Genomic DNA, 57,671 nt, shown 5'->3' with positions numbered 1-57,671 from the left:
CAACCGCGAACCCGCTCGGAGATGAGCGGCTACCCGGGCAGGCCCGCAGTGAGGTCGACCTCGACCAGCTGCCCGGAGAAGCCGAGCCGGGCGACTCCCAGCAGCGTGCTCGCGGTGGTGAACGCCGGTCCTACGACCGATTCGGTCAGGCGCCGCCAGGCGGCACCCAGAACCGCGACGTCATCGCTGACCACGTAGATCACCGAGCGGACGACGTGATCCGGACGGGCGCCCACCGCGTTCAGGGCGGCAACGGCGTTGGCTGCCACCTGGTCGATCTGAGCATCGAGATCACCTGGGCCCACCAACTCCCCTGAACGGTCGAGCGGACACTGTCCCGCCAGGAACGCCGTCCGGCCCGCTTCCACGACGGTGATGTGGTGATACCCCGGAGTCGCATGGAGCTGGGCGGGGTTGATACGTGTGATCTCGGACGTCATGCACGCGAGTCTGGCGATTCGAGCGGCGTGACGCACCCGGATTTCGGCAGGCCTGCCCCTCGGCCAGGCTGAGCCCGCAAGCTCCCGAAGCCATCCCGTCCGCTCCCACATGGACCATGAGCCGGCCCCTCACTACTTTGCGCGGAACAGTACTGGTGCACGGGGACCGATCATGTCCGGCCGATTCCCGTCGGGCGGTGTCAGCATCTGCGCATCGGGATCGCCTCCCCGCTTGCCGCTGGAATGTCGTACGGCCTCGGGGGCAAGCTGCAGCTCGGCTGTCGTGTGCGGGCGGCCCCAGGCGGGCGCACTTCCTGTTGCCGACCGTGTCGCCTTCGCCGCGCCCTGAACACTTCGGTCGGTCTCAGGCCCACCATCGTTCTGCGCGGCGCCGCTTGTCGGAGTCTCCTGAGCTGCGGGCGTGCGCCAGCAGTCGGGCGCTGAGTGGTTCGGGGAGGGCGGCGACGTCCTGTTTCTGACGTGGGCGGGACTTCCCGCCCACCAGGTGTCGTACGGCCCCGGCGTCGTGCCGTTCCTCGGCTCGTGGGTCGGCCAGCGCCGCGAGCAGGTCGGCGATCCGCACCCTGCCGAGCAGCTCGCCTGGCACACGCTCGTGGACGGGGTAGCCGGAGCAGCGCCCGCTTCCGGAGCCGTTCCAGCCGAGCAGGGCCAGCACCCGGTCCACCGGGTCGGGGAACGTCCGCTGCAGTCGGTCCGTGAGGTCCGCGAGCAGTTCGGGGGACGGTCTGCCGCCGGTGCGGGAGAGGTCGAGGATCCGGTCGGCGAGCCCTTCCAGTCCGGCGGGCATCGCGGCCAGCCAGTGACGTTCCTCTTCGGTCTCCTTCTCCGCTCGCCGCCGGTCGGCCTCGAACTGCCGCATGGGGCCGGGCATGCCGTGCCCGTCCAGCCAGGCCAGGAGCCGGTGGCCGTCGGCGAGGACGGCGTCGCTGTCCCACCGCCCCCACCTCAGGGTCGCCCCGTGGTGCAGGACAACGGCTGCGAGCCGCCCGCCGGCTCGGTCGAACACCTCGAAGCGGACGTCCCCGAGGCACATGCAGTGGAACCCGGGCAGCGATTCCACGGCCATGGCCGTCCTGAGCCGGGCCGACTCCGCCGGATCGGAGAGGTCCACCCGGATCTCTCCGTCTTCCCCGCCCCAGCTCACCGAGCTCACCTTGACCATGTGCGCCTGCCGCAGCACGCCGTCCAGCGCTGTCGTCGCGTCCACGAACCGATCCCTCCCCGCCTGGGCGGCCGCGGGTGCGCGGCCCACCCGATTCCACCGCAGCTCCCCACGGCCCTTCAATCCGGTTCCCTGCGGGTGCGGGAAGCAGGAACGAGCTCTGCCGCGGCAGCCGCCGTCAGCCTCGTTGTCCGCCACTCCCGGCCGTCCGGCCGTCGCCGGTCAGATGATGGCGGTGCCGATCAAGGCCAGGGCGCCGGCCGAGGAGACGGTCAGGACCGCGGTGCGGGCCGTGGTGGGGGTCAGGCGGGAGGCCAGTGCCATGCCGGTCGCCGCGCCCGCCGCGAGTGCGGCCACGGTGGGCCAGGGTGGGAGGACGAAGCCCAGGAGGGCGGCGGTCGCCACGTTCTGCGCCAGGAAGAAGACGTGCATCGTGGCGCGGGACTCGCGGCCCGGCCAGCCCGCGTTGGCCGCGTACAGGCCGATCGGCGGTCCGCCCACCCCGCCGATGACGTTCAGCGCGGCGCTGGCCGTCCCCGTGAGCCAGGCGCCCGCCGGCCGTTGCAGGAACGGTGAGCGTACGCCGCGGGCGAGGAGCGCCACCCCCGCCAGCACCCCGCAGCCCGCGACGACGGACAGCGCCCGGGTGTCCAGCCCCCGCAGCAGCCAGGCCACCACCGGCATCCCGAGCAGGGCCGGGACCAGCAGCCGTCCGGCGTCGCGGGGGCGGGCGTGCCGCCAGCCCCGGGACAGTGGCAGCACCGACGCCAGTACGGCGAGCAGCAGCACCGTCGGGACGCCCCTGTGCGGACCGAGCACCGCGACCAGTGCCGGGGCCGCCACCAGGGAGAAGCCCATCCCGGTCGCGGCCTGCGCGAACGCGCCCACGGCGACCGCCGCCACCGCCGGCACTTCGAGGGCGATCACGCGGCACCGTCCAGTGTGCAGCGCCGCTGGAACCACAGGGCCGCCGCCATCAGCCCCGCAGGGACGGCACTGAAGCCGACGAGCAGCGCGCCCAGTGCCGTACCTGACTGGGCGGCCGGCTCAGTGGCCGTACTGGAGACGAACCCACCCAGGGCCAGGACCGCGGAGTACAGGTACGGGCCGATCGCCGTCCCCGTCGCCTCTGTCGCGGTCCATATCCCCGTGTACGCTCCCGCCTTCGACGAACCCGCCGCCGCTACGGCGTCCGGCACCATCGAGAACGCGAACAGCTGCAGCCCGGCGAAGGCCACGCCCATCACCATCACCACACCGGCCGTCACCGCGATCCCGAGCCCCCCGTCGAGCGAGGCCCCCGGCAGCAGCGCCAGCGAGCCCGCCGCGAACACGCCCTGCGCGAGCAGCAGTCCGCGCTGCTTCCCCCACCGCCGCGACCAGGCCGTCCAGGCCGGGCCCGCGAACAGTGCCGGTGCGAGGAACAGGCCCATGAACAGCGCCGTGAGCCGGGGATCGTCGAAGAGGTACGCGGTGACGTACGGCAGCGCCGCCAGGAACAGGTGCGTCGTCGTGCCCGTGAACAGGTACGACAGCACCAGCGCCCGGAAGTCCCTGTCCCGCCACGCCACCCGCAGGTCGGCCGTGGCCGATCGCCCCGCCCGCTCGTCCGGTACGCGGAACCCGCACGCGTCCGTCAGCCGCCGCACGCCCACCAGCGCGACCGCCGCCGAGACGGCCATCGCCACCGCGAGCAGCGCCGCCATCCGTGCGTAGTCGCCCCGACTGCCCGCCGCCGCAAGCGCCGGCGCGGCGACACCCGCGCCCAGCAGCCCCAGGGTCAGCAGCACCATCCGGAACATGAAGACCCGGGTCCGCTCGTGGTAGCCCACGCGCAGATCGGAGGGCGTTGTCAGGTACGGGACCTGGAAGCCGGCGAAAAGTACGTTGCCCACGGTGAACCAGCAGCCCACCCACAGCGCCGCCGGTCCGCCGGTCAGGCCCGGCGGCACGCTGAACATCGCCGCCATCGCCACCCCCAGCAGCACCCCGGCGCGCATCATCCGGCGCCGATGGCCCAACCGGCGGGCCTCCCGGTCGGAACGCGAGCCGAGCAGCGGATGGACGATGATGTCGACCATTTTCGGCAGTAGCAGCGTCAGGCCTGCCAGGGTGGGCGGGACGCCCAGGACGTCGGTGAGGAAGTAGAGCAGCAGCAGGCCGGGCACGGTGACCCAGACGCCCATGCCGACCGATCCCGACGCGTACAGGGTGAGCGTCCCCCGGCCCGCGCGGAGCGCCGTCGCCGGGGCCGTCACGCCCGTCCCCCGTGCCGCTCCACCACACCCGCCGCGAGCGCTGCCCCGTCGAACGCGCCGCCCGCCACCCGCGCGGCCAGCGTCCGCGCCACGATCCGGTCGGTGAGCGCGGGCAGATGCCGGGCCAGGAAGAACTCCACCGCACCCTTGCGGGTCGTCGTCACGTCCCGCCGCGGCCGGACGGCCAGGGCGGAGCGCTCGATCGCGTCGACCACGCCGTCCAGCGGTTCGTACACGCTCATCCCCTCCAGGGACAGCCCCGCCGCCTTCGTCGAGTCGTGGATCGGGCTTCGTACGGCGGAGGGGTACACGCAGGTGACCGTCACGTGGGTGCCGAGCTCCAGGCGCAGCGCGTCCGCGTAGGCGACCATCGCCCGTTTCGACGCGCCGTACGCGGCGGCGAGCGGGAGCTGCATCACCGCCATCCGCGACGCCACCATCACCACCCGCCCCCGTGCGGCGACCAGCGCGCCGACGCACGCGGCCGTCACCCGCCAGGTGCCCAGGAGGTTGATCTCCAGTTGCCGGCGGACCTCGTCCCCGGGGGCGTACTCGGCGGGCGCGGGGCCGCCGATCCCGGCGTTGTTCACCAGGACGTCCAGTCCGCCGAGAAGTTCCAGGGCCTCGGTGACGGCGGACGTCACGCTGTCGTCGTCGGTGACGTCGCAGGCAATCACGGGGAACGACTCGTCGCCCGTCGGGCACAGGTCGAGGCCCACCACCTGAGCGCCGGCTCGGGTCAGCCGCTCGCCCAGGGCCCGGCCGATGGTGCCCGAGGCTCCGGTGATCAGGACGCGTCGGCCGCGCGGGTCGTGGCGCCGGTCGAAGGCAAGGGAGGTCATGCGGAGTCCTGCGCCTTCGTGTTCGGGGCGGCCGGGGCGGCGGTCGTGGTCATGGTGGCGGGGGTGGTGGCCGCGGGGGCCTTAGCAGTGGTCGCGGGGGCCCTGGTTGCGGCCCGGGCCGCCCGGCGGACGCCCGCCCTGATCTCGCGCGGCAGCTCGGCCACGTACCGGTCGAAGTCGATGCGCATCATCGGCCGTTTGTCCCCCCACCTGCGCACAGCGGCAGCCTTTGCGCGCTCGACCGCGGCCCGCTGGACGTCCTGCGGCGGCAGGGCGTACCGGCCTCCGAGGCAGGCCGCGGCCAGCTTGGCCTGCGCCTCGACGACGGGCAGCGCCGCGCCGGTGGACTGCATCAGGCCCACGAAGGCGAGCGTCGGGTCGGCAAGGTGGAAGACCCTCTGGTACAGCGGCATCGCCTCGGGGTCGTCGCCCAGCCACTCCCCGTCGAGGAAAGGCATGGTGACCCGGTAGCCCGTCGCCCACACGATCACGTCGACGTCCTCGGCGGTGCCGTCGGTGAAGACCACCCGGCCGCCGTCGAGCCGTTCGATGCCGGGACGGGCCACGACCTCTCCGTGGGTGAGCCGGTGCAGGATCGTGTCGCTGATCGTCGGATGGTTCTGGAACAGGCCTCCGGCCGGGCGCGGCAGCCCGTACCGCTGCGGCGTGCCCACCGCGAGCCGCAGCACGGTCTGCGCGACCGTCTGCCGGATCCGCCACGGCAGCACCGCGAGGGCTCCGCCGGTCGCGTCGGCGGGGCGGCCGAAGAGGTACTTGGGGACGATGTGCGTGCCGTGCCGGGCCGACAGCAGCACCGGGCCCCGGGAGACGTACGACGCGTCGACGGCGAGGTCCATGGCCGAGTTGCCCATCCCGACGACGAGCACCCTCCGCCCCGCGAAGATCTCCGGGCTCCGGTAGTCGTGGGCGTGCATCTGCGTGCCGTCGAAGGTGCCGGGGTAGGCGGGGCCGGGCCACTTCGGATCCCGGTTGTGGCCGTTGGCGACGACCACGGCGTCGTACTCCCGTGTGGCGGCGGCGTCGGCTGTGGCCACGTCCTCCGCGCCATCGCCGACCGTGACCTCCCAGACCTGACCCGCGCGGCGGACCGAGGTGACCTCGCTTGCGAAGCGGATGCGTCCGGTGATCCCGAAGGCGTCGGCGTACTCGGCGAGATAGCCCGCGACGAGCGCCGCCGACGGGAAGTCCGGCCACTCCTCGGGCATGGGGAAGTCGGCGAACTCGGTGCGCTTCTTGCTGGTGTTGAGGTGCAGGCTGTCGTACGCCGGGGAGCCGCCGGTGCCGTCGTCCCCCGCCCACAGGCCGCCGGGGCGCGTGCCCCGCTCCAGGACGGTGACGTCCAGCCCTTCGTCGAGCAGCGCCTTGGCCGCGGCCAGTCCGGCCGCTCCGGCGCCGATCACCGCCACCCTCGTCGAGCCCATGCCCCGGCCCTCCCTTTCGCCCTGCGTTCGAGCCTGCTTTCGAGGGCGCTCATTCAATCGAATGATGGAGAGCTATGCAATCGTCTCTGACCTGCGTTTTCCTTCTCCAACAGTTGATTGAATCCGAGCGGACGCGTCCGGTACTCTCGGGCGCATGAGCAGCCGGCCCGACGACGGACACAGTCGCGAACGCATCCTGGCGGCCGCCACCCGGCTGTTCGCCGAGCGCGGTTACGACGCCACCAGCACCCGCGCGATCGGCGAGGCCGTCGGGCTCAACATCGCCACGGTCGCCTACCACGTCGGTGCCAAGCCCGAGCTGTACCGCGCCGTGATGCGGCGCGCCCACCTGGCCCAGCGGGAAGCCGTCACCGCCGCCCTGCACCGCCTCGACGCCTGCGGCCCTTCGCCGCGCGAGACCCGCGCCGCGCTCCTCGACTTCGTCGACTCCTATCTGACCTTCTGCCTCGACCACCCCGAGGTCCCGGCCCTGTGGATGCGCCGCTGGCTCGCGGAGGGCACCGAACTCACCGAGATCGAGACCGAGTTCGCCGGACCGCTCGTCGCCGAGGTCGCCGCCGCCGTCCGCACGGTCCTCGACCGCGCCGGCCTCGGCGCCGGAGCCGACATCGAACTGCTGGTCTTCACCATCGTGTGGACCGCCCACTCCTTCGGCCAGGCCGGCGTCATCGACGCCATGGGCCGCCGCCTGGGCCCCCACGACCTCCCCACCCTCGACCGCTTCCGCCGCCACCTCCACGCCGTGGTCACAGGAGTCCTGGACCGCGAGCCCTGACGGACCGCACGCAGGCCGCCCCCGGGTCGGCGGACACCGGGAGGCACACCACCACGAGCACGGGAGTCCCCGCATACGCACCCTCGTCACCGCGAGCCACGTCATCGGCTACGACCCGAGACCGACGACCACGTCCTGATCCGGGACGGCCAGGTCGTCTACGAGGACACCCGGATCGTCCACGTCGGCCACGGATACGACCCCGCCGGCTGCGACGAGGTGATCGACGCCGGGCAGGCGCTCGTCGGCCCCGGCTTCGTCGACCTGGACGCGCTCGCCGACATCGACCACGCCCTCCTGGACACCTGGCACGCGGACGGCCGCGGCCTGGAGTGGTCGCAGGAGTACGCGCTGAGCGGCCCGACCGCCGTGTTCGACGCCGAGGAGCGGGCGTTCATCCGCTCGTACGCGCTGACGCAGCTGATCCGCAACGGCATCACCACGGCGATGCCGATCGCCGCCGAGACCCACTCCGACTGGGCGGAGACCTATGCGGACATGGCGGCCGTCGCCGACAGCGCCGCACGCTTCGGCCTGCGCATGTATCTGGGCCCCAGCTATCGCGCGGGCGTCCCCGTCGTCACCCCCGACGGGACCCGCACCCTCCACTGGCGGCCCGAACGCGGGGACTCCGGCCTGGCCAACGCGATCCGGTTCGTACGGGACTTCGACGGCGCGCACGACGGCCTCGTCCGCGGCGCCCTGCTGCCCTGCCGCATCGAGACCCTGACGCCCGAGCTGATGCGGGACACCGCACGCGCCGCCGACGAACTGGACTGCCTGGTACGGCTCCACTGCCTCCAGGGCACCGGCGAACTGAGGCGCCTGGCCGAGCTCCACGGCACCACTCCGCTCGCCCTGCTCAAGGAGACCGGACTCCTCGGCCCGCGCCTCCTCGTCCCGCACGCCATCCACATCGGCGGTCACAGCGAGGTGGACGCCCCGTACGCGGGCGAGCTCGACGCCCTCGCCACGATCGCCGGCGTCGTGCACTGCCCGCACACCATGCTCCGATACGGGGCCGCCCTGGAGGACTTCGACCGGTACCGCGCGGCCGGGGTGAACATCGCGATGGGCACCGACTCGTTCCCGCCGGACATGATCCGGAACATGGACTACGGCACCAACCTCTCCAAGCTGACCACCGGCCGGCTGGATGCGGGCAGCGCCGCCGACTACTACCGGGCCGCGACCCTCGGCGGAGCCCGCGCGCTGGGCCGCGACGACCTCGGCAGGCTCGCCCCCGGAGCCCTCGCCGACCTGCTCGTCGTCCGTCTCGACGCACCCCGCACCGGCCCGGTCGACGACCCGGTCCGTACCCTCCTGATGAACACCTCGGGCGCCGATGTCGGCACCGTCGTCGTCAACGGCCGCACGGTCCTGCGGAACGGCGTCATCCCCGGCATCGACGAGGAGGCGTGGCGAGCAAGGGCGCAGGAGCTCTTCACCCGCATGAAGACCGCGTACGCCGACCGCGACTACCGCCACCGCACCACGAAGGACCTCTTCCCCGCCTCCTTCCCCGCCTCCTTCCCCGAGCAGCCCCCCGGCCCGGCCTCCCACTGATCCACCCGGGAGGCCGGGGGGTGTTCGGGCTGCGCCGAATCGTCTCGATCGGCCGGCTAAGCCCGGCCAGTGTGGAGCGCAGCGACGCTGCCCGCGCCTTTCGAAGTGGGCGGCACGGCACACAAGGAGCACATCGTGAAGCGCATGCTCACCGCACTGGCCGGAACGGTCCTGCTGGGAACCGGTCTCCTCGGGGCGCCGGCCGCCTCGGCAACCGAGACGACCGCAGGAGCCGCCGCGGCGACCTCCTGCGACGCGGGCTACTACTGCGTGTACTGGGACGCCAACTACGCGGGCCGGAAGTACCAGTTCGGCGGGAACAACTCCAGCTGGGCCGACTGGGCCATCTTCAACGACGACTCGTCGTCCTGGAACAACGGCACGTCGGGCATGGGCGTCGTCCTCTACGGCGACGAGGGCTACAGCCGCCCCCTGGGATGCCTGCCGGCCGGCCGGGGCTGGACGCTGCACCGCCCCAACGACGACGGCGAAGGCAACAAGTGGACCTGGAGCTGCTGACACCGCTCCCCGCCCCACTCCGGCGCACCCCGGGCGGCCCACGCCGCCCGGGGTGCGTCCCCGACCCGACGACGAGGTGCCCGCATGTCCCGGTCCTGCCCACCGCGCCGTACGTCCCTCTTGATCGGAGGGACGACCGTACTGCTGCTCCTGACCTCGTGTGCGCCGTCCGACGACCGCCCGGCCTCTGGCGCGTCGTCACGAGCGGCGAGATCGCCGGTGACCTCACGAGTGCACGGTTCCTCGCCCGGTCCCCGGAGCGACCCCAAGGGGGATCCGGCGGAGCAGCGTTTCCTGTTCGAGGGCCAGGAACGCCTGGTCGCTGCCTGCATGCGCGGCCGTGGCCGGCCGTACCAACCCCTCTCCTGGCACGCGCCGGGGGCCGAGGACGGCGATGGCGTCCAGGGGGACGATGTGACGGCGCGCCGACGCGAGGGGTACGGCGGTCCCGCGGCGATGAGGCCCGCACGGGCCGCCGACCCCAACGGCGACTATCTGCGGACACTGCCCCCGGACAAGGCGAAGGCCTACGGCGCGGCCCTGTTCGGGACACCGTCCCACCGGATCGAGGTGAACCTCGCCGACGGCGTCGCCTTCATGAACGCGGACGGCTGCGTCGCGCACGCCGAGCAACAGCTGTACGGCGATCTGACCCGCTGGCTGAGGGCCCAGATGACCGTCGTGAACCTGGCCGGTGAGGTCAGCCGCAAGGCGAACGACGACAAACGTGCCGCGCGCACGCTTCCCCCGTGGCGCGCGTGCATGAAGGCCCGCGGATTCGCGTACAAGGACCCGGGAGAGGCGCGGGCGGCGGCGTTCTCCGCGTACGAGGCCGTGGCGGGCGGGCCCGGTGGTCGGCCTGCGGACATCGATCGGGCCAGGCGCCGGGAGATCTCCATCGCCGTCGCCGACGCCACGTGCGACGCCCGCGTCGGCCGTACGCGTACCCTGCGCGGCCTCGAAGTCCAGTACCGACGCCAGGTCACCGAGGAACACGCGGAGCAGATCTCGGTCTACCGCGCACTCCGTCAGCGGGCTGCCGCCCGGTTGGCTTCGGGCTGAGCCTTCCGCGCCCGTCGTCAGCTCGTCGTCGAGGGTCGCCGGCCCTCTTGCCCTCCCCCTCCGGTCGTCGGCTCGATCCCTACTGGCCCGTGCGCACGCTCTCGACGAGGATGGCCGTCGAACGCAGGTGGGCGGCAGCACCGGCAGAGACCGGTCGGGCTTCGGGGATGGCGACGACGTGCCGTTACGCATTCACTTCACGGTGGAGGACCTCGCGCGGACCCGCATCGCCGACGGACCCGCGCCCTGCATCGAGCTGACCACCGCGGCGCGTCAACTGCAGGAACGCTCGCATCTGGTACGGCTCGGGGCCTGGCGCCATCGCACCCTGTCCGCGCTGCATCCCGCCTCCCGCATGGTCTTCGCGCTCATGCCCCGTCGCGGGCGGGTCACCGAATTCCTGAGCGGTGCGAACGGCTCGACGCCCGCCGAGCTGGTCGAGCAGATCCGTTCCACGCCTCGCAGCCGCCTGCGGTCCAGCCTGGAGCAGACGGCTCAGCACGAGGCCCTGCCCGCGTGGGCGCACCGGTTGCCCGACGACCCGCTCCTCCTGCGGCAGTTGTGCGACGGCCTGGAGCACGTGGCCGGCCACGCGCTCGTCCCCCACTGGCAGGAGGTCCGGGCCATGGCGGCGGCCGACGCCGCGGTGCGTTCCCGCCAGATGCTGAGCGGCGGCGTCGAGACCCTTCTCGCGCGCATCAACCCTCGGCGAATCCGCTGGCGGGCTCCTGTCCTGGAGGTCGCGATGATCTCCGGTCTGGACGCCGACGTGCACCTGGCCGGGCAGGGGATGCTGCTCCAGCCTTCGGTGTTCGCCGTCGAGGCCCCGGTCGTCGACCTCGACGCGGTGCCGCAGCCCGTCCTCACGTATCCGGTCGCCCAGCTTCAGGAGGGCACGGCCACGCCGCTGTTCGCGTCTCCCCCGCCCGGCGGTGATCGGGCGGCCCAGGCCGTCGACGTGGTCGGGTCCGTGCTGGGGCACACCCGGGCCGCGGTGCTCAGCACCATCGCCCGTCACCCGGGCTGCTCGACCCAGCAACTCGCCGTGCTCGTCGGGATCGCCAAGGCCAGCGCCAGCGAGCACGCCACGACCCTGCGCAACGCGGGCCTGATCGCCACCCACCGGGACCGCCGGACGACCGCCCACATCGCCACGCCCACGGGGATCGCGGTGCTCAACGCGCCCTCCGGACGGCCGTGACCGGTTTCCCGCGTCCGACCGGGTCAGGGGTGATCGGGCGTGAGCAGACGGCGTGTGGCAGTGCTCGCGAAGTCGGACACGGTCGCCAGTTCGTCGCCCTGGTCGATTCTGCGGATGCAGGCGTCGACGACCGCCTGGAGCACGGCAACGGTCAGTTCCGGCTGCGGATGGTCCAGTTCGCGGACGACCTCGGCGAGTGCCTCGTGCAGTGAGGTGTGCAGGTTCTTCACGCGCTCCCGCGCCGACGGGGAGAGCGAGCCGCGTGAGAGCGAGGCCCACCAGCGGTGGGTGCCGCGCGCGGCCTGTTCGAGGTTGGCCCTGACGTAGGCGGCGGCCCGGTCCTGTGGGGTGGTCTCGGCCGCGATGGCCTGCTGCACCGCGTCGATCCAGGCGGGGAACCCGCGGGTCACGACGAGTTCGAGCAGGTCGTCGATGGAGTCGAAGTAGCGGTAGATGCTGTTGCGGGCGATGCCCGCCCGCGCGGCGACCGCACCGGCGGTGAGGGCCTCCGCACCACCCTCGTTCAGGATCGCCTCGGCCGCGTCGATCAGCTGGGCGAGCCGCTGGGCCCGGTGCTCGCGGACGCTGCCGGCTTCGATCTTGGGCATTCTCTCCGCTCCGCTCCAGCACTGTGCCGTCTCACAGGAATCTACCCCCTCGTCCGGGGCCGGGACGAAGCCCGTGTTAGCTTGGCGCCGACTTAGAGACACCCCTGTCGCTAAGTTTCGTCCACGCGTTCTTTCACCACGTCCGTTCCTGCTTCTGGTCGAGGGCTTTCTGATGCAATCGATGTACTTCCGCATGCTCCGACGTCTCCTGGGATCGAGGAGACGCGCCGCCGTGGTGGTGGCCTTCTGGGTACTGATGGCGGGCCTCCTCGCCGGGGTCGCTCCCGCTCTGGAGTCCGTGGAGGACAACGCCTCGGCCAACCTCCCCCCCGCCGCTTCGGACTCCATGAAGGCCCGCGACCTCATGCGCGCGCAGCTTCCGGGCGGCCGGGCGGCGACGCCGGCGATCATCGTGGTGCACGGTGAGGGTGCCGACGCCGCCGCGAGCGCCGGGGACGCCGTCGCCCGCATCACCACGGCCCTGTCGGAAGCCGACCGGCCCGATCAGGTCGCGAGCGTGATCTCCACCGTGACCGCTCCCGAGGCCTCGGCCGAGTTGGTGTCGCGGGACCGCGGCACCCAGCTGGTCATCGTGCCGATGACCGGAAATCCCTCGGACGAGGTCTTCCAGGACGCCGTCGACGAAGTGCGGTCCCTCGCGTCCGACCGTGCCGGACCCACCGAGATCGCCGTGACCGGCCCCGCCGGGATCGCCACCGACACCGTGAAGGTCTTCAGCGGCGGCGACAAGGTCATGCTCCTGGCCACCGTCCTGCTCGTCCTCGTCATCCTCCTGGCCATCTACCGCTCACCCCTGATGGCCCTCGTCCCCCTCCTCGCCGTCGGCGTCGCGATGCGCGTGTCGGAGACGACCGGGGCGCTCCTCGCGGACGCCGGGATCATCACGGTCAGCAGCCAGACGGCCTCGATCATGACCGTGCTGCTGTTCGGAGTGGGCACGGACTACGCGCTGATCATCACCGCCCGCTACCGCGAGGCGCTTGCCGACGAGCCGGACCGCCCGCGCGCCATGCAGACCGCTGTGCGGCGCACCGCCGAATCCGTCCTCGCCAGTGCGTCCACGATCGTGCTCGCGATGTTCGCCCTGCTCGCGGCCGTCTCCCCCGCGCTGCGCGGCTTCGGCCCGTACCTCGCACTCGGCGTGGCCGTCATGGCGCTGGTGGCGTTCACCTTCGTTCCCGCGCTGATCCTCCTGCTGGGCACAGGCGTCTTCTGGCCCGGGGGCGTGGACAAGGCCGCCGCACGCGGTCGCGGTGCGGGCACCTGGCACCGCATCGCCGCTCTCGTCGCCCGGGCGCCGGTCCGGGTCGCCTCGGCCGCGGTCGCCCTGCTCGTGGTGATGAGCGCCGGTCTGCTGGGCTACCACGAGAGCTTCAACACGCTCAGCGGTTTTCGCGCCGCCACCGAGTCGGCGCGCGGCCAGCAACTGATCCAGGAGGAGTTCGGGCCCGGCGAGATCGCACCCGGCACCGTCGTCGTCCGTTCCCGGGACGCCCTGCGTTCCGGCTCCGCACCGGCCGAGATCGCCGCCGCGCTGGCCGACGCCGATGATGTCAGCCGGGTCGGAGAACGGCCCCGCTTCGGCGAGGACGGCAGGACCGTGTTCTACGACGTCGTCCTCGACGTCGACCCGTACGGCTCGAAGGCGCTCGACGCGATCGGTCCGCTCAAGGAGGCCGCGCGGGCCGCGGCCGACGCGGCCGGCGTGGAGGACGCCACGGTGCTCATCGGTGGGGAGACCGCGCAGAACGCCGACATCCGCTCCGCCCTCGACCGCGACACGACCCTCATCGCGCTCCTGGTCCTGGCCGTCGTCACAGCGGTGCTCGTCCTCCTGCTGCGTTCGCTCCTCGCACCGCTCTACCTGGTGGCGACCCTCGTCCTGTCGTTCCTGGCCACCCTGGGCGCGACCACCTTCTTCACCCTGACCGTCCTCGGCGACGAAGGCATCGGCAACCGCGTCACCGCGTACGTCTTCGTCTTCCTCGTCGCGCTCGGGGTCGACTACAACATCTTCATCATGAGCCGGTTCAAGCAGGAGCTGCGCACCCTGCCCCCGGCCAAGGCCATCAGCGCCGCCCTCACCCGTACCGGCGGTGTCGTCTCCTCGGCGGGCCTCATCCTGGCGGCGACGTTCGCCGTCCTGATGACCCAACCGATCCGCGAACTCTTCCAGTTCGGTTTCGCCATGGCCTTCGGCATCCTGCTGGACACCTTCCTCGTCCGGCCACTCCTGGTTCCCGCGATCGTCCGTCTGCTCGGTGACCACGCCCTGTGGCCCTCATCGCCGGCACGTCTCCGCACGCCCCTGTCACCCGTCGACGACCGCCCTGCCGCACCGGCCGCCGAACCCGCCGTCCGGACACGGCGTCTGCTGCGCGCCTTCACCTGGATCGCGGCCATCGAGGCGTGCACCTGGGCCGGTCTGCTGACGGGGATGTACTTCAAGTACGTCCCCGAGACCACCGAGCTCGGCGTACGGATCTTCGGGGCCCTCCACGGTGCCGTCTTCATCGTCTACGTACTGCTGACCCTCCTGGTGGCGATCCGGCTGAAGTGGCGGCCGGGACGGACGTTCCTCGCCCTGCTGGCCGCCGTTCCGCCTTTCACGACCGTGGCGTTCGAGGTGTGGGCCCGCCGCACTGGTCGGCTCCCTGATCGGCAGGAGGTCGGGGGTCAGGCGTTGATGCCGACGGCGGAGACGTAGGCGTAGGCGTTGTAGTCGGAGTCGAGGTCGGAGATGACGTCGTCCCAGATCTCGTCGACGAGGCCGGCGTCGCGGGTGGCCCAGGCGTCGACGAGGTCGGTCCAGATGTAGCGGACGGTGACGGTACGGGTGGACAGGTCGCGCCGGTACTTCGCCTCCACCCGGGTCTGGTCGACGGGGTAGATCTCCATCCGGCGACCGCGGCCCTGGTTGTCGAGGTGCTTGACCAGCCAGCCGGAGCGGATCAGGTTCTCGCGGCGGCGGTGCCAGTACGCGGCGTCGATCCGCTCCCGGCTCGCCCGCGTCGGGGACACCTGGCCCTTCGACTTCATCCAGGAGCGGATCGTGCGGGGTGAGACGCCCTGGGTCTTCAGTTCGGCGCGGCCGGCGGGGCTGTCGAGGTAGCGCAGGCGGGCCGCCAGTCCGCGGCGGGTCGTGACGGGTGAGGCGATGCCGGAGGTGTGGACGATGGGGTTCAGTTCCAGGATCAGGGCCTCGCCGCCCTTCATCCCGTTCACGTCCGTCTTCTGCCACTGGCCCCAGCGGGACCACAGGTCCGGAGAGCCGGCCATCAGCGCTTGCCTCCGAGGATGTAGGTGTCCTTCTCCTTGACTTCGTTCAGGTTCCGGCCCTCCTGGAAGACCTCGCGCCAGTCGCCGGTGACGTGGAGTTCGTCGGTGCCGGAGATCTCCACGACCTGGAGTCCGGCCCTGCGGGCCTTGTGGGCCTTCATCCACAGGTTCGCGAACGCCTTCGAGCGGATGATGTGCATCCAGTCCGGCCGGCGGATCTCCCGGTTGGAGCTGGACTCCCCGATCGTGGAGACGAATTTGGAGTACATGGCCTTCACGTAGGTGATGGTGAGCTCGTCGCCCTCGGCCAGCGCGGTCTTGCGGACTTCCGCGAGCGCGCGGCGCATCTTCTCCAGGAGGGCTTCCGTGGCGCCGGAGACGAGGGAGCGGTGGATGACCGGGGGGTCCGCGAGGCCCTGGGAGGCGCAGTCGAGGAGGAGGCGGAGGGTGGATTCCGACACCCACAGTTCGCCCGGTTCCATGCGGTTGCCCAGGGGGTTGGGCAGGTCCGTGTGGTCCCAGTCGGCGGGGGTGATCAGGTGGACGCCAGCCTTCTTCGGGTCGTGGACGCCGCTGGTGTCCTCACGGAGCTGCCCGATCGGCAACCACGCCTTGAGCGCCGACAGGTAGGCCGCGTTCATGTCGAGGGCGGTCACCTCGAACTTCTCGCCCTTCCTCGCCGCCGCCACGAGGGCAGCGTTGCGCCACTTCGGGCGGCCTTCCCAGATCTCGTCCGCGCCCTTCTGCGACTTCTTCCTGAGGATGTCCTGCGTCGGCGGGAACTCCGAATGCTCGTAACGGCCACCCACCCGGGACGCCTTCAGCAACGCCATCACATCCGGGATCGCCCTCTTGATCAGTGCCGCCTGCGCGGCATCGACCTCACCCCCGCACTCGGCCAGGACGTCGTGGACACGGTCCGCGATCTGCTCGACGAGGGTGCCGGAGGCGTACGCGGGAGCCTTGTGTCCCGGTGCGGCGGGGGCTGCGGCCGCCGGGGCCGTCGGCGGTTCGGCGGATGACGGAACCGGTGGCAGCTCGACCGGGACATCAGGGACGTCAGAGGTCTCGACGGACGGGAGCGCGGCTGCGACGGCCGCGGCGCACTCCTCGGCACTCAGATGCTGCGGGAAGCCGTCGAGTTCGTGCGGGGCGGGCTGCCCGCACAGGACGCACAGCCCTGTCGACTCCTGCACGACGGTCTCGGCCGGGGACGGCGACACCGGCGTCGGCTCCTCGGCCTGAGCCGGAGGGTGCGTCCCGGCCGTCGGCCGGTCCAGGGCGGACGGGGCAGACGGGGCGGACGGGACGGACGGGGCGGACTGGTGTACGGGAGACACGGTCAGCGCGCCGGGCTGCAGGCTCTGGGCCGCGTCGTGCAGGACACCGACCGCGTGCGTCGGCCCGGCGAGCAGGTCAAGCACGGCCAGACCGTAGTGCGCGGCCAGCAGGTCGACGTCCTCAAGCGACCAGTGCGCGCTTCCGGACTGCTTGCGCGACACCTGGGCCTGCGACAGGCCGAGCCCGGCGGCCAGGTCGCCCTGCCGCTCCCCCGAGCGCGACATCAGCGCCGCTACCGTGAGTCTGAGGATCTCTTCCGTACCCAACACGCATGCCACTCTATCAATCTGCATACATAAAACGCATACCTGATGTGAAATCGACCCGTTCGGGCGCGCTCTGTCGGTCGTGTGGCGTCGGCGGGTGGAGAGGCGGAGAAGTTTCTTGTGCCCGGCGGTCCTCCTGCAGTGGGCTGTCGCCCATGACGAAGAGAAGTGTTGCGACAGTGACCGCGGCCCTCGCCGTGGCGGCCCTTGTGGCGTCGGGCGTGCCGGGGCAGGGTGCGATGGCCGTCGAGTCCGGTGCCGAGAGTTCCGCCTTGCTGCGCGGAGTGGACCTGGACACGGTGACCATCCCCGAGTTGCAGGTGCGCATGAAGAGCGGGTCCCTGACCTCGTCGGCGTTGACGCGGGCGTACCTCCGGCGGATCAAGGCTGTCGACCCGGAGATCAACGCGGTGCTTCGCATCAGCCCTACGGCCCTGAGCCAGGCGGCCGCCAGTGATGTCAGGCATCGTCTCGGGAAGGTGCGCGGCCCGCTCGACGGCATCCCCGTCCTGCTGAAGGACAACGTGAACACCCGCGACATGCCGACGACGGCCGGGTCGATGGCACTGGCCGGAAGTCCGCCGGCCACGGACGCGGAGCTCGTCGGACGGCTACGTGCGGCCGGGGCGGTGATCCTCGGCAAGACCAACATGTCGGAATGGGCCAACTTCCGTGCGGCGAGGCCGACATCGGGCTGGTCGGCGGTGGGCGGTCAGACGCACAACCCGTACGTCCTGGACCGCAACCCGTGCGGATCGTCCTCGGGTTCGGCGGCCGCCGTCGCCGCCTCTCTCGCACAGGTGGCGGTCGGCACCGAGACGGACGGCTCCATCGTGTGCCCGGCCGGGATGAACGGGGTCGTCGGCCACAAGCCCAGCCTCGGGGTGGTCAGCCAGTCCGGCGTCGTCCCCATCTCCGCCGAGCAGGACACGGCCGGCCCCATGGCGCGCAACGTCATCGACACCGCGCTCACCCTCTCGGCGCTCAGCGGTGACGACACAGCGGTGACGCGCCCTGGCGGTCTGCGCGGCAAGCGGATCGGGCTGTGGCGGCTCCCGTCGCTCGGCGCCGGCGTGGACGCCCTGATGACCCGCACCGCGGAGCGGCTGCGTGCCGCGGGTGCGCAGGTCGTCGAGGTCACACCGCCGTACCAGGACAGGCTCGCCGAGCTCGAGTTCCCGGCCCTGCTGAGCGAGTTCCACCGGGACATCGACACCTACCTCGCGTCCCGTAAGGGGCCTCGCGACCTTGCGGGGCTGATCGAGTTCAACCGCACGCACCCGGCCGAACGGACCTGCTTCGCCGGCCAGGAACTGTTCGAACAGGCCCTGGCCGCGCCGTCGACCACGGACCCGGGCTACCGGGCCATGCGCGCCGAGCTGAAGGACCTGTCCCGGCGGTCCATCGACGAGACCATGGCCGCGCACGACCTGGACGCCATCGCCTCCCCGGCGAACCCGCCCGCCTGGACGACCGACTGTGCACGGGGCGACAACGACGTGATCCCGTCGTCCACCCCGGCCGCCGTCGCCGGGTACCCCTCCCTGTCCGTACCCGCCGGCTTCGTCGGCGAGTTGCCGGTCGGTCTGCTCCTGATGGCCGGCGACCGGCAGGACACCGCGCTGCTGTCACTGGGGGCGGCGGTCGAGCAGCGACTCGACGCCTGGCGTGCACCGCGGTACCTGCCCTCGGCGTCCTCCGGCACCATCGGCCAGTCCTGTTGTGAAAGGGGTGGTCACAGCCACTCGTTGATGGCTGCGACGAGGACAGTGGCCTCGTAGCGGGCGGCGAGTCCGTCGTACCTCGTGGCCACGGCCCGGTGTTCCCTGAGGCGGTTCATGCCGCACTCGACCGCGTGCGCTCGCGGTGGTCGGCCTTGTCGAACTTCGGTGCCGACCGCCGCGGGAGCCGCGCCTGTGCAGCGGGCCCGAGGTGTATCACAAATCGATGGCCTGGCATGTGAGTGAGCGTCAGAATGGCCGCCCATGGAACGCATCGCGCTGACGACGCAGCGTCTGCTCCTGCGCCCGCATGATCCCGGCGACGAGGACGCGGCCTTCTACTTGCGCGAACTGGTGCCGCGTGGCCGGCGCGACGAGACGATGTACCACTTCGCGGTGGAGGACCGGGAAAGCGGAGTGCTGGTGGCATCCGTCAATGTGCACCGTCACACCGACGCATGGGGAATCGGGTACTGGACCGTGGCGGAGCACAGGGGCCGAGGCTTTGCGACGGAGGCGGTGCTCGCCCTGGCCGAATGGTCCTTCAAAGAACGAGGGGTCCAGCGCCTGGAGTGGAGAGCGGAGGCCGGGAACCAGGCTTCCTGGGCCGCGGCAGAGAAGGCCGGCTTCGTCAGGGAGGGCACCCTGCGCGCGGCGCAGACCAACGGGAACACCCTGAGGGACACCTGGATCGGCGCTCTCCTGCCCGCCGACCTCGGTCTGCCCTTCGCTCTCCCCTACTGCCCCGCGGCGAGCGACCTTTCTGGGTGACGCGCGGTGGTCACTGCCGTTGCCATGGGCGGAGCTTGTCCGGGTTGCGTACCGCCCAGATGTGGGTGATGCGGTCGTCGGTGGAGACCTCGAACGCGAAGACCGTCTCGATCCGGCCATCGGACTCCACCGCCAGGCCCGGCAGCCCGTTGACCGGGGTCTCCAGGATCGTGCGGGGCGGGGCGAGGCGGGCGATGGTCAGGTAGAGGCGGGCGATGCGTTCCGCGCCCACCAGCGGTTGCAGGTGGGCGACGGCGCGGCCGCCGCCGTCGGAGACCGCGGTCGCGGCCGGGTCGAGGAGGCCGATCAGGGCTTCGATGTCGAGTGCCTCCCAGGCTTCCTTGAATCGGCGCACGACGCCCGCCTGTCGGGTGGCCGTCGGGCCCGCTTCGGCCCGCATGGCGGCGACGCGGCGGCGGGCCGAGGAGGCCAGCTGGCGGCACGCCGCCGGGGTTCGGCCGACGATCTCGGCCACCTCGGCGAACGGGTAGCGGAAGACGTCGTGCAGTACGAACGCGACGCGTTCGGCCGGGGTCATCGCCTCGAACACGACCAGGAACGCCATCGTCACCGACTCGTCGAGGGTGATCCGGTCGGCCGGGTCCGCGCCTGCGCCGCCCGGAGCCCCGGCGGTCCACCCGTCCCTGCCGGGCAGCGGCTCCGGGATCCACTCTCCGACGTACGTCTCCCTGCGCGTGCGCGCCGAGCCCAGCACGTTCAGGCAGATGCGTCCGGCCACCTTCGTCAGCCAGGCGCCCGGCGACTCGACGGCCTCCTGCTCCGCGCGCGACATCGCGTACCAGCGGGTGTACGTCTCCTGGACCGCGTCCTCCGCGTCGGCCAGCGAGCCCAGCAGCCGGTAGGCGAGATTCAGCAGCTGCCGGCGCTCGCTCATGATCGCGTTCAGGCCCGCATCCTGCCGCTCGTCCGCCTGCTCGTGTTTCCGTCGTGGCTCGGGGGTCATTCGCTCTCCGGCTCCTCGTTCCGTTCCCTCTCCATGACGACAGAACAGAGCGGCGGAATGTGAGGTCCGCCGCTCGCCTCACATTCGGCGGGGCTGCGTTGTCGGAGTCGTGCACACCGAGAACGCCCTTCACAGGACAGGACTCCGACCATGAACGACTTCCAGTCGATCGCCGACCGCGTCGAGATCGAGGCGCTGCGCGGCGAGTTCACCGATGCCGCGATGATGCGCGACCGTTCCCGTCTTGCCGCGCTGTTCACGCCCGATGCCGTTCTGCGCATGCCCGACGTCCCCGTCGAGTTCGTCGGCCGGGAGGAGATCAGGGCCGGAGGCGAACGCCTGCAGGAGCAGTGGGACTTCTTCGTGCAGAACAGCCACCCGGGCACCATCCGGATCGACGGCGACACCGCCACCGGCCGTACCTACATGCAGGAGGTCGCGCGGCTGCTCGACGGCCGGTCGGGCATGAACTTCGCCGTCTACCACGACACCTACCGGCGTACCGAGGAGGGTTGGCGGTTCTCCGAGCGGGTCTACGAGGTCCGGTACGTCGACACCACCCCGCTGGCCGGTTCCGCGCCGTCCGACTCCGGTGAGGCCGAGACGGCGGAGACGCGGGCGGGCCATGCCTTCAGCGCTCCGGCGTCCGCCGAGAGCCTTGACCGTACGATCGCGGCGCTGCGTGCCAACGGCTTCACCGCCGAGCTCCTCGACGACGCCGACGCCGCCCGCGCCCGCGTCAAGGACCTGATCCCGGAGGGTTCGGGCGTCTTCACCGGGGCCAGCGAGACGCTTCGGCTCTCCGGCATCGAGAAGGACATCGAGGCGGGCGACCGCTACGAGGCCGTCCGGCCGCGCGTCCTGACGATGGACCGCGCCACCGAGTCCGACGAGATCCGACGGCTTGCGGCCACCCCCGACGTCTTCGTCGCCAGCGTCAACGCCGTCACCGAGACCGGCACGCTCGTCATCGCCTCCGGCAGCGGCAGCCAGCTCCCCGCCTCCGCCGGCGGCGCCGCGCGGGCCATCTGGGTCGTCGGGGCGCAGAAGGTGGTGCCCGACCTGGACACCGCGCTGCGCCGCGTCCAGGAGCACGCCCTCGTGCTGGAGAGCGAGCGCGCTCTGGCGGCCTACGGGCGGCCGAGCGCGGTCAACCGTCTCCTCGTTCTCAACGCCGAGCCGCAGCCCGGACGCGGCACCGTCCTGCTGCTGCGCGAGGCCATCGGGTTCTGACGTCCCGCTCCCGGGTCGGCCGCCTGCCGACCCGGGCCCCTACGGGCGGCCTGTCACTCCTCCGTCCGGTCGAAGCGCAGGCCCGACTGGGCCTCGCCTCGGCCGGGGCGGGCGCGGCGTGCCGTCCACAGGACGCTTCGGCCGTCACGGGTGCGGGCGTACTGGTGGGAGCGGGTGAGCGTCACGCCCTCGCGCGGCACCTCCTCGGCGAACAGGTCGTAGGCGTTCGGCAGGCCGGGGGCGAGCAGTCGGCCCTGCGGGCGCAGCGGCTCGCCGTCGGGGCCGTCGAGACGGCCCAGACGGAAGACGTACGCGCCGGGGCGTGGTTCCAGGGGGAGCAGGGGGAACCAGTGGTCCGGTACGTCGCTCATCAGCCGGTACGCGACGGTTCCGCCCGGCACCGCCGGGGCCGGGCGCGGTGTCGGAGTCGTACGGCTGCGGTCGAGGGAACCTCCTTCGGGCGTCGGTACGCGGCGCTCCACCGCCCACGCCTGGTTGGCGCCCTCGTCGCGGGCGAGGAGCACCTCCTCCACCGGCTCGGATTCCAGGCCGCCGACCAGGACCGGTGGCACGAACAGGCCGGTGCGCCGGCCCCCGTCCTCGGCGCTCAGCCGGTGGACCGACCAGTTGGCGTCCCCCGTGCCCGTGCCGGGCAGCGGCAGCAGCGTGGGGCCGCCCAGCTCCGAGCTGAACGTGTCGCCGACGACCACGGAGGTGAGCGTCGTGAGGCTGCCGACGGGGACGTCGAGCGGCACCAGGTACCAGTCGTTGCCGTACACCGTGGCGAACTCCGCCACGAGCATGCGCGCCAGGTCCGACGGCGCCGCCTCCACTCCCCCGAGGTCGACCCGGGCGTCCTCGAACTCCCAGAACCGGCGGGCCGGCATGCCCGGGAAGCGCACCGGCGCCGGGAAGGTGGTGCTCAGCAGTTCCTCACGGGCCGCCGGCGACTCCAGGCCGGTGTCGCCGGCCGCCGTGAAGTCGGTCCAGTCCAGGGTGCCGCCCTGGTAGGCGGGGGCGGTCAGCGTCGTCTCCGTACCGCCTTCGGACAGGCCGACCGAGAAGCGGTGCTCCAGGCGCCGCGCGTCCCACGCCGGTTCCCCCTCGGCCGCGGTGAGGTGCCGTGCGTCGTACCAGTCGAGCCAGGAGCGGAAGACGTCGTACCCGGCCGGGGGCAGGCCCCAGCCGGGCTCCTCCGGGGTCGGCGGCGACGCGTGGAGGGAGAACGCCAGCGCGTGGCCGTCCGGGACCCGGCCGCGGAGCACCGACAGGAAGCGGGTGGTGGCCGCGTCCACCGCGCCCTCCTCGCCGGTCAGGCCGAGGGGGAAGTCGTCCAGGAGCATGCCGACGGCCTCCGCGAGCGGTTCCGCCGGAAGACCCGCCGCGCGCAGCAGCCGGAGCAGGTGCTGTCCGGCCTCGGCGCCCGACCGCAGATCCGCCGACGTGGCGCGCGGGCCTGCGGGCTCCGCCTCCACCAGCGCCTCCAGCGGGGTCCCGCCGTCGTAGTCGGTGCCGGCGCCCGCCGCCGGGCCGGGCCGGAAGCGGGTGACGCGGTCGGCGTGGCCGCGCACCCGCACCCACACGGGCGTGCCTGCGTCGTCGCCGAGGAACTCGCCCAGCTGCCACTGCCGGGCCAGCATCCAGGCGGGGTCGTGCACCTGGCCCTCCAGGGAGGGCCGCAGGTCTCCGGTGCGGGCGCGGGGTTCGAGCCGGGTCCAGGTCGTGATCGAAGTCATGGCGCCTACCTCGGGAGGCCGCGGGTGAAATCGGTGGCGACCGCGTCCTCGACCTTGGTGTTCATGGCGAGGAGAGCGGCGGGGGCGAGCTGGCCGATGTCGGCGACGGCCGTGGGACTGTCCGGGTGCAGGGCCTCGTAGTCCACGGCCCGCAGCCGTGCCAGGTCGAGGGCCGACTCGACGGTGGCGCCGAGGAGCTCCGGCGTCCACTGGGGGGACGCGTCCGGCGGTACGGCGAGCAGCACCGTCTGCGGCGGTGCGGCGTCCGGGGCGTCGATGTGCACGGCGACGCCCGTGGTCTGCCGCTCGCGCGGCACGACCTCCGTCCACTCGTCGACGATCAGGCCACGCAGCCGCCCGGACAGGACGTCCGCCGGGTCGACCGGGTCGCCGTCCGGCGTGTGCAGGACGAGGGACAGGCGCGGGCCCGGGGACTCCCCCGTCGCCGACGGCAGCGCCGCCCAGCGCTCGGCGCGCTCCGGGTCCTCGGAGGCGGTGTACGGGGACTGGGCGACGACGGCCGTCAGCGCGTCGCCGCACTCCAGCGCCTCCGCGTAGCCGAGCGACGTGACGAGCCGCTCGACGCCGCGCCGGACCCGGCCGAGCCGGGTGAGCCAGCCCGCCGGGGCGTGCGGGTCGCCGGCGAGCAGGGTGTCGGCGTGCGCCAGGGACTCGGTGAGCGGACCCGGCGGCGGGGCCGCGAAGCCCGGCAGCACGACGAGCTCGGTGCCGAGGAGAGCCGTGAGCACCTCGCGCGCCCAGGCGCCCGGCGGCAGCGTGTTCTCGGCGCGGGCCCTGTCGAGTGCGGTCGACAGGGCGAGCCTGCGGGCGAGTTCGGGGGCGACCACGGCCGCGAGGTTTCCGAGGGTCGCCGTGTGCGCCGCGAGCTCGTCGGGCGTGGCGCCGGGGCGCGGCGGCAGCGGCGGGGCCGCCGCCGGGACGCCCACGAGGTTGGCCGTCAGGAGGCCCCGGTGCAGGCGTGCGGCGTCGGCCGTCGCGGCGAGGTCGGTGACGGCGCGCCGTACGACGCCGCGGACGGCGACCGCACGCGGCTCCAGGGACGGATCGTCCGGCGCCGACCCTGCCCCCTCGGGCGCCGCCTCCGGCAGTGCCAGGTCGGCCGGGCGCAACGGGCGTGCGGCCCGCAGCAGTTCCCGCGCGGCCCGGACGGTCTCCAGGAGCGGTCCGAGGCCCTCGTCGTCCGCGGGCACGGCCACAGGGCGGGCCGCCGCCGGCTCGCTTCCGGCGAGCAGCCGGTCGGCGTGCAGCAGCAGATGCCGCTCCAGGTCGGAGCCGGGCAGCGCCTCCGGGTCGAGGCCGAGCGCCAGCCAGTCCAGCGGCGACAGGGCGATCCCCGCGAGCGGGAGGGTACGGGTGCCGCCGTCGGCCAGTCGGACGGCGTACGTGACGGTGTCGGGCGCCGGGAGGAGCCTGGTGAGCCACGCGTCGAGGGCGGGCTCGGCAAGAGCGCGGGTCTGCGTGAAGGGGTCGCTTCCCCAGCCGCCGCCGTGGGTGGGCGGGGTGTCGGTGCCTGATCCGCCCCCGGATCCGCCCCCGGTGCCGGAACCGGAGCCTGAACCCGATCCCGTACCCGTACCCGATCCGGAACCCGCGCCCGTGCCGTCCTCCGGGAGGTCGCCGCTTCCGGGCGGGCCGCCGGGGCCGTCGTCCGGCAGGGTGCCGTCGCCGCTGCCGTCGTCCGTCGGCGGCAGGACGACGATCGGCGGTGTGTCCCCCGCGCCGCCGCCCGGGGCGGCGGCCGTGAGTGCGGCCCTTCCCACGTCCTCGGTGCCCGTGAGGGAAGGCGCCGTCGTGGTCGTGCCCGACGGCTCCGGCAGCAGGACGATCACCCGGTGGGTGATCGCGTCACCCGTGCGCGGGGTGCGCAGCGACTCCAGTTCCGGCGGCGGGGCCTCGCCGTTGCCCATCGCGTCCAGCGTCGCGCCGGCCCGCAGGGGGTTGCCCTGGACGGCCTGGTGGACGCCCTCGACGAGCAGCGCGTCGGCGACCGCGTCCGCCGCGTCGTCGAGCTCGTCCAGGACGGTCTTCAGCGCGGCGAGTTCCTCGGCCGCCGTGGCCGGGACGCCGACGTCCCGGACCAGGTCGAGCCTGCCGGCGGCGCGGCGGCGGTGGAGCCGCAGGCCGTCGACGACGTCGTGCGCGGCGATCGTCTCGCTGACCGTGCCGTCGTGGTCGACGTGGGTCGCGGTGGTCGGGGCGAGTTCCCGGAAGCGGTCCGTCCAGGACGCGAGGGTCCGGATGGGGTGGTCCTGGAGCGCCCGCTCGAAGCGGTAGCCGAGGAGCGCGCCGAGCGGCTGGCCCTGCCGCACGCCGTCGAGGATCCAGGACGCGGTCCGGGCGCGCCGGGACGGCAGGTCGATCGCGGTCGGCGCGTCGGGCAGGTCGCCGTGCGCGCGCTGAGCGGCGCGCAGCACGGCTGCCGTGGTGGCCTGGGCGAGCGAGGGCGCGTGGATCGGTCCGGCCGTGTCGGTGGCCTCGAACAGCTTCCAGGGCGTGACCGTGCCGGGGGCGGCCAGCGGGTCCGTGCGCTCGCCCTCGGGGCGCCGCTCCACGGGTACCTGGGGCGGCTGGGCCGCGCGGGGCACGACGTCGAGCAGCCAGCCGTAGCCGCCGAGGTGGCAGCCGTACCGGTACGAGGATCCCGGCCGGCGCAGCCACGCGAGCCGCTTGGTGGCCAGCGAGGTGATCCACGCGTCCAGGCGGTGCGAGGTCGTGTCGAGGTTCTGCGCGAGGAGCCGTTCGAGCTCCTCGCTCGGCAGCGGCGCCAGGGCCTTCAGCGCGGACATCGTCTCGTGCAGGGGCTTGAGCTCGGTGCGGGACCTGGCCTCGGGGCTCCACACGTAGTAGTCGACCGTGGACGGGCCGGGCAGGCCGCCCGGCACGACACCCGACTCCGCGCGCTTCCAGAGGGTCCGTGTGGGAACGGCCTTGTCGACGTCGACCAGTTCGGGTTCGTTCCGCTCGGCCCGGCCGGTGCCGAGGACGTAGTCGACGGCGCGCGCGTACTCGGCGAGCAGCGAGTGCCGGGCGAGCCGGTAGAGCAGCGGGGTCGACAGGGCCTGGGCCGCGGTGTCTCCGCCGGCCGCGCCGAGGTCGTGCCACCAGCGCGGCCAGGGCATGTTGCCGCGCTCGGTCCTCGGCGGGACCAGGGCCCACTCCGGCGGGTCCATCGGCTCGGCGAGGGCGGTCAGGTACTCGGCGGGCGTGCCGCCGGGTGTGCCGGCCGGGGCGTCGGTCCACGGGTGGTCCAGCGACCAGGCCTTGTCCGCGTAGACCAGGCGCCCGGGACCGTACTGCCAGGCGGGCAGTCCGAGGCGGGCCGTGAGGTCGCGCACGAGGCCCGCGAGGCCCGTGCGCCACTCGTCGCTCAGGCCGAGCGGGCCGTAGCGCCACAGCGCGGCCACGTACTCGGTGCCCACGGCGCTGCGCGCGTGGAGGCGTCGGGCGGTCGGGGCCATGCCGAGGATCTCGGCGATGGTGCTCTGCCCGGCCGCGCCCCGGGTGATGCGGGGTACGGCGTTCCGGTCGGCGGCCGACGGCGCCCAGATCCGGTCGCGCAGGGTCCGCAGGAAGCCGGGGATCGCCGGGTCGAGGCGCAGTTCGCCGAGACCGGTGCCCTCCACGTCCTTCCAGCGGTCCAGCGGCAGCACCGGGAGGATCCCGTACGGCTGGCTCCCGATCCGCAGCGCGGGCAGCGGGCCGCCGGGCCGCAGGTAGCGGCGGGCGTGGTCGCGGGCGCCGAGCACCTGCGTCTCGGAGAACCGGTCCTCGGCGAACTGGCGCATGTAGTAGCCCCAGGTCGCCTCCCACAGGACGGTCGCCATGTCCCGGGCCGCCGCCTGGTCGCGGCGTCGCGCGTCACGGGCGCGTGCCAGGGGCGCGGGGCCACCGGTCTGGCCGGCGAGCGGCAGCCCGAACGCCTTGGCGAGGACGGAGGCGTTGGTGTCGACGTCGTTCGGCGCGCTGTCGAAGTGCCGGACCTGGTAGGCCTCGCGGTTCGCCGGGTCGCGACGGCTGTAACGGGAGGTGGTGGCGGCGGTGTTGTTGGACGGCGCGCCCGGCGGCACGTAGCCCAGACCGCGCGTGTAGTACTGCGCCTCGATCAGCGCCTGCAGTTCGGCGGTCGCGACGGTCGGCTCGTCCTCGACCACGCCGTACGCGAAGAGGGAGGAGTAGCCCGAGCCGCGCGGGAGGCGGACCGCCATCCCGATCGCCTCGGCGGCCGCGAAGTCGACCAGCCAGGCGGTGGCCGCGTCGGTCGGCGGGGCGGCCGGATCGAGGTCCTCCAGGTCCGCGGTGGGCGCGGGGCCGACCGGCAGGGGGCCGCCCGCCGCGCCGCCGACCTTCGCGGAGATCCGGGTGACGGGGGGCGCGGCCGGGTCCACGGGGTGGCCGACGACGTACCAGCGGGTGGGCAGGGCGCGGGCGACGGGTCGCCTGGTCCAGCCCGCCGTACGGTGCTCGGCGGGAACGGGGAAGCGCGGCTCGCCGTCCGCACCGCCCATGCCGGGCTGGTCCGTCGGGTTGACGGGCTCCATGACGCGGGCGATCCACGCGGCCCGCTCGTCACCGAACCGGTCGGCGACCTCGCCCCAGGCCGCCCGCTCGGCGGTCTCGTCGCCGCGCGCGGCCCAGATGCCACGCCAGTACCGGCGCCCGTACTCCTCCTCGTCGGCGGTCAGCAGCGCCTCATGGGTGTCGATGTGGATCTCGTCCGGGTAGACGCGCACGAGCAACTCGGAGGCGGTGAAGCGGGTTTCGAGCCGGACGGGGAGCATCACCACGGGCAGCGTGGTGGGCAGGGTCCAGGCGGGAGGTGGTGACGTGGTCATCGGCGTCCGTGTCCGTCCAGGTGATGGCGTACGAGGGGGTGCGGCGGGGCCGCGAAGAGGGAGGGGGCCGGCTGCGTCGGCGGCACGAGGGCGCGCCCGCGGGCTCCTGGGCCGGCAGCCGGGCCGCGTCGGCAGGATCCCGGCAGCCGCCGGGCAGCCCGCGGCGTTCCGAGGCCGCGCCCGGAGACGCCGGGGCCGGCGGCCGGACCGCAGCGGCTATGCCGCGGCCCGGTCGCGCACGGCGTCACGAGGCCGTGCCCGGAGCCGCCGGGTACGCAACCGGCACCTCGTACGCCTCCGGCGGGATCGTCGGGAGCTCCGACAGGTTGTCCGACGGATCGTCGTCGGCCACCGTGCGCAGGTGGCGCTCCCCGTCGGTGCCCGCCGCCGCCACCACGGCCGCACGCACGCCCGGGGTCTGCTCCACGTACAGCGCCTGGCGGGCGTCGAGCGCCTCCAGCGCCTCCGTCAGGGACATGCGCCACCAGCGGCCGCCCGGGTGTCGGCCGGCGATCTCGCGGACGAAGACCCGGTCGCTGCCGGGCACCCGCTTGCGGACGTGGGTGACCCGCAGGCCCGGCCCGTGCAGCGGGAGCAGCGCGGAGGCGTGGTGGGCCACCCGTACCGGTCGCTGGAGCGTGATGTGTGCCAGGGAGGCGGCGTTGCGGCCGAAGGACAGCGACGGCGCGCCCGGGCCGGGGTGCAGGGGACGCGGGTCGGCGCCGAACGCCGGTACCGCGCCGAGGTACGTCATCGCGGCCAGCTCATCCGCGCTGCGGACCGTCGCCGCCCAGTCGACGTCCCTCCAGGTGAAGGGTCTCGGCCCGTACACCGGGTTCTTCGGGGGTTCGTCCAGGCCGAAGGCGGGCGCGGTGGGGTGCTCCTCGAAGACGAAGAACCAGCCGGGGTCGGTGTCCGAGCCCAGCGCCTCCGCCACGGTGAACGGGAAGCCGACGAACAGCACGTCGGCTCCGATCTCCCCGGAGAACACCAGCTCGACCCGCTGCTCGCCCAGACGGCGCGGGCCCCCGGGCACGGTCGGGGCCAGCGCGCGCCGGGCGTGCAGCCCGAGCGACGGGAAGCGCCGCACGACCTCGCCGCGGACGAGCAGGACCACCGCGTCCTCGCCGCCCGCCGGTTTGCGGGTGTGGTCGCCGAGTCCGGTCATGCGGCCCCAGTCGCGCATCGGCGGCACGTCGGGCTGCTCCCGGCCCGGTTCGACGGTGCCGCGCGCGTCCCAGAAGTACCGGAAGGCGGTCGCCCGCCGGTCCGTGGGGAACTCGCGCCACAGCAGCTCGCGGCCGAGCTCGTGGTTGGCGCCGGCGAGGAACGACTCGACGAACCGGCTGTTGGCGCGCAGCAGGGTCACCGTGTCCGGTGGGACGTTCTGCACGCCGGGCAGCAGGTGGTCGCTGCCCAGTTCGGTGAGGAGTTCGGCCATCGGCTGGGCGAAGGAGGGCGGCGCGAGCAGCGGTCCCAGCGGGTCCGGGAGCCCGGAGGCCGCGAGGTCCGCGCCGTCGATGCGCGCGGCCACCCGGGCGGTGACGGCCTTCTCCGGTGCGGTCGCGGCCCGTACCGCACCGGCCAGCGGGCGCAGCGCCACGGCGGGTTCGGTCTGCTGGACCGCGCGGCCGTGCGCGGCCATCAGCGCCTTCTGGTGCGTCTGCGCGGCGGTCCGGAAGTCCGAGGTGATGGTGCGGCGGCGTTCGGCGACCGTGCCGGGCAGGTCGGCGAGCGCGACGCCCGCGCCCTGGTTGGTCCAGCCGTACCAGGCGCCCGCGTCGGCCGTGATCGGGTCGGACCAGGCGCGCGGCGCGCCGGATCCGCCGTCGACGTCCCAACCGATCCGGTACGAGGCCGAGTTGGCGGTCGGTCCGTCCTCCAGGACGAGGACGACGAGGTCCGGCTTCTCGGTGCCGCTGAAGTCGGCGACCGTGATCCCCGCGCCCGCGGCCCTGGGAACCGTGCCGGGCACCGGGACGACGGGACCCCAGGCGGAGATCCGTCCCCGTGCGTTGATGTTCCAGCCGACGCGGTACGAGGTCGTGGCACCGGCGGCGGTCTGCTCCGTGAGCATGACGATCAGCTCGGGACGCAGGTCGTGGTTGAGGTCGGCGACGGCGACGCCCAGGCCGGTGACGGCGGGCGCGTAGTCGTCCGGCCGGCCCGGCCAGGGCAGTTCGACCGAGTCCGACCAGCCGCCGCGTGCGACACCGTTCTCCGGGGAGATGTTCCAGCCGATCCGCATGAAGAGCCGCTTGTTGCCCTTCAGACCGCCCAGGTAGACGACGATCATCTCCTGGTTGCCGTCGCCGTCGAGGTCGGCGAGGGTCGCGCTGCCCGCCTGCACGTACGCACCCTCGGTCAGTCCGCCGGAGGAGGTGGTCGGTGTCGACATGGGGGTCGGCATGGCCACCGGCCCCACCCACCAGGAGGGGTTGGCCTCGCCGTCGAGGTCCCGGGCGATCATGTAGCGGCCGAAGTTCCCGACGTGGCCGTTGTTGTTGTACTCCTCGATCCAGAAGAGCAGCGCGTCCGGGCGGCCCGAGTCGTCCAGGTCGGCGGTGGCGATGCCGAAGCCCTGGGTGTCCTCGGCGGACATCCGCTCCCCGATGGCGGGCTTGAGCTGCCAGCCGCCGCGCACCGAGCCGTCGAAGTCCGTGGCCCGGCCGAGACGCAGGTACGGGATGTTGATCCCGGCCGGGGCGTCCACGTGGCCGACGAGGAGGTGGGACAGGAAGCCCAGGCGCGGACGCCAGCGGATGTGGGCGGGCGGTGCGGCCGCCGGGTTTCCCTTGCCGCCGAACTCGGGCCGCCCGAGCGGGTGCCAGACGTTGTCCCCGGCGCGGTCGACGACGATCAGCTGCCCGTCCGCGACGACGTGGACGAGGGAGCCGTACGTGGCGCCCTGGATGCCCTGGTCGGATCCGGAGGGGACGCGGTCACCACCCGGCAGGGTGCCGGTGGGGGGAAACACGAACACCGAGGACGTGGTGGAGGAGATGACGGCGTTGCCGTCGTGGCCGAGCCCCATCAACCGGGACAGCGGCGGCATGCCACCCACCGGCATCCACAGCACGTGCGGGCCGAACCACCAGCTCAGGTACAGCACGCCGTCGTTGCCGACGCCGTAGTAGCGGCCGTCCTGGGCGCGCACGGGGACGCCCCGGTCGGCGCCGAAGCCGTGCGCCGTGGGCTGCGCGCCGGTGAGGTCCTCATGGACCCAGTCGGTGCCGTTGTGGGTGAGCCGGAGCAGGCTGCCGGCCCGGTTGACGAGGAGCAGTTCCCACGGGTCCTGCGAGCGGACGCCCGTGATCCAGAAGCCGCCGGGCATGCCGATCCGGTTCCAGCCCCAGGATTCCTCGCGGCCGTGCAGCTCCCACAGGTAGCCGTAGTCGTCCACGACGTACGCTCCCTGGTGGAGGTAGGTCGTGGAGCCGAGCCCGTCGGGGCGCCGGTAGCGGACGGCGGTGGTGAGCCGGCCCTCGCCGATCTCCAGCGGACGGGTGTAGCCGGAGCTCTCGTACGGCCATCCGTGGTCCAGCCACACCCACTGCTCGCCGTCCCAGCGCAGCTGGAACAGGTGCCTGTTGGCGCCGATCACGAAGACGTGCAGGTCACGGACGGCCGAGGGCGGGGAGGCGCAGGTGGTGCCGGGCGGGAAGCCGTGGTCGACCCAGCCGGGCACGTTCTGCTGGGTGACCCGGGACATGAGCCGGCCGTCGTCCGTGACGACGAACACCCGGTTCGGCATCGCCGCGCCCACCCAGCGGACGGCGGGCACGGCGGGTGCCACGTCCTCCCTGGGCTCGGTCGGGTCCTGCTCCCACCAGCGGGTGGTCAGCCGGTCGGCCTTCAGCTGCTCGAAGGTCTCGGTGCCGGCGAGGTTGTCGACACCGGTCAGTCCGGGAGGTGTCGGCAGCGGTGGTACGGCCGCCTCGGTGCGGTCGGCGAGGGAGGCCGCGAGACCGGTCGCGGCCGTGTCGCCCGACGCCGGAGCGGCCCCGGAGGCCGCGGCCCTGCGCGCGACCGGACCACCGGGCCGGAGGAGCCGCCGGAACGCCGGGTCCATCGCCGCTCCGGCCTCCTTGTTGCGGCCCAGCTCGTCGGCCGCGGTCCCGTCGCCGTAGTCGACGGCGTCACGGACGGCGGAGGTCATCTGGAGCATCCGCGCGTCGAGGCGTTCGTCGGCGGCGCCGGATGCGGCGCCGGGCAGGCGCCGGTGCAGGCTGTCGGCGACCGTACGGGCCAACTGGCCCTGTCGCAGCACCTCGTTGGCGCGCCGCAGCTCCGCCGCCTGGTCCCAGGCGGCGGCCACCAGGTCCTCCTGGTTGCGGCGCACGACCTCGGCGCCGAGGGCCGCGGCCACGCGGTGGCGGGGGTCGAGGTTCAGTTCGCGCAGCCACGTGGGGCCCGCCTGCGGGGACGGCAGCCGTCCGCCGGTGCCGGCCTGCGCGGAGCCGTAGACGGGCGCGGTCAGTTCGGTGTTGAGCGGGCCCTGGTCGAGCGCCGCCTTGTAGGCCGTACGGAACGCGGCGGCGGTCTCCGGGTGCCACGGGCGCGGCTCCGTGCCCGCCGAGCGCAGCGCGCCCTCCAGGTCGAGGAGCCGCCCCGGGTGTCCGGCGGGCAGCTCGGGCAGTCCGCCGCCCGCGGCACCCACGTCCATCGGGCGGGTGCCGACGTCGCCGGGCAGGGCGCGCGGTGTCAGGCCGCGGACGAGGGATTCGAAGTCGCCGTCGAGGCCGGTGCCGAACCGCCAGTGGTGGTAGACGGGCAGGACCCAGTCGGTCACCTCGGGCCGCTCGCCGGGGGCCGGCCACGCCGGACGCAGCTCGCCGTCGGGCACGGGCAGTCCGAGCCCGGCGAGCCGGCCCGCGTCGAAGGCGGGGACCACGGCGGCGACGTAGCGGGTGCGGGGCCGCAGCCGGCGCGGGGAGAGCAACCGGGACAGTGTGCGGTCCGGCTCCTCGGCCAGGATCCGGTCCACCTCGGCCTCGCCGGCGCCTTCGTCCGTGGCCACCTGGGCGTGCGCCCACGCCCAGGACTCGGCGAGGACGGGCAGCTCGGTGCGGGGGCAGCGCAGCCGGGGCAGGCCGCCGTCGGACGGCAGCAGTTCGGCGTGCCGCTCCTCGACCACGACGAGCACCAGCCACGGGCGCAGCCGGCCGATCTCGGTGGCGGCGGCCGGGGTGAACATCCACGGCAGGTCCGGGCGGTCGAACTCGATCGCCGGGAACAGGTGCGGCTCCGCGTCGGCCGTGTCGGCCGCCGGGAAAACCCTCAGGACCTGGCCGGCGTCGATCCCGGTCACGTCCCCGGGCCCGAGCAGCCTCGCCGGCACGGCGACGGCGTCGCGCCCGGTCAGCCGGGGCCGCAGCGTCACGTTCGTACGGGAGGTCATGGGCCCGGTGAGGGGGTCGACGGCTCCGCCGGCGGCGGCGAGGCCCTCACGGACCCAGGACAGGAAGGTCAGGCCGCTCAACGGGTCCCTCCGGGAGTGATGGGGATGGTCGGGCACAGAGGGGTACGGGGGAAGGCTCGGGCGGCGCCCGGAGGTCGTCCGGGCGCCGGGGTGCGGGAGGTCACCGTGCGCCTCCCACAGGAGTGAGGCGCAGGCCCGGTGCCGTCTGCGCGCGGCGCTGTTCGGCGGCTTCCGTCCAGGTCGTGCCGGTCGGCGCGGTGGCCCGGCGCAGGCCCGCCGTCGTCTCGTGTCCGGCGCCGGACACGGTCCAGCGGGTGTCGCGGACGCCGAGGTCGCGGGGGGCGGCGGTGAACCGCTGCCGGCCGGTGCGGCGGGTGGCCGCGCGGGCGGCGGGTCCGGCGGCGGTGCGCAGGCCCGCCGTGGCGAAGGCGGCCGGGGTTCCGGCGTCGCCCTCGACGCGGTGGGGGCCGTCCTGGAGGACCTCTTCGTAGTCGACGGTGGACGCGAACACTCCGGCCCGCTCCCGCGCCCGGCCCGTCGCGCCCTCGGCGCTCGCGCCTGCCGTGAGCAGTTCGAACGAGGGCGCGGACAGCTTCTGGTCGTCCGTCAGGTCGAGGAACTGGGCGGGCGCGAAGTACTCGCGCGTCTCCTTGAGCGGCACCGTCACCGGCGCGGTCGCCGGGGTGCCGGTGTCGTCGACCGTGAGCTCCCGCTCCAGGTCGAGGCGCGGGTCACCCGCAACGGGCGAGGTGCCGTACCGGGTGAGGGTGATGCCGAGCGGTGCGACGCGCTGGGTGAAGGAGAGTCCGCCGAGCGGGTGGACGACGAGCCGGCCGTCGGCGTCCGGGAGTTCCCGGAGCGTGACGACGGTGCGGCCCGCGCCGGTGAGCTGCGCGGTCCAGTTGCGCGGGTCGGCGAGGGCCTCCTCGACCTTGGCCGCGACGTCGACGGGCTGCGGCAGGGCTGCGGGCGCGGCCCGCTCTCCGAAGGTGCGGTCGAAGCTGATCTCGGCGCTGAGGAAGAGGATCTCGAAGCGTGCGCGGCCGCGTACGTGCCACGGTTCGGGGCCGGACAGGGCGAGTTCCACCGCGACGCCCATGAGCGTGCGGCTGCCCCGCTTGAGGGTCACGTGGCCGACGATGTCGACCTCGAAGCCGAAGGGCTCGAAGCGGACCAGTGCGTCGAAGGCGAGGAGTCCCTCCACGCTGAAGCCGAGCGCCGCGGCGTACAGCTCCAGGCGCGCACCGAACTGCACGGTGTTGGCGGTGAGGGCGAAGTACGCCTCGAGGCGCACCCGCGGGTTGTCGCCCTGGAGCAGCGACAGGTTGAGCCGGCGCAGTTCGGGGAAGCCCTCGGGGCGCTGGAAGCGGGGGTGGAAGCCGCCCGCCGAGAGCGCGAACGTCGGCCGGCCCTTCCACCGGGCGCGCATCGCCATGTCGCCGGTCAGCGTGAAGGCCGCGATCCGGGAGTCGTAGAGGGTCGCGTCGACCGAGGCCTCGCCGCGCTCGAAGTCGACGACGCCGAGGACGTCCATGTTGACGACGACGGCGGCGGCCTCCTCGGTGGGCAGCGCCATCCGCAGTCGGCCCAGGAGCACGAGCCGTACGGGCGTGGGCAGTTCGAGGAGGAGGGCCAGGTCGAGGGTGAGGAGGGTGGGTGTGCCCCAGCCGATCCGGGCCATCGGTCCGACGACGTGCCGTCCGGGTGTGGGTGGGAAGACGGCGCCGAGGGTGGCGACGATCTCGGGGGCACGGGACAGCGGGTCACGCGGGAAGAGCACCGAGTCGAGGGCCTTGCTGCGGATCCCGGCGCGCAGGGTGTCGACGGACACCGAGCGGTTGACGCCGATGAGTCCGCCGACTCCGGACAGGGTGAAGCCGAAGCCGAGCTGGATCGGGGTGAATTCGGCCGAGACGAGGATGAGGAGGGAGAAGCCCTCGCTGCCGTCGGGCATCCGGGTGGTGAGCAGGCCGACGGCCTTGAGGGCGATGCTCTCCAGCTGGAGGGCGAGCACGCCCGCGTACTCGCCCTTGTCCTTGTCGAAGAAGAGGTAGCCGCCGCCGGTGACCGGTCCGGCGGAGACTTCGAGGGCGGCGCCCTTCGGCGGGGCGAACGCGGCGCCGAGGCCGACCGGTCCGAGGTTGCCGTCGGAGGTGCCGAGCCCGGCTTCCAGGCCCATGCGTTCGACGGTGGCCTTGACGGGGCCGAGGTCGAGCCGGGCGGTGGCGGAGACCGAGGCGCCGAGCTCGCCCTGGGTGGCGTCCGCGCCGAGACCGAGGTGGATGGCCTGGAGTTCGATGGGGCCGAGGCGGGCGTTGACCGGGAGGGTGGCGTCGAGCCCGGCGGAGCCGGTGAAGCTCAGGCCCTTGCGGCGCGACCACTGGAGGCCGAGGGCGAACTCGGTGCGCAGGCCCTCGGGGGGCAGGACGGTGGCGAGGAAGCCGTCGCCGTCGCCGCCGGTGACGATGACGGCGGCCTTGTCGGCGGCGATGCCGATCTCGATGTCGTTGGGGTCGTCGGCGCCCTCGGGCACGTCCTCGAGGACGGCCTTGACCCAGGCGCGGAAGCGTCCGACCTCCAGGCGGGTGCCGGCGGCACTGCCGAGGAGCAGTGCGGGCGTCTCCTTTCCGTCGGTCTTCTCGCCCGACTTCGCCATCTCCAGGCCGAGTTCGACGCGGCCGGCGCTGTCGGTGCTGAACTGCACGCCGCTGGGGCCGACGGCGAGGGCGGGTCCGGCGCCGGACAGGTCGGCGGCGATGGCCCAGCCTGCGCCGAGGAGCTGGTGGACGGCGGCCTTGCCGCGCGGGACGACGATCAGGCCGAGGTCGCCGGAGGCCGGGGAGGACAGGGCGAGGGTGGCGCCGATCTCGCCGCTGACGCCGGGGGCGACCGCGATCGGGATGGCGAGGGTCAGCATGCGGCGGCCGAGCGCGAGGGAGGCCTCGTCGAGGCCGGTGCCCTCGGACTCGCCCAGTCCGGCGAGGATCCGTACGCCGAGCTCGTGGAGGAGCCCGCCGAGCCGGGGCCACAGCTTCGCGGCCAGGGCGTCGGCGGCGGCCTCGTCGACGAGGCCGCCGGGAAGGTAGTCGGCACGCAGCGCGGCGACCGGGTCGGTGACGAGGTCGATCAGCCGTTCGGGCCGCAGTCGGGCTCGGGCGACGTCGGTCCGTACCGGGTCGCCGTCCTGGTTGACGACGGGCGTCTGCGGCTCGGCCTCCTGGGGCAGGACGACCACGCCGAGCAGGACGAGGACGTGGTAGAGGACCGCGTGGTGGCGCAGGAGCCAGTCGGTGACGAGGAAGTGGACGACGTCCTCGGCGAACGCGGCCGCGTCGAAGACGGCGAGCGAGGGCGGCACCTCGCGGGCGAGGTCCACGGCGGCGCCGACCACGTCGAGCAGGGTGCCGAGGCCTTCCAGGTCCTGGGGCGGGTTCTCGACCAGTTCCTTCAGGCCGCCGACCGCTCCGGCGGCGGTGGTCAGCCAGTCGGCGACGTCGGCGGCGCCCTGCTCTCCGGCGGCGTCCGGGTTCCAGCCGATCTGCGCGAGCAGCCGGGCGAGGAGCAGGGGGTTGGCGACGGCGTCGGTGAGGGGCTCGATCAGCTGGAGGATCTCGGTGACGAGGGCGCTCTGACCGTCGACGGGCCCCTGGGGCGCGTCGGGGCTCTCGGGTTCTCCGGGGTCCCCCGCGCCGTCGGTGGGTATCTCGGTCATGTGGGCAGTCCTTGGGTGTCGAGCACGAAGTCACGGGCGGTGCGCAGGGTGCGCTGCTCGGCGGGGATGTCGGCGAGCGGCAGCGTGAAGTGGCGGAGGTTGCTGCCGCCGTACCAGTCCGGCCAGTCGTTGACGACCCGGAGGGTGTGGCCGGGGTCCGAGTAGCCCTTGTGGCTGTCGTGGTCGGCGGGGTGTGGTTTCCAGCCGGTGATCGAGGTGTCGGGGCAGGGGTTGGTGGTGAGGATCGCGGCGGCGAGGGCTTCCTCGTGGTGCTCGTTCCAGTGGGTCGGGTCGTCGCCGAAGGTGAGGCCGGAGTCGGTCTCGGCGGTCTTCACGACGTTCTGCAGGCGTACGGACGCCGTGGCGTTCGGTTTGCCGCGCAGCAGGTACGCCGGTCCGAAGACGTGCCAGCGGTGCAGCAGGGCGGCGGTCTTCTCGGAGCGGAAGACGTCACCGATGGTGGTGCCCGCCTTCATCGGGTACGGGTTGGCGGCGGTGGCGCTGTTCCAGGGCGTGGCCCGCAGGTCGCGGATCCGCATCCGGGCCATGTCCCACATGTTGCGGCGGAAGCCGTCCAGGGTGCGGCCCGCCATCACGAAGCGGTAGAACCAGTGCCAGAGCCGGAAGTACTCGTGTTCGGCGTACTGCCCGTACTTCTGGGTGACGCCGGGTCCCGGGGCGGGGAAGCCGGCGAGCGGGGCGGTGCTGCCGTCCTGCCGGGTCATGAGGCCGCGGGCGGCGTACTTGCGCTCGGCGGGAACCCAGGGGGACGGGGTGCCGCCCTGGCCGTTGCCGGTCCAGACGCGGTCCGGCTGCACCCCGAAGAACCCGAGGACCTTCTGGAAGGAGGCCTCGTCCTTGCTGCGGAGATAGGCGAAGTAGGCCCACAGCTCGCCGTCCTTGACCTCCCACAGGGCGCGGTCGGGCCGCCCGGGCTCGTTCAAGGGGTGCCAGTTGCGGGTGCCGGCGGTCCAGTGGCACAGGCCGAGCGAGGCGAAGGCGTGGTCGTAGCAGTTGACGGCGTCGAAGTAGCCGAGCGCCTCGACCTCGGCGACGGCCCGGACCACCTTGAAGGTGGCCAGGGTGTCGGCGTCGAGGTCGCGCAGCGGGGTGCCGACGAGCGACTCGGGGGTGATCTCGGCCTCGGGCCCCCAGGTCTGGCTCCGGGACGGCTCGGCGACCGGGCCGGCCATCATCTGGAACGGGTCCGCGGCGGTGGCCTTGGGGTCCGGGTAGGGGGCGCGCTGGCCGATGGGGGTCTTGCGGTCGACCTCCCAGCTGTCGGCGGGGCGGCTCGCGGGCCGTGTCCAGTAGTCGGAGAAGTCCCTGGCGTACATGCGGGGCGAGGTCTTGGTGTCGTTGATCGGTTTCTCCCAGCGCCAGAGGTTGTCGGCGAGGCGGGCCGGGAGGCCGCCGGCGGCGGGGATGACCGGGATGGCGTCGGGGTGGGCGGAGGCGTTGAGCGTCCACGCCTCGACGACGACGGGGCAGCGCCAGCCGTACGTCTTCCAGCGGGCGATGACCTGGCGGGTGGCGGTGTCGACGACACCGCTGACGGGTCCGGTGAACCGCTGGGCGGCGGGCACGTCGACGCTCTCCAGGGCGGAGGCCCAGCGGTGGTCGCGCAGCGCGGTGACGGCGTCGCCCGCCGGGTGGGCGGTGGCGCCGGTGCCGTCGGCTCCGCGGGTGACGGTCCAGGTGGCGCCGGACACGGCGGTGACGTTCACGTTCTCGTCGCCGATCCGCGCCTTGAACGGCGGCGCGGGCGGGGTGCCGGTGGCGGCGGCGGTCAGGGTGAGGGTGGTGGCGCCGGCGGTGAGCGGCTGGGCGAGGCGCACGACGGCGGTGGCCACTCGGGCGACCTTGCCCATCTTGGCGTAGGACTGCAGCTCCCGTACGGCCCAGCGGACATCTCGCCCGAAGGAGCCGTCGCGGGTGGTGATGACGGCGAAGCCCAGTTCGAGGAGGTCGCGCTGGAGGTCGCTGACGTGGGTGACGCCGGTGGTGCCGCCGTTGGTGGAGGCGTCGGTGTCGCCCTCGCGCAGGGCCTTGCCGCCGTACAGGTCGGGCAGCGTGGAGGGCGGTGGGCCGGTGGTCTGGCCGACCTCCAGGGGAACGACGAGCCGGGTCAGGGGGGCGCCGCCGCTGTTGCCGGGCAGGTGCCACCAGAGCGTCTGGATCACCGACTTGGCGTCCTGGCCGTCCCAGGTGAACTGCACCTCGCCGATGTTGTTCCGGCCGACGATCTCGCGGCCGCTGCCGGTGATCCACATGTAGTCGCGGTGGTTGTCGGCGGCCTGCACGTACTGGGCGAGGGCGTTCCGCCGGTCGCCGGTGGCCGGGAAGGACACCGGCGCGGGACCGCCCGGGCGCGGCGCGGTGCCGTCCGGGTCGGTGTGCCGGAAGTAGCTGAGCTCGTACTCCCACTCGGGCTGCGGACTGTGCACGGTGGCGGTCTCGCCGAGTTCGAGGAGGGCCGGACTCTCGCGGACCCAGGTCTGGCGGGTGGCCTCGCCGGACGAGTCGTACATGCGTATCTTCAGGTCCTTGCCGGACGGGTTGGCCCAGCCGGCCCGGCGGGTGTGCGGCAGGTCGATGCGGCTCAGATTGAAGCCCATGTGGTGGAGCAGCATCGTGCCCGTCGCCTCGTTCTTGAGCGAGCTGGACGTCAACTGGGCCAGGACGGAACGGACCTGGCCGGCCGCTCCGGTGTACGGGGCGGCGGCACGGTAGGTCATCCGGGCGGCGAAGCCGTAGTGCACGTCGCCGCCGAGGGAGATCACGCGGCGGCGGCGGACGCCGTCGGCGCCGGGCTTGGCGTGGCCCAGGACCCGGGCGATGAACTTCTCGAAGGCGCGCGGGTCGTGGCCCCACGCCTCGTAGTCCTGGTCGAGCTGGCCCGCGTACCCCTGGATGCGACGCACGGCCGGCTGCGCGACCTCCTCGATGACGGGGTCGCCGAGCACCGGACACGGCGAGAGCAGCACGGTCACCTTGTCGAGGCCCTGGTCCTCGGCCGACTCCACCATCGAGGTGAAGGCGGCGTCGGAGTAGATCAGGGACGGCGGGTCCTCGAAGCCGCCGCGGAAGACGCGCTGGGTGCGGGTGTCCACGGCCACGAGCTGGTGGCCGTTCCAGGTGACCGAGTAGTGCCAGGTCAGCGAGCCGTCCAGGCGGGTGATCCGGCCGCCGGAGTCGACCCCGCTCGGCACGCCGGTCCGGCGGGCGATCACCGCGGCCGGACCGGACGCCGTGTGGTCGGGCGCGGCGAGCGCGGCCAGCAGGTCACGGCCCGCCTCGCCGCGGGGTCCGTCGGCGAACTGCTCGGGGGTGTTGCCCCAGCCCTGGCAGACGGCGTACGCCGCCATGCCGTTGCCGAGGAACCGGCGCCCGTGGACGGTGCCGCAGACCTCGTGCACCCACTTCCGCGAGATGAACCAGTCGTCCGTGATCTCGTGGTCGTCGAACATCATGTACGTGGCGGTGTTGGCGAGTGCCCGGCGCACCATGTGGAGGGTGCCGCGGAAGCCGTCCACCCGGTCACAGTCGGCCACGTACTCCATGAGCCGCTCGTGCGCCTTGGTGTACTCCGGCTTGTCGCGGAGGCCGAAGTACTCCGTGTGGTCGGGGTCGCCGAGGGCTGCGGCCTCCTTCGGGAACAGCTCGCCGAAGAAGCGCACGGGCGGCACCGCCGGCCAGAGCGCGGGCGACCAGACCAGGAGGTACATGGCGAGGAACTCCGAGAAGCGCAGCAGATGGCTGCGCGCCTTGGTGCTCGTCATGTGGAAGTCGGTGAGGGTCATCTCCTGCCGCCAGCCGGGCCGGAAACACCACTTCTGGTAGGCCGGATGGACGGTGGAGAAGGTCTCGTCCCGCCCGAGCAGCGCCTTGCCGTAGACCGTGCACATGTGCAGCAGGCCGTCGGCGACGTCGTCCGCGTAGATCTGGTCACCGGTCAGGATCAGCTGCTGGGGCCGCCGCTCGGCAGATCCGGCGTCGGCGGCGAGCACCTCGTCGAGGATCGACAGCGCGTCCGTGCCCTCGGCGTGCGGCTTGCGGCAGGAGGCGTGGAAGAGCCGGAGCCCGGCGGGGCGGTCCGGCGGGGTGACGAAGCTCGGCATGTCGGGCGCGCCCGAAGTGCCGACGTAGAGCAGGGCGTCGCGGGCGGCGTCCCGGTTCGCCGCGACGATCGTCGGGCCGAAGAGGTCGGGCGCGGCGGCGGGCGCGGGTGTCGTCGGCGAGGACACGTCCTCGCCGAAGCGGCACGAATACCGGTGGATCGTCCCGGACTTGAGCGTCCCCCCGGAGGGGACGGTGGCGGTCACGGCGACGATGTGCAGGTTCTCGCCGATGCGCGCGGTGACCCGGGTGCCCGTCAGGGTGGGGGTCGCGGGCAGAGCACCCGTGGCCCCTTCGTATACGTCGAGCGTCACTTTGCGCGGGGCCTTGAGGGCCAGCCATACGGTGACGCTGTTCCGGTCGACCCGCCGGACGATCGGTCCGGCGAGGACCAGCGGCAGTGCCGCGATGTTCAGTGTCGGCAGAGCGGTCCCGCCCGTGCCCGCGCTCGTCCCCACAGCCCCCACATGTCCCCCTGTCAGTGCGATGGCGGCGTGATCGTACCTTCACAGGATTTACATCCGGTAGTCATATGACGGGCGTGTCGTGGTGAACTCACGTGCGAGTAATGAGGCTGCTCCGGAAGTCATCTGACGAACCTTCAGCGAAGTCGCCACCGAGCGCGGGAGTCACCGCATCGCACCACATGCGTTTGACATCCACCACGGATCCATCAAAAGTGCTTTTCAGGCTATGTCAGACAATCTGGACAGGAGTCAGGAATGCGCTTGTACAGCGACCGTGGGCGCCTTGGCGTCATCGTGCCCGCACTGGCCGCGGCTTTGGCCATGCCCTTGCTTTCCGCAACACCCGCCGCGGCATGTTCCACCGGGACGGTCAGCCGGTCAGGTGGGGTCGTCACGTTCGAGGCGCGGCCGGGCGTGAACAACCAGGTCAGCTTCTACGTCGCCACCGCCCCGCTCCTGCGGGTGTCCGACCCGGCCGGGATCACCGCGGGCCCCGGCTGCACCCAGACCAGCCCGCGCACGGCGACCTGCGGGGAGATCGCCGGCATCACCTCCATCCACGCCGACGGCGGCGACGGTGACGACCGGCTCGCGGCCGGCGCCGACCTCAACATCCCCGTCGACTTCAACGGCGGCCCCGGCCAGGACGTCCTCGTCGGAGGCACTGCCGACGACCACCTGGCGGACCCCGACGGCTGGCTCGCCAGACCCGACCGGGCCACCTTCCGCGGCCTCGCGGGCAACGACGTCATCATCAGCCGCAACGGCGGCTACGACCGCGTCGAGTGCGAGGGCGGTACCAACGACACCGTCACGGCGGACGTCGCCGCCCTCGACCAGGTCACGAACACCTGCGAGACGATCAACCGCGGCTGACACGGTCCCCCTTCCGGTCCGCTGTCCGCCTCGACGGGGACACCGGACCGGTACGGGCGCGGGCGCCAGCCGTCGAGCGGCACCGTCTCGCCGACCTGCGTGTCACGCATGACCGGCTTCACGTCGGCGAGCCGCGCCTTGGTCGTGCCGTCCTCCGCCACCAGGGGGACGGGTCACCGACTTCCAGACACGACCCAAAAGAGCGTTTGTCCTGGTGAAGGTGCTTGGTGAGCCACTCGAGGATGATGGGCGGGTGTTGGTCAAGACAGAGGCAGTGCAGGCGGCCCGGCCGGGGCCCATGCTCGTCCGGGTGCACTCGGCAGTGGGCACTGCTGAGGTGCTCTGGCGGGGAGCGCCCCAGGCGGTGGGGCGAGACCACCATGTCGAGTGGACCGTGGATGAGGACATCGTCTGGACGGAGAACGCCCGACCGAGTACTGATGGGCCGCCTGAACTGCGGGAAGACGGTGACCGCATCGTCTTTCGCGGACGGCTGAGTCTCGACGAGGACGGAGGCGCGGCCCTGGACGTGGGCGGCTCGGTGATCCTGTTCGATCTTGCCGACCCGCCTCTGCCGGACGGTGTCGATGGGGCATGGGTCGAGGTCCGCGTGGCACCGGACAACGTCACCGTCTGGCCCTACGAGGTCTGACCGCCGGCGCTGTCGGAGACGCTCGCGGCCGTGACGAGTACCGCCGGGACGAGGCGGCGGAGCAGCGCGTTGGACTGGTCGAAGACACCGTCCTTCCGCCAGGCGGCGAAGTGCCCGTGAACCGTCTCCCATGGCGCGAAGTCGCGCGGCAGGCACCGCCAGGGGATGCCCGTGCGGTCGACGTAGAGAACTGCGTCCATGATTCGGCGCAGGTCGTGCCGAGGTGGCCGGCCCATGTCCAGGCCCTTGCCCTCAGCTCAGCCCGCCAGACCGTCCCCGTACGGAGCTTCCACACGATCCTGTTCAGGACCCGGCGGTCGTCCAGCCGCTTCCGCCCCCGCGACGGCTCGGGCAGCGGCCCGACAAACGATGGCTCCGGGAAGTGCGTCGCCTTCCGCTCAGGTCATCGATGGCCGTGCAGGTCTGGTCCCTGCCCGCCGGGCCGGGTGGTTCGGCGGCTGATCTCGGCGGCGTAGGCGCCCCGGTCCCCGGCGGCGGCTCGCCGCCACTCGACGACGACGGCGCTGCAGAGGTCAAGGGGGCGGGCAAGGAACGCGGCGGGCAGCTCAGTGGTCGGTGCAGGCCGCGCCGGCTGCCGAGCAGGCGGTATCGGCGTCAACCTCGACGAGACGCCACGGAGGCTGACGGACCGCATCCGGAGGTGGCCGGCGCAGAGCCGATGTGACGGCCGGCCAGGCGGTGCGGAGATCCGGCGGTGCTGCAGCACTGCCGCTGCACCACCGTGCGCGGCAGCAGAACCAGAGGGAGTCACCCGGGCTGTCGGAATCCGGCATGTCAGGAACCCGACGCCACCTAGCGGATGACATGCGCAGGTCGACAATGCCACGCTCTCGGTCGGCCGCACGGAGCGAGGCGTTCCCCACAGGAATCTCGTGCTGCTGCGGTCATGTCCTCCTCACCGCACCGCCAGCTCTACTCGGGCAGCACCCCCTGCCCGGGCTGTCACCGGCCTCGCCCCTGGCCGCCGCAGAAGGAGTTCCGTGTGAGATCGACCCCCCGCAAGGCTGCTGCCGCGAGCGCGCTCATGGCGGGCGCAGCGCTGATCGCCGTTGCGCTCCCCGCGTCCGCCACCGCCGGCACCCAGGCCGACGCACCCAGGGCACAGGTCCGGGCCGGTGCGCTGCAGGTCCAGCTCAGCCCGAGTGAGCGCGCCATGCTGCTCGCCGACGCGCAGGCCACCGTCGCCACTACCGCCGAGACCCTGGGCCTGGGCGGCCAAGAGCAGTTATCGGTGAAGTCCGTCCTCAAGGACGCTGACGGAACGGTGCACACCCGCTACGAGCGGACCTTCGCCGGGTTGCCGGTCCTGGGCGGCGACCTGGTCGTCCACACCGCCGCGAACGGCTCCGCCAAGGGCGTCACCAAGGCCACCAACGCGACCGTCACCGTCGCCTCCACCACCGCCGCCAAGAGCGCCGGCTCCGCGAAGGCCTTCGCGCTGGGCCGCGCGAAGGCCAAGGGCGTCGCGAAGGCGAAGGCCGACACCGCCCGCAAGGTCGTCTGGGCCGCGTCCGGCACCCCGGCCCTGGCCTGGGAGACGGTGGTCGGCGGCACCCAGGCCGACGGCACCCCCTCCGAGCTGCACGTCATCACCGACGCCACGACCGGCGCGAAGCTGTCCGAGTTCCAGGGCATCGAGACCGGCGTCGGCAACAGCAAGTACTCCGGTCAGGTCACCATCGGCACCACACCGGCCAACGGCAGCTACTCGATGACCGACGGCACCCGCGGCGGCCACAAGACCTACGACCTCAACGGCGGCAACGGCACCGGCACCGGCACGCTGTTCACCGACCCGGACGACACCTGGGGTGACGGCACCACCGGCGACCGGCAGACCGCCGCCGTGGACGCCGCCTACGGCGCCCAGCTCACCTGGGACTACTACAAGGACGTCCACGGCCGCAACGGCATCAAGGACGACGGCGTCGGCGCCTACACACGCGTCCACTACGGGACCAACTACGTCAACGCGTTCTGGTCCGATACCTGCTTCTGCATGACCTACGGCGACGGCGCCGGCAACACCAAGCCGCTCACTTCCATCGACATCGGCGCCCACGAGATGACCCACGGCGTCACCGCCAACACCGCGGGCCTGATCTACCGCGGCGAGTCCGGCGGTCTCAACGAGGCCACCTCCGACATCATGTCCGCCGCGGTGGAGTTCTGGGCCGACAACGCTTCCGACACCGGCGACTACCTCGCCGGCGACAAGATCGACATCCGCGGCAACGGCACCCCGCTGCGCTACATGGACAAGCCCTCCAAGGACGGAAGGTCCGCCGACGCCTGGTACCCCGGCATCGACTCCATCGACGTCCACTTCTCCTCCGGCCCGGCCAACCACTGGTTCTACCTGGCCTCCGAGGGCAGCGGCGCCAAAACCGTCAACGGCGTGGACTACGACTCCCCGACCTCCGACGGCCTGCCGGTCACCGCGATCGGCCGGGACGCCGCCGTCAAGATCTGGTACAGGGCCCTCACCACCTACATGACCTCGTCCACCGACTACGCCGGTGCCCGCACCGCCACCCTCCAGGCCGCCGCCGACCTGTACGGGCTGGGCAGCGACACCTACATCGACGCCGCCAACGCCTGGGCTGCCATCAACGTCGGCCCGCGCGTCGTCGACGGCATCATGCTGACCAACCCCGGCCCACGGACCAGCGCGGTCGACACGGCCGCCGGCTTCCAGATCCAGGCCACCGGCTTCAACCCCGGCACCCTCACCTACTTCGCCACCGGCCTCCCCGAGGGCCTGACCATCAACCACCACACCGGCCTCATCACCGGCACCGCCACCACGGTGGGCACCAGCGACGTCACCGTCACCGTCAGGGGCTCCATGAACGGCCTCAGCACGGCGACCTTCACCTGGTACGTCGCCAGGGGCATCTTCGAGAACACCACCGACGTGTCGATCCCGGACGGGGGCACGGGCGTCCCGGGTGCCCCGGTCTTCTCGGACGTCGACGTCACCGGGCTCTCGGGCCAGGCGCCGAGCGACCTCAAGGTGGACGTGGACATCAAGCACACCTACCGCGGTGACCTGGTCATCGACCTGGTCGCCCCCGACGGCACGGTGTACCCGCTGAGGAAGTGGAACTGGCGCGACTCGGGCGCCAACCTGCGCGCCACCTACACGGTGGACGCCTCCAGCCAGGTCGCCAACGGCACCTGGAGGCTCCGGGTCCAGGACATGGAACGCCGCGACACGGGCTACATCGACAGCTGGAGGCTCGTCTTCTGACCTCAGTAACGGCACACCGACGCGGCGGGATCCCTCCCGCCCGGGTCCGGCCGGCCATGACCGGCCGGACCCGAAGCAGAGGGGCGACCGCACGCGCGAGTTCGAGACCGCCAGAGTCATCGGCCTCCCATGGGCCGCCCGACTCGGCGGGCACCGCGGATCAGGGAACTTGAAGGTCCGGAAGTCCTGCTCCAGGGCCCGGACGGCCTTGTGGACGCCTCGCCGTATCTGTTGGTTCGTCAGCTAGGCGAACCATCGCTCCACGAGGTCGAGCCAGGACGATCCGATGGGTGTGAGAAGTGCGGGTGGAACCGGGGGGGCCAGGAGCCAGGCTGAACGTCCGCCGGACCCGGGATGTGGTCGACTGCGACAGGCCCGGTTCCTTCGCCATCGCGCGCGTCGACCAGTGGGTCGCGTTCTTCGGGATGGACTCCGGAGTTCTGGTGACCGGTGCGGCCACCTGCTCGTCCGTCACTGTCCTTGGCCGCCCAGTACGCGCCACGGACCAGGCTTCTACATCTGAAAAGAGTTCCTGACTCAGAAGGCTAGCGGGCCATGCCCTGGACCGGCGGCGTCGGGGCGGGGCGGGTTCGGGACAGTTTCGCCGCGGTGGCACGGGACGCCTCGAAGGCCGTGATCGGGTTGCCGTTCTTCTTCCAGGGCTGGGCGCCGCACCACGGTCCGATCAGGCGGAACTGTTCCAGGGCGGGTGCGTACAGCATCGAGCGGACCATGGAATGGGCCAGGAGGTGGCGCAGGGCCGGCAGGCGCTCGTCGTCCGGGGCGACCAGCTCGAACGAGGCGGCGATGCGCTTCAGCGCGCTCCTCGACATGGGCGTGACGGCGGCGGACCGGTCGCCGACCTCGGTCAGGGCGTGGAGGTAGATCCCGGCGAGCGGGCTGCCGGGCGGGGCCTTGCGTACCGCCTGCCGGGCGAACCGCATCATGCGCCGGTCGCTGCCGAACCATTTGGCGCACCAGTACTGCATGGCCTGCCAGTGCCCCTCGTAGTGGTGCGGCGCGCGGGCGACCAGGCCTTCCCAGAGCGGCTTGAACTGCGCACGGCGGTACTGGGCTCCGCGCGCCGCGGTGATCATGACGACCCAGGGGCCCGGGTTCGCCGGATCGAGGAGGGAGGCCTGCCGCGCCTCCTCGATCGCGGCCGGGAGCATGGCCCGGAAGCGGTCCATGTCCGAGGTCATGACCTCGTGGGCGTAGCCGCTGCCCCGGATCTCCCAGGCGCGGTGGACCATGATGCCGGCGTGGAGGGTGGCCGCGTCGCAGTCGCCGGGTGCGGCGGCGCGCCAGGCGTCGAGCCAGGCGTCGTCCTCGCGGGCGATCTGCTGGAGCAGCTCCAGCCGGGCCCACCGCTCGTCCCAGTCCTCGCCCGCTGCCCGCACGTACCGCTCGGCGGCCTTCCAGTCCCCGCCCCAGGCGGCGTCGGCGACCGCCCGCCGCTCCTCCGTACGGTGGGCCGGCGGGGGCGGGCCGGGGCGCCGCGGGTCGAGTGCCGCACGGGGCGGTAGGCCGTAGGCGGAGGCCTCGAAGGCGTCCCAGCCCCGGTTCCCGGCACGGCGCGGAGCGATGAAGAGGCGGTGCAGCACGACGAGGAGCACGCCGAGCAGGAGGCAGAGGAAGACGGTCACGGCGGGAGATCATCCCCGAAGCGGTCACTCTCTGCAATAGTTCAGGGCAACGATAGGGCGAGGTCAGGGGTTTGGTGGAGCGTCGCAGCCGTCGGCCGGGACGGAGACCGGTGACCGACAGTTGCCCCGCTGTCAGTTGCCCCGCTGTCCGGCGTCCGGATGACCGACACCCCAGACGTCACCTCCCAGGGCCGGTCGCCGCCGGGCGGTGCCGGTGGCTCAGGCCCGCCACCGCCAGGGTGGTCAGGACGACGATGCCCGCCGTCTCCACCGCGAGGGTGGGGCGGACCAGCTCCGCGTCCGTCGATTCCTCGAAGCCGAACAGGCCTGTGGTGAGGCTGAGGAAGAGCGCGCCCAGCGTGCCCGCCGTGAACAGCGCGGTGGCGGTGGCGACCAGTGCGACCCAGCGGTACGGGGTGACGAGCAGCGCCACGGCGAGGAGGCACCCGACGATGCCGTTCAGCAGGAACAGGGGGCCGATGGTGGCCAGGTCGCGGTAGCCGTCGGCCCACAGGCTGAGGTGGATGGCGCCCATCGTCGCCGTGAGACCCGCGGCGGCCAGCCGCAGCAGGAGTACGGCGGCGCGGCGGGTCCGGTCAGTAACCATTGCCCGGAGAGGTGGGAGTGGTCGGAGAGGTGGGGGTGCTCGGCTGGTTGACGGGGGTGCCGGCCACCGTGATCTCGGTCTTCATGCCCAGGTCCTTGTGCCCGTCGACCGGGCAGTAGATCTCGTACTTCCCCGACTTCAGGTTCACCGTGAGGGTGGTGGACTCACCCGGGGAGACGGTGCTGGAGCGGTTCTCGCCGCCCGGTCCCTCGACCTCCAGGGCGTGGTCGTGCTTCCCGGTGTTCGTCGCGACGAAGGCGTACGCGCCGGGAGTGAACGTCTTCTGGGACAGCGTGATCTTGAAGTCGGCCAGGTCCGCGGTCACCCGGGTCGTGCCCGCGGGGACCGTGCTGTTCTGGGCGGGAGGCGGTGTGGTGGTGCCGCTGCTCGAACCGCCGCCGTTTCCGCCTCCGCAGGCGGCCAGGAGGCCGGCCAGCGCGGCGGCCGACAGGGCGAGCAGCGCGCGCGTACGTGGTTCCCTCATCGTTCTGTCCTCCGGTTCGGTCCCCCACAGGGGGTACGGGGCCGGGCCGCGCCGGGATTGCGGTTCCGGTCGGACGATCCGGCGGACAATGGGCGGAGGCGATCCCTTCGGGGACGTCGTACGTATCCACGGGTGTGGGACGCATGGGCCTTCCGCTGGAGCGGGTTCCCGACGAGGCACTGCTCTCCGGTCTCGCCACGGGCGATCCGGAGATCGCGGTGGCGTTCGTGCGCCGTTTCCAGCGTTCGGTCTACGGCGTGGCCGTCGCCGTCCTCGGCGATCCGCGGCTCGCCGAGGACGTGGCCCAGCAGACCTTCGAGCGGGCGTGGCGGCACGCCCAGGTGTACGACGGCCGGCGCGGATCCGTGCGGACCTGGCTCACGGCCATCGCTCACAACCTGGCGATCGACGCGGTGCGGGCCCGCCGCGCGACCCCGGTGGCGCCGGAGGACCTCGAGGCGCTGGTCGGGATCGTGTCGGAGACCCCGGAGCGGCGCGCGCTCGCCGACGACGCGGCCGAGCGGGTCCGGCGGGCGGTGGCGGCGCTGCCCCGGGAGCAGGCGCGGGCGCTGGTGATGGCCGGGATCTACGGGATGACGGCGCGGGAGGTCGCCGCCTTCGAGGGTGTGCCGCTGGGCACGGCGAAGACGCGGATCAGGACCGGAACGATCAAGGTGCGGGCGCTCCTGGAGAGCGAGGAGACGCGGTGAACGGCATGGACTGCGAGCGGCTGCGTGAGGAGGGTGCCGAGCTGGCGCTCGGGGTCCTTCCCGCGCGCGAGCGGGCCGAGGCGGTGGCCCATCTGGACCGCTGCCCGGACTGCCGGGCGTACGTGGAGCGCCTGACGGCGGTCGGGGACGGGCTGCTCGGGCTGCTGCCGGGGGCGGAGCCGCCGGTGGGGTTCGAGAGCCGGGTGGTACGGGCCATGGCCCCCGCGCCTGAAGCCCCCACGTCCCCTCCCGCGGCCCGGCGCCGTGTGCGCAGGCACCGCTTCCGCATCGCGGCGGCGGGCGTGGCCACGGCAGTGGCCTTCGGGTTCGGCGGCTGGGCGGTCGGGACCGTGGTGGAGAGCGCGCCCCAGGTGGTGGCCCCGTCGCCGCACGTGCTGGAGGCGGCGCTGGTCTCCCCGGACCGGGCCGGGAACGGGAGCGGCCGGGAGGTGGGCCGGATCTTCGCGCACCCGGCGGACGCCACGGGCGGGAACGGCTGGGTGTACATGTCGGTCGACCTGGGTGACGGACCGCCGCCCGCCGGACCGGTGCGGTGCCTCCTCGTGCGAGCCGACGGGTCCACCGTGGCGCTCGGCTCGTTCCCGGTCAGCGGCGGCTACGGCTACTGGGGCGCCCCGGCTCCCGTGGACCCTCACACCCTGAGCGGCGCCCGCCTGGTGGCCGCCGACGGCACGGTCCTGGCAACGGCCCACTTCGGCGGAACCGGCGGGACCGCGGCAGGGCCGACGACGACCTGAGCGGCCGGCGGCCTCCTGGTGGATCGGACCGGAGGCGTACACCGATCACTTGCGTACGACCAGGGTCCGACCCCCAAGTGTGGTCCGTGCTCCGACGACGCGGTGTGTACGGCGGCGGCATCGTTCCCCCCATGACCGTCACGACCGCGACCCTCACGCCTCCGCACCCCGTCTTTCCCGGACGCTGGGTGGGCGGCGCCTCCCTCGTCGTCGGGCCCCTTCTGGTGCTCGGCGGCATACTGCTGCGCCTCCGCTTCGACTTCTTCTTCCCGGCGCAACTGAGCGCGTACGAGCAGCGTCCGGACCTCATGAGGACCTCGTACAGCCTCGTCGCCGCCGGATGGATGCTGCTCTGGCCGGGCGTCGCGCTGCTCGCCGCCAGGATCGGTGAGCGTCACCGGGAGGCGGCGGTGTGGGGCGGCGTCCTCACCGTCCTCGGCCTGTTCGCCCGGACGTTCCACGCCGGCGTCGACCACCTGGCCTTCCAGCTGGTCACCGTCCAGGGGGCGTCATCGGCGACTCGTACGGTGAGCGAGACGTACGGCGCGTTCCACGTCTTCAGCACGCTGAACGCCGCGATCATGGGCGGCTGGGTGCTGCTTGCCGTGGGCGCCTACCGCGCGCGGGTGCTCGGCCCGCTGCGTGCGACGGCGCTGGCCCTGGCGTCGGCGATGCCGCTGGGCGTACTGAAGGGCACGACCGCCTGGTCGGTCGCTGCCGCCGCGGGCCTGTGCGTCGCACTCGTCCCCCTGGGGGTGGCCGCTTGGCGCACCGGACCGGCGCCACGAGCCGTCACGTTCGCCGGAAGGGTTGTTCTCGTGGGGGTCGTGGGCATCGCGATGATTCTTCTCGGGCGGGTCGGATGAGCGGCGCCGGGTATTGCCGCACTGGGTATCGTCGTGCGATGCACATAGCACGGTGGCGCCTGCCGACAGGTGCGCATCTGCTGGTCCTCGATGCCTGCACGGCGGTCGCCGTGATCGTGGCCTACGCGGCGCCGGCCGGCCAGGACGCGTCCGACGCCCTGCCCCGGTTCTCCGGCCCGCCGTGGGTGGGCTGGCTGGTGGCCGTGGGGGTGGGGGCGCCGCTGGCCGTCCGTCGCCTGTGGCCCCTGCCCGTCCTCGCCGTGGTTCTCGGCGCTTCGGTGGCGGCGACGCTCCTCGACATCACGCGCGATCCGTACGTCGCCGTGGTCCTGGCCGTCTACGCGGTGGCGCTCGTCGAGCCGGTGCGCCGGGCCCGGGCGGCGCTGGCCCTGACCCTGGCCGTCTCGGCGGCCGCTGTCCTCACCGGTGAGGCGGTCCTGACCCCGTCCGGCCCCCGGTCGGAGGCCGCCGGGACCGGGGCGCTCGTCTGGCTGGTCGTCGGCTCCGCCTGGGCCGCGGGCCGAGCCGTACGCGAACGGCGGGAGCGAGCGGTCAGGGCGCAGCGGCGCCTGGCCGAGGACGCGCTCGCCGAGGAGCGCCTGCGCATCACCAGAGAACTGCACGACATCGTCTCGCACAGCCTCAGCGTGATCGTCGTCAAGGCGGCGGTCGCCAACCACGTGGCGGCGGAACGCCCCGAGGAGACGCGCGACGCCCTGCAGGTGATCGAGCGGACCGGCCGGGAGGCGCTCACCGAGATGCGGCGCGCCCTGGGCGTACTGCGCGGCGACACCGCAGGACCGGGCGGGCGCAGCCCCGGCGCGGCGGACACGGTTCCGGAGATGGCGCCCCCTCCCGGTCTGGACGACCTGCCGGCCCTCGTACGGCGCGCGGAGCAGGCGGGCGTTCGTACGGCGCTCCGCACCCGGTTGGCCGACGCCCTCCCCGTCGGCACCGCACTGACGGTCTACCGGATCGTGCAGGAGTCTCTGACGAATGCGATCAAGCACGCCGGCGACGGGGCACACTGCCGGGTGACGGTCACGGGGGACTCGCGTGGCGGCGTGCACATCGAGGTGGTGAACGACGGAGGTGGGAACGCGGCCGTGTCCGACCGGGCGGGTCTTCAGGGTGGCCACGGCCTCGTGGGGATGCGGGAACGCGTGATGATGTACGGCGGGACGCTGGAGGCCGGGCCTCGGCACGGTGGTGGTTTCGCCGTGTCGGCTCGTCTTCCCGCCGAACCCGCGAGGGCCGACCTGGCCGCTCGCCGACAGGAGGGGGCAGCGTGACCGAACCGATCCGGGTACTCGTCGCCGACGACCAGTCCCTGCTCCGGGGAAGCTTCCGGGTGCTCGTCGACACCGCCCCGGGGCTGACCACGGTCGGCGAGGCCGGCACCGGCGCCGAAGCCGTCGAGAGCACGCGGCGGCTGCGCCCGGACGTGGTGCTGATGGACATCAGGATGCCCGGCATGGACGGCATCGCCGCGACACGGCACATCGCCGGATCTCCCGAGACGGCCGGGACGCGCATCCTCATCCTGACGACGTTCGACCTCGACGAGTACGTGTACGGCGCGCTGCGCGCCGGGGCGGCGGGTTTCCTGCTCAAGGACACCTCCCCCGAGGTGCTCCTCGAAGGCATCCGTACGGTCGCCGCCGGAGAGTCGCTCCTCGCGCCGTCGGTGACCCGGCGCCTGATCGCCGAGTTCGCTCGTATGCCCCCCGCCCACCACGCGCGGGGCCCCGTCCTCGATGGGCTCACGGAGCGCGAGCGCGAGGTCCTGGTGCTGGTCGCGCGCGGCCTCTCGAACGCGGACATCGCCGCGTACCTGCTGATCAGCGGCGGCACCGTCAAGACGTACATCGGTCGGCTGCTGGGCAAGCTGGGGGCGCGCGACCGCGCGCAACTGGTGATCAGCGCCTACGAGTCAGGACTCGTCAGCGCCGGCCACGCGGTGGCGGAGGTAGACGACTCCTGAGTCGAAGGTGCGGGTCTCGACGAGTTCGAGATCCACCCGGCGCTCGCTCCGGGGGAAGTACGGGATGCCGCCGCCGACGAGCACCGGGTGGACCATGGTCCGGTACTCGTCGATCAGGCCCAGCGCTGCAGCCTCGGCGGCGAGGGTCGCGCCGCCGATCGCGATGTCGCCCTCCCCCGGTTCGGCCCGCAGCCGCTCGATCTCCTCCGCCACGCTGCCGGAGGCCAGGCGGGCATGGCCCTGCACCGTCGACAGCGTGGTGGAGAACACGACCTTGGGGAGCGGCTTCCAGAGCGCGGCCCACTCCAGCTCGTCGGGCGTCTGGTCCTGGTCGGCGGTCTCCCAGTACAGCATCGTCTCGTACAGCCGTCGGCCGAGGAGGTGGACGCCGACCTCGCGGATCTCGTCGATCCAGAAGCGGAAGACCTCTTCGGAGGGCGCCGTCCAGTCGAACCTGCCGTCCGGCCCGACGATGTAGCCGTCGAGCGAGACGCCCATCGAGTAGGTCACCGTGCGCATGAGAAGTCCTCCTCCGGAACAGGTCCGAGACTACGGCCACCGGCCGCCGGCCGCCTCTTGCCTCGCCGGACGCCTCAGCAGTAGAGGTTGCCGCCCGGCGCCACCCCCAGGATCCCGGTGAACCGGTTGTACGCGTCCACGCGGCTCTGCACCTGCGCGGGGTTGCGGCCGTCGCATTCCAGGGAGCCGTTGATGCTGCGGATCGTCTGGCCGAAGCCGGCGCCGTTGACCATGGCGTTGTGCGGGGTCATCGTGCCGGGACCGGACTGGGTGTTCCAGTACCAGAGGCCCGTCTTCCAGGCGACGGCCGCGTCGCGCTCGACGCGGTAGGGGTCGTTCAGGAGGTCGATGCCGAGGGCGTCGCCCGCCGCCTTGTAGTTGAAGTTCCAGCTGAGCTGGATGGGGCCGCGGCCGTAGTAGGCGGCCTGGCCGGCCGGGCAGCCGTACGGCTGGCTCCAGTCGCAGTAGTGCGGGTAGTCGGCGGTGTTCTGCTCGACGATGTGGACGAGGCCGCCGGTCTCGTGGTTGACGTTGGCGAGGAACGCCGCGGCCTCCTGCTTCTTCACCGTGTCGCTGCCGGTGTTGGCGAAGCCGGGGTAGGCGCCGAGGGCGGCGATGAGGCCGCTGTACGTGTAGAAGGAGTTCCGGTTCGGGAACATCTGGTTGAACTGCGCCTCGGTGACGACGAATCCGGACGGCGTGCCGCCGCCGCTCGCGGGGGCGTTCCACTTCTGGTTCGCCGCGCCCGTGCAGGTCCAGATCTGCAGCCGGGTGCCGTCGGCGCTGCTGTTGCCGCGGACGTCCAGGCACTTGTCGGCGGCCGGGTTGACGATGTCGTGCGCGGCGGTGACCACCCACTGCTGGTTGGCGCCGCCGGTGCAGTCCCACAGCTGGACCGAGGCTCCGCTCGCGGTGCTGCGGTCGACGACGTCCAGGCACTTGCCGAGGGCTCGCAGGGTGCCGTCACCGGGGTTGGACCACCGCTGGGCGTTGGTGCCGTTGCAGGCGTAGAGCTGTACGGCGGTTCCGTTGGCGCTGGAGGCGCCGGCGACGTCGACGCACTTGCCGGCGAGGCCGGTGATCGAGCCCTCGGCGGCCTGGGCGGGCACGACGGCGAACAGGGCGGAGAGGACGGCGGAGAGAACCACCGAGAGGACGACGAGGACCGGCAGCGAACGGGTGCGCTGACGGCGGCGGGTGCGGAGGGAACGCAGGCTGATGGGCACGCAGAACTCCTTGCCGAACGGGTCGGCCGATGGTGGGGGACAACGGGGTCGTCGTGCGACCGTGAAACTAGAGGTCTGGACCAGCTTGCGTCAAGAGGTGAAGTAAGTACTGAGGAAAGGGTGTTGACGGTGGCACACCTCTGTAACCAGCACCCCGGCCCGCCCCCTCGGCCCAGCTGTCACACTCCCCCGTCGGCATCCGTCAGTGAGGCGACGCGGACCGGATGCGGCAGGCCCGGCCCGAGACCGGGCCGCGCCTGCCATCCGCTCACACAGAGCCCCGCCCCGGACGAGGAGTTGCAGCATGCCCATGAAGATCGACTCGGTGATCGCACGACAGCGCGTAGACGACCTGGAGGCGGCCATCCCCTTCTACGAGCGACTGACGGGTCAGACCGCCGGCCGCTTCGAGTTCGCCGGTGTGCAGTTGGCGAGCGTCGGACCCTTCCTGCTGTTCTGCGGTCCGGACGAGGCGGTGCGGAGAGTCGCCGGGGTGAGCGCCACCCTGGCGGTCGCAGACCTGACCACCGCCGTCGAGGAGGCGGTTGCGGCCGGAGCCACGGTGGTGATGCCGGCGCAGCCCACCCCCAACGGCCACCGAGCGGTACTGCGACACCCGCACGGGGGCGCGTACGAGTACGTCGGCCCCTGATTCGAGAGTTGTCCGAGCCGAACCCCTTGCCAAATGGTCAAGAAGTGTTGACCATTGGGGGCATGACAACCGACGATCTTCCCGAGGCGTTCCACGTCACCACTGACGAACAGCTACGCGCCGTCTCCAACCTCACGCGTCACCGGATCATGGCCGTGCTCCGCTTCGAGCCCTCGACGATCACGCAGATCGCCGAACGAGTGGGCCTCGCGAAGGGGAGTTCCAGCTACCACGTACGACTGCTCGAACGGGCCGGCCTGGTGAAGGTGGTGCGGACCCGGAAGGTCCGGGGCGTCACCGAGCGGTACTACGCGATGGCCGCGCGGTCGATCGTGCTGCCGGATCCGGGCGAGGGAGGCCCGGACGTGCTGATGCGGCACGCGGTGGCGGACCTGGAGGCATCCCCGGCGGACGGCGAGCGGCACGTGGGGATGGCTCATCTCCGGCTCACCGAAGAGCAGTTCGCCGAGCTGGGGGCGCGGCTCGAGGCGCTGGCGAACGAGTACCGGGCGCTGTCCGATCCGTCGCTGCCGGACGCCTCGCTCGTCTTCGCCCTGTTCCACCCGGCAGCCGTCAAGCAGACCGAAGGGGAGGCCAAGTGACCACAGACCTCAGGAAGTTGCCGACCGGTTTCGGACGGCTGTGGACCGCACAGACGGTGTCCTCGCTCGGTGACGGGGTGACGCACGCCGCGCTGCCGCTGCTCGCGTTGACGTTGACGCGGGATCCGTTGGCGCTCGCCGTCGTCACGGCCGCCGGAACGCTGCCGTGGCTGCTCTTCGGGGTGCTCGGCGGTGCGCTGGTGGACCGCTGGGACCGCCGGCGCACGATGTGGGTCGCGGACGCGACGCGTGCGGCGCTGCTCGCGATACCGGCGGCAGCGGCCGCGCTCGACGTGCTGAGCATTCCACTGCTCGCGGCCGTCGCCTTCTTCCTCGGCATCGGCGGGCTCTTCTTCGACACGGCCGCCACGGCCTACCTGCCGGATCTGCTCGGTCGCGACCCCGCGCTCCTGGAGCGCGCCAACTCCCGTCTGCGCGGTGCCCAGACCGCCATGTCCGGCTTCGCCGGGCCGCCCGCGGGCAGTGCCCTGCTCACGCTCGGGCGGGCGGTTCCACTGGTCGCCGACGCGGTCTCGTTCGCGGTCTCGGCACTGCTCGTACGGTCGCTGCCTGCCGCTCCCCCGCCCGTACCACAGGCCCGTGAGTCGCTGCTGCGGCAGGCACGGGCCGGCGCCTCGTACGTGTTCCGGGACCGGGTGCTGCTCGGGCTCGCGCTACGTCCGGCCGTCGGGAACATCGCCTTCCTCGCCGTCGAGACCGTACTCGCCCTCTTCGCGCACGATCGTCTCGGCATCGGCACCTTCGGCTTCGGCCTGCTCCTCACGGCGGAGGCCACCGGCGGTCTGCTCGGCGCGGCCATCGCCTCCTTCCTCGGCCGGCGCCTCGGCACAGGCGCCGCACTGACCTTCACGGCCGCGGTCGAGGGACTCGCCATCCTGGGCCTCGCCGCCGCCCCGAACCCGTACGCGGCCGGCCTCTCGCTCGCCGTCTGCGGCGCGGCCATGGGCGCCACGATGGTGCTCGCCCCCTCCC

At 72.9% G+C, this 57,671-nt stretch carries 40 protein-coding genes and 1 pseudogene (1 of these 41 only partly in view); 20 read left to right on the top strand and 21 right to left on the bottom strand.

What is annotated here, in order from left to right; all coding sequences use genetic code 11:
• Positions 1 to 29: 29 nt before the first annotated feature.
• The 6 genes from ACFYX3_RS11180 to ACFYX3_RS11155 form a co-directional block, all read right to left on the bottom strand.
• Complete coding sequence (locus tag ACFYX3_RS11180; protein ID WP_389011038.1) at positions 30 to 440, bottom strand: RidA family protein; 411 nt, start codon at positions 438 to 440, stop codon at positions 30 to 32.
• 364 nt (positions 441 to 804) lie between these two features.
• Positions 805 to 1,668 carry a hypothetical protein gene (locus ACFYX3_RS11175; RefSeq protein WP_389011035.1) on the bottom strand — a complete coding sequence of 288 codons (864 nt, stop codon included), beginning with the start codon at positions 1,666 to 1,668 and terminating at the stop codon, positions 805 to 807.
• Between the two features lie 177 nt (positions 1,669 to 1,845).
• Positions 1,846 to 2,550 carry a TSUP family transporter gene (locus ACFYX3_RS11170; protein WP_389011032.1) on the bottom strand — a complete coding sequence of 235 codons (705 nt, stop codon included), beginning with the start codon at positions 2,548 to 2,550 and terminating at the stop codon, positions 1,846 to 1,848.
• Positions 2,547 to 3,881: an MFS transporter gene (locus ACFYX3_RS11165; protein WP_389011029.1), complete on the bottom strand. Its 1,335-nt coding sequence runs from the start codon at positions 3,879 to 3,881 to the stop codon at positions 2,547 to 2,549. The genes ACFYX3_RS11170 and ACFYX3_RS11165 overlap by 4 nt, the downstream gene beginning before the upstream one ends.
• Complete coding sequence (locus ACFYX3_RS11160; protein WP_389011026.1) at positions 3,878 to 4,723, bottom strand: SDR family NAD(P)-dependent oxidoreductase; 846 nt, start codon at positions 4,721 to 4,723, stop codon at positions 3,878 to 3,880. Before ACFYX3_RS11160 ends, ACFYX3_RS11165 begins: the two co-directional genes overlap by 4 nt.
• Positions 4,720 to 6,165: a flavin-containing monooxygenase gene (locus ACFYX3_RS11155; RefSeq protein ID WP_389011023.1), complete on the bottom strand. Its 1,446-nt coding sequence runs from the start codon at positions 6,163 to 6,165 to the stop codon at positions 4,720 to 4,722. Before ACFYX3_RS11155 ends, ACFYX3_RS11160 begins: the two co-directional genes overlap by 4 nt.
• A 154-nt stretch (positions 6,166 to 6,319) precedes the next feature.
• Here ACFYX3_RS11155 and ACFYX3_RS11150 point away from each other — a divergent pair, with 154 nt between their 5' ends.
• From ACFYX3_RS11150 to ACFYX3_RS11130, 5 genes are all read left to right on the top strand, one after another.
• Complete coding sequence (locus tag ACFYX3_RS11150) at positions 6,320 to 6,961, top strand: TetR/AcrR family transcriptional regulator (RefSeq protein WP_389011020.1); 642 nt, start codon at positions 6,320 to 6,322, stop codon at positions 6,959 to 6,961.
• 135 nt (positions 6,962 to 7,096) lie between these two features.
• Positions 7,097 to 8,527 carry a chlorohydrolase family protein gene (locus ACFYX3_RS11145; RefSeq protein ID WP_389011533.1) on the top strand — a complete coding sequence of 477 codons (1,431 nt, stop codon included), beginning with the start codon at positions 7,097 to 7,099 and terminating at the stop codon, positions 8,525 to 8,527.
• A gap of 144 nt (positions 8,528 to 8,671) precedes the next feature.
• Positions 8,672 to 9,046: a peptidase inhibitor family I36 protein gene (locus tag ACFYX3_RS11140; protein WP_389011530.1), complete on the top strand. Its 375-nt coding sequence runs from the start codon at positions 8,672 to 8,674 to the stop codon at positions 9,044 to 9,046.
• 219 nt (positions 9,047 to 9,265) lie between these two features.
• Positions 9,266 to 10,108 carry a hypothetical protein gene (locus ACFYX3_RS11135; protein ID WP_389011017.1) on the top strand — a complete coding sequence of 281 codons (843 nt, stop codon included), beginning with the start codon at positions 9,266 to 9,268 and terminating at the stop codon, positions 10,106 to 10,108.
• 178 nt (positions 10,109 to 10,286) lie between these two features.
• Positions 10,287 to 11,309, top strand: coding sequence for an ArsR/SmtB family transcription factor (locus ACFYX3_RS11130; protein WP_389011014.1), 1,023 nt, complete (start codon positions 10,287 to 10,289; stop codon positions 11,307 to 11,309).
• Between the two features lie 23 nt (positions 11,310 to 11,332).
• On the opposite strand, the gene ACFYX3_RS11125 is transcribed toward ACFYX3_RS11130, so the two are convergent.
• A complete protein-coding gene (locus tag ACFYX3_RS11125; RefSeq protein WP_376583925.1) occupies positions 11,333 to 11,917 on the bottom strand; it encodes a TetR/AcrR family transcriptional regulator in 585 nt (194 codons plus the stop codon).
• A gap of 193 nt (positions 11,918 to 12,110) precedes the next feature.
• On the opposite strand from ACFYX3_RS11125, the gene ACFYX3_RS11120 reads away from it, so the two are divergent.
• Positions 12,111 to 14,645, top strand: coding sequence for an MMPL family transporter (locus ACFYX3_RS11120; RefSeq protein ID WP_389011011.1), 2,535 nt, complete (start codon positions 12,111 to 12,113; stop codon positions 14,643 to 14,645).
• Here the strand turns inward: ACFYX3_RS11120 and ACFYX3_RS11115 are convergent.
• Positions 14,615 to 15,217 (bottom strand): hypothetical protein, encoded by a 603-nt coding sequence (locus tag ACFYX3_RS11115; protein ID WP_389011008.1) that lies wholly within the window; start codon positions 15,215 to 15,217, stop codon positions 14,615 to 14,617. The two genes, ACFYX3_RS11120 and ACFYX3_RS11115, sit on opposite strands and share 31 nt — an antisense overlap.
• The gene (locus ACFYX3_RS11110; protein ID WP_389011005.1) at positions 15,217 to 16,827 is read right to left on the bottom strand and encodes an acyltransferase; all 1,611 of its coding nucleotides are present in this window, start codon (positions 16,825 to 16,827) and stop codon (positions 15,217 to 15,219) included. Before ACFYX3_RS11110 ends, ACFYX3_RS11115 begins: the two co-directional genes overlap by 1 nt.
• Before the next feature lie 152 nt (positions 16,828 to 16,979).
• Between ACFYX3_RS11110 and ACFYX3_RS11105 the strand changes: the two genes are divergently transcribed.
• Positions 16,980 to 18,605 carry an amidase family protein gene (locus tag ACFYX3_RS11105; protein ID WP_389011002.1) on the top strand — a complete coding sequence of 542 codons (1,626 nt, stop codon included), beginning with the start codon at positions 16,980 to 16,982 and terminating at the stop codon, positions 18,603 to 18,605.
• A 204-nt stretch (positions 18,606 to 18,809) separates the two neighbouring features.
• Entirely contained in the window at positions 18,810 to 19,316 is a 507-nt protein-coding gene (locus tag ACFYX3_RS11100) for a GNAT family N-acetyltransferase (protein ID WP_389011000.1), read from the top strand.
• A gap of 10 nt (positions 19,317 to 19,326) precedes the next feature.
• Here ACFYX3_RS11100 and sigJ read toward each other — a convergent pair whose 3' ends face one another.
• Entirely contained in the window at positions 19,327 to 20,280 is a 954-nt protein-coding gene (gene sigJ / locus ACFYX3_RS11095; protein ID WP_389010997.1) for an RNA polymerase sigma factor SigJ, read from the bottom strand.
• Positions 20,281 to 20,430: 150 nt separating this feature from the next.
• Here sigJ and ACFYX3_RS11090 point away from each other — a divergent pair, with 150 nt between their 5' ends.
• Positions 20,431 to 21,513, top strand: a complete 1,083-nt coding sequence (locus ACFYX3_RS11090) for an LUD domain-containing protein (protein ID WP_389010994.1) — start codon at positions 20,431 to 20,433, stop codon at positions 21,511 to 21,513.
• 53 nt (positions 21,514 to 21,566) lie between these two features.
• On the opposite strand, the gene ACFYX3_RS11085 is transcribed toward ACFYX3_RS11090, so the two are convergent.
• The 5 genes from ACFYX3_RS11085 to ACFYX3_RS11065 all read right to left on the bottom strand — a co-directional run bounded on the left by ACFYX3_RS11085 (position 21,567) and on the right by ACFYX3_RS11065 (position 41,813).
• Positions 21,567 to 23,249 carry a hypothetical protein gene (locus ACFYX3_RS11085; RefSeq protein ID WP_389010991.1) on the bottom strand — a complete coding sequence of 561 codons (1,683 nt, stop codon included), beginning with the start codon at positions 23,247 to 23,249 and terminating at the stop codon, positions 21,567 to 21,569.
• A gap of 5 nt (positions 23,250 to 23,254) precedes the next feature.
• The gene (locus tag ACFYX3_RS11080; protein WP_389010988.1) at positions 23,255 to 28,102 is read right to left on the bottom strand and encodes a hypothetical protein; all 4,848 of its coding nucleotides are present in this window, start codon (positions 28,100 to 28,102) and stop codon (positions 23,255 to 23,257) included.
• A 244-nt stretch (positions 28,103 to 28,346) separates the two neighbouring features.
• Entirely contained in the window at positions 28,347 to 33,584 is a 5,238-nt protein-coding gene (locus ACFYX3_RS11075; protein WP_389010985.1) for a DUF3892 domain-containing protein, read from the bottom strand.
• Positions 33,585 to 33,684: 100 nt separating this feature from the next.
• On the bottom strand, positions 33,685 to 37,236 hold the full coding sequence (locus ACFYX3_RS11070; protein ID WP_389010983.1) for a DUF6603 domain-containing protein: 3,552 nt from the start codon (positions 37,234 to 37,236) through the stop codon (positions 33,685 to 33,687).
• Positions 37,233 to 41,813, bottom strand: a complete 4,581-nt coding sequence (locus ACFYX3_RS11065) for a hypothetical protein (RefSeq protein ID WP_389010980.1) — start codon at positions 41,811 to 41,813, stop codon at positions 37,233 to 37,235. The genes ACFYX3_RS11070 and ACFYX3_RS11065 overlap by 4 nt, the downstream gene beginning before the upstream one ends.
• Positions 41,814 to 42,236: 423 nt before the next feature.
• Here ACFYX3_RS11065 and ACFYX3_RS11060 point away from each other — a divergent pair, with 423 nt between their 5' ends.
• Entirely contained in the window at positions 42,237 to 42,698 is a 462-nt protein-coding gene (locus ACFYX3_RS11060; RefSeq protein ID WP_389010977.1) for a hypothetical protein, read from the top strand.
• A gap of 394 nt (positions 42,699 to 43,092) precedes the next feature.
• A complete protein-coding gene (locus tag ACFYX3_RS11055; protein WP_389010974.1) occupies positions 43,093 to 43,350 on the top strand; it encodes a hypothetical protein in 258 nt (85 codons plus the stop codon).
• A 47-nt stretch (positions 43,351 to 43,397) separates the two neighbouring features.
• Here ACFYX3_RS11055 and ACFYX3_RS11050 read toward each other — a convergent pair.
• A pseudogene (locus tag ACFYX3_RS11050) lies at positions 43,398 to 43,657 on the bottom strand (transposase); the annotation flags it as partial.
• A 696-nt stretch (positions 43,658 to 44,353) separates the two neighbouring features.
• Between ACFYX3_RS11050 and ACFYX3_RS11045 the strand changes: the two are divergent.
• On the top strand, positions 44,354 to 46,624 hold the full coding sequence (locus ACFYX3_RS11045) for a M4 family metallopeptidase (protein ID WP_389010971.1): 2,271 nt from the start codon (positions 44,354 to 44,356) through the stop codon (positions 46,622 to 46,624).
• A 545-nt stretch (positions 46,625 to 47,169) separates the two neighbouring features.
• Here ACFYX3_RS11045 and ACFYX3_RS11040 read toward each other — a convergent pair.
• The 3 genes from ACFYX3_RS11040 to ACFYX3_RS11030 form a co-directional block, all read right to left on the bottom strand.
• The gene (locus ACFYX3_RS11040; RefSeq protein ID WP_389010968.1) at positions 47,170 to 48,270 is read right to left on the bottom strand and encodes a hypothetical protein; all 1,101 of its coding nucleotides are present in this window, start codon (positions 48,268 to 48,270) and stop codon (positions 47,170 to 47,172) included.
• 178 nt (positions 48,271 to 48,448) lie between these two features.
• The gene (locus ACFYX3_RS11035) at positions 48,449 to 48,877 is read right to left on the bottom strand and encodes a hypothetical protein (RefSeq protein WP_389010965.1); all 429 of its coding nucleotides are present in this window, start codon (positions 48,875 to 48,877) and stop codon (positions 48,449 to 48,451) included.
• On the bottom strand, positions 48,867 to 49,361 hold the full coding sequence (locus tag ACFYX3_RS11030; protein ID WP_376583954.1) for a plastocyanin/azurin family copper-binding protein: 495 nt from the start codon (positions 49,359 to 49,361) through the stop codon (positions 48,867 to 48,869). Before ACFYX3_RS11030 ends, ACFYX3_RS11035 begins: the two co-directional genes overlap by 11 nt.
• Before the next feature lie 143 nt (positions 49,362 to 49,504).
• Here ACFYX3_RS11030 and ACFYX3_RS11025 point away from each other — a divergent pair, with 143 nt between their 5' ends.
• The 5 genes from ACFYX3_RS11025 to ACFYX3_RS11005 all read left to right on the top strand — a co-directional run bounded on the left by ACFYX3_RS11025 (position 49,505) and on the right by ACFYX3_RS11005 (position 53,679).
• On the top strand, positions 49,505 to 50,071 hold the full coding sequence (locus tag ACFYX3_RS11025; RefSeq protein WP_352025577.1) for a sigma-70 family RNA polymerase sigma factor: 567 nt from the start codon (positions 49,505 to 49,507) through the stop codon (positions 50,069 to 50,071).
• Positions 50,072 to 50,076: 5 nt separating this feature from the next.
• On the top strand, positions 50,077 to 50,829 hold the full coding sequence (locus ACFYX3_RS11020) for a hypothetical protein (RefSeq protein WP_389011527.1): 753 nt from the start codon (positions 50,077 to 50,079) through the stop codon (positions 50,827 to 50,829).
• A 131-nt stretch (positions 50,830 to 50,960) separates the two neighbouring features.
• Positions 50,961 to 51,695, top strand: coding sequence for a hypothetical protein (locus ACFYX3_RS11015; protein ID WP_389010960.1), 735 nt, complete (start codon positions 50,961 to 50,963; stop codon positions 51,693 to 51,695).
• A gap of 38 nt (positions 51,696 to 51,733) precedes the next feature.
• On the top strand, positions 51,734 to 52,987 hold the full coding sequence (locus ACFYX3_RS11010; protein ID WP_389010957.1) for a sensor histidine kinase: 1,254 nt from the start codon (positions 51,734 to 51,736) through the stop codon (positions 52,985 to 52,987).
• Positions 52,984 to 53,679 carry a response regulator gene (locus ACFYX3_RS11005; RefSeq protein ID WP_389010954.1) on the top strand — a complete coding sequence of 232 codons (696 nt, stop codon included), beginning with the start codon at positions 52,984 to 52,986 and terminating at the stop codon, positions 53,677 to 53,679. The genes ACFYX3_RS11010 and ACFYX3_RS11005 overlap by 4 nt, the downstream gene beginning before the upstream one ends.
• Here the strand turns inward: ACFYX3_RS11005 and ACFYX3_RS11000 are convergent.
• Both ACFYX3_RS11000 and ACFYX3_RS10995 read right to left on the bottom strand, forming a co-directional pair.
• Positions 53,629 to 54,198 carry a dihydrofolate reductase family protein gene (locus ACFYX3_RS11000; RefSeq protein WP_389010951.1) on the bottom strand — a complete coding sequence of 190 codons (570 nt, stop codon included), beginning with the start codon at positions 54,196 to 54,198 and terminating at the stop codon, positions 53,629 to 53,631. The genes ACFYX3_RS11005 and ACFYX3_RS11000 overlap by 51 nt on opposite strands.
• 74 nt (positions 54,199 to 54,272) lie before the next feature.
• Positions 54,273 to 55,370: a glycoside hydrolase family 19 protein gene (locus tag ACFYX3_RS10995; RefSeq protein WP_389011524.1), complete on the bottom strand. Its 1,098-nt coding sequence runs from the start codon at positions 55,368 to 55,370 to the stop codon at positions 54,273 to 54,275.
• 358 nt (positions 55,371 to 55,728) lie between these two features.
• Between ACFYX3_RS10995 and ACFYX3_RS10990 the strand changes: the two genes are divergently transcribed.
• The 3 genes from ACFYX3_RS10990 to ACFYX3_RS10980 form a co-directional block, all read left to right on the top strand.
• On the top strand, positions 55,729 to 56,076 hold the full coding sequence (locus ACFYX3_RS10990; RefSeq protein WP_389010948.1) for a VOC family protein: 348 nt from the start codon (positions 55,729 to 55,731) through the stop codon (positions 56,074 to 56,076).
• A gap of 62 nt (positions 56,077 to 56,138) precedes the next feature.
• Positions 56,139 to 56,678, top strand: coding sequence for a transcriptional regulator (locus ACFYX3_RS10985; protein WP_184932827.1), 540 nt, complete (start codon positions 56,139 to 56,141; stop codon positions 56,676 to 56,678).
• Positions 56,675 to 57,671, top strand: partial view of an MFS transporter gene (locus tag ACFYX3_RS10980; RefSeq protein WP_389010945.1) — the 5' portion only. Its footprint extends 275 nt past the window's final position; only the first 997 of its 1,272 coding nucleotides appear in the window; the start codon lies at positions 56,675 to 56,677; its stop codon lies beyond the right edge, outside the window. Before ACFYX3_RS10985 ends, ACFYX3_RS10980 begins: the two co-directional genes overlap by 4 nt.

The organism is Streptomyces sp. NPDC002463 (assembly GCF_042889835.1).
Classification (GTDB): Bacteria; Actinomycetota; Actinomycetes; order Streptomycetales; family Streptomycetaceae; genus Streptomyces; species Streptomyces nymphaeiformis.
Note: the sequence above shows the minus strand (reverse complement) of the source record. Positions and strands in the feature narration are given on the sequence as shown.

Excerpts from the sequence above, each read along its gene's own strand:
- ACFYX3_RS11180 (WP_389011038.1), bottom strand. The coding sequence starts at position 440 with ATGACGTCCGAGATCACACGTATCAACCCCGCCCAGCTCCATGCGACT.
- ACFYX3_RS11160 (WP_389011026.1), bottom strand. The coding sequence starts at position 4,723 with ATGACCTCCCTTGCCTTCGACCGGCGCCACGACCCGCGCGGCCGACGC.
- ACFYX3_RS11155 (WP_389011023.1), bottom strand. The coding sequence starts at position 6,165 with ATGGGCTCGACGAGGGTGGCGGTGATCGGCGCCGGAGCGGCCGGACTG.
- ACFYX3_RS11150 (WP_389011020.1), top strand. The coding sequence starts at position 6,320 with ATGAGCAGCCGGCCCGACGACGGACACAGTCGCGAACGCATCCTGGCG.
- ACFYX3_RS11140 (WP_389011530.1), top strand. The coding sequence starts at position 8,672 with ATGCTCACCGCACTGGCCGGAACGGTCCTGCTGGGAACCGGTCTCCTC.
- ACFYX3_RS11125 (WP_376583925.1), bottom strand. The coding sequence starts at position 11,917 with ATGCCCAAGATCGAAGCCGGCAGCGTCCGCGAGCACCGGGCCCAGCGG.
- ACFYX3_RS11120 (WP_389011011.1), top strand. The coding sequence starts at position 12,111 with ATGCTCCGACGTCTCCTGGGATCGAGGAGACGCGCCGCCGTGGTGGTG.
- ACFYX3_RS11115 (WP_389011008.1), bottom strand. The coding sequence starts at position 15,217 with ATGGCCGGCTCTCCGGACCTGTGGTCCCGCTGGGGCCAGTGGCAGAAG.
- ACFYX3_RS11105 (WP_389011002.1), top strand. The coding sequence starts at position 16,980 with ATGACGAAGAGAAGTGTTGCGACAGTGACCGCGGCCCTCGCCGTGGCG.
- ACFYX3_RS11100 (WP_389011000.1), top strand. The coding sequence starts at position 18,810 with ATGGAACGCATCGCGCTGACGACGCAGCGTCTGCTCCTGCGCCCGCAT.
- sigJ (WP_389010997.1), bottom strand. The coding sequence starts at position 20,280 with ATGACCCCCGAGCCACGACGGAAACACGAGCAGGCGGACGAGCGGCAG.
- ACFYX3_RS11090 (WP_389010994.1), top strand. The coding sequence starts at position 20,431 with ATGAACGACTTCCAGTCGATCGCCGACCGCGTCGAGATCGAGGCGCTG.
- ACFYX3_RS11085 (WP_389010991.1), bottom strand. The coding sequence starts at position 23,249 with ATGACTTCGATCACGACCTGGACCCGGCTCGAACCCCGCGCCCGCACC.
- ACFYX3_RS11080 (WP_389010988.1), bottom strand. The coding sequence starts at position 28,102 with ATGACCACGTCACCACCTCCCGCCTGGACCCTGCCCACCACGCTGCCC.
- ACFYX3_RS11070 (WP_389010983.1), bottom strand. The coding sequence starts at position 37,236 with ATGACCGAGATACCCACCGACGGCGCGGGGGACCCCGGAGAACCCGAG.
- ACFYX3_RS11035 (WP_389010965.1), bottom strand. The coding sequence starts at position 48,877 with ATGGTTACTGACCGGACCCGCCGCGCCGCCGTACTCCTGCTGCGGCTG.
- ACFYX3_RS11030 (WP_376583954.1), bottom strand. The coding sequence starts at position 49,361 with ATGAGGGAACCACGTACGCGCGCGCTGCTCGCCCTGTCGGCCGCCGCG.
- ACFYX3_RS11025 (WP_352025577.1), top strand. The coding sequence starts at position 49,505 with ATGGGCCTTCCGCTGGAGCGGGTTCCCGACGAGGCACTGCTCTCCGGT.
- ACFYX3_RS11020 (WP_389011527.1), top strand. The coding sequence starts at position 50,077 with ATGGACTGCGAGCGGCTGCGTGAGGAGGGTGCCGAGCTGGCGCTCGGG.
- ACFYX3_RS11015 (WP_389010960.1), top strand. The coding sequence starts at position 50,961 with ATGACCGTCACGACCGCGACCCTCACGCCTCCGCACCCCGTCTTTCCC.
- ACFYX3_RS11010 (WP_389010957.1), top strand. The coding sequence starts at position 51,734 with ATGCACATAGCACGGTGGCGCCTGCCGACAGGTGCGCATCTGCTGGTC.
- ACFYX3_RS11000 (WP_389010951.1), bottom strand. The coding sequence starts at position 54,198 with ATGCGCACGGTGACCTACTCGATGGGCGTCTCGCTCGACGGCTACATC.
- ACFYX3_RS10990 (WP_389010948.1), top strand. The coding sequence starts at position 55,729 with ATGCCCATGAAGATCGACTCGGTGATCGCACGACAGCGCGTAGACGAC.
- ACFYX3_RS10985 (WP_184932827.1), top strand. The coding sequence starts at position 56,139 with ATGACAACCGACGATCTTCCCGAGGCGTTCCACGTCACCACTGACGAA.